At 71.8% G+C, this 54,345-nt stretch carries 45 protein-coding genes and 1 pseudogene; 18 read left to right on the top strand and 28 right to left on the bottom strand.

The window, feature by feature from the left end; all coding sequences use genetic code 11:
* Together ACWEPL_RS46850 and ACWEPL_RS46845 are read right to left on the bottom strand one after the other, a co-directional pair.
* Positions 1-79: pseudogene (locus ACWEPL_RS46850) on the bottom strand (aldo/keto reductase); the annotation flags it as partial.
* Positions 80-638: 559 nt separating this feature from the next.
* On the bottom strand, positions 639-1,853 hold the full coding sequence (locus tag ACWEPL_RS46845) for an MFS transporter (RefSeq protein WP_452440072.1): 1,215 nt from the start codon (positions 1,851-1,853) through the stop codon (positions 639-641).
* An 86-nt stretch (positions 1,854-1,939) separates the two neighbouring features.
* Between ACWEPL_RS46845 and ACWEPL_RS46840 the strand changes: the two genes are divergently transcribed.
* Both ACWEPL_RS46840 and ACWEPL_RS46835 read left to right on the top strand, forming a co-directional pair.
* Positions 1,940-2,392, top strand: coding sequence for a winged helix-turn-helix transcriptional regulator (locus ACWEPL_RS46840; protein WP_363966978.1), 453 nt, complete (start codon positions 1,940-1,942; stop codon positions 2,390-2,392).
* Between the two features lie 262 nt (positions 2,393-2,654).
* Positions 2,655-3,197 carry a DUF6461 domain-containing protein gene (locus ACWEPL_RS46835; protein ID WP_452440071.1) on the top strand — a complete coding sequence of 181 codons (543 nt, stop codon included), beginning with the start codon at positions 2,655-2,657 and terminating at the stop codon, positions 3,195-3,197.
* On the opposite strand, the gene ACWEPL_RS46830 is transcribed toward ACWEPL_RS46835, so the two are convergent.
* Positions 3,174-3,701 carry an N-acetyltransferase family protein gene (locus tag ACWEPL_RS46830; RefSeq protein ID WP_452440070.1) on the bottom strand — a complete coding sequence of 176 codons (528 nt, stop codon included), beginning with the start codon at positions 3,699-3,701 and terminating at the stop codon, positions 3,174-3,176. The two genes, ACWEPL_RS46835 and ACWEPL_RS46830, sit on opposite strands and share 24 nt — an antisense overlap.
* Positions 3,702-3,966: 265 nt before the next feature.
* Between ACWEPL_RS46830 and ACWEPL_RS46825 the strand changes: the two genes are divergently transcribed.
* The 3 genes from ACWEPL_RS46825 (at position 3,967) to ACWEPL_RS46815 (ending at position 7,630) form a co-directional block, all read left to right on the top strand.
* Positions 3,967-4,728: an NAD(P)H-binding protein gene (locus ACWEPL_RS46825; protein WP_452440069.1), complete on the top strand. Its 762-nt coding sequence runs from the start codon at positions 3,967-3,969 to the stop codon at positions 4,726-4,728.
* A 95-nt stretch (positions 4,729-4,823) separates the two neighbouring features.
* Entirely contained in the window at positions 4,824-6,551 is a 1,728-nt protein-coding gene (locus ACWEPL_RS46820; RefSeq protein ID WP_452440067.1) for a hypothetical protein, read from the top strand.
* Between the two features lie 176 nt (positions 6,552-6,727).
* The gene (locus ACWEPL_RS46815) at positions 6,728-7,630 is read left to right on the top strand and encodes a TauD/TfdA dioxygenase family protein (RefSeq protein ID WP_452440066.1); all 903 of its coding nucleotides are present in this window, start codon (positions 6,728-6,730) and stop codon (positions 7,628-7,630) included.
* Positions 7,631-7,755: 125 nt separating this feature from the next.
* Here the strand turns inward: ACWEPL_RS46815 and ACWEPL_RS46810 are convergent, their stop codons facing one another.
* The 15 genes from ACWEPL_RS46810 to ACWEPL_RS46740 form a co-directional block, all read right to left on the bottom strand.
* Entirely contained in the window at positions 7,756-8,280 is a 525-nt protein-coding gene (locus ACWEPL_RS46810) for a flavin reductase family protein (RefSeq protein WP_449907765.1), read from the bottom strand.
* A 182-nt stretch (positions 8,281-8,462) separates the two neighbouring features.
* Positions 8,463-8,987: an NADPH-dependent FMN reductase gene (locus ACWEPL_RS46805; protein WP_452440065.1), complete on the bottom strand. Its 525-nt coding sequence runs from the start codon at positions 8,985-8,987 to the stop codon at positions 8,463-8,465.
* A complete protein-coding gene (locus ACWEPL_RS46800; protein WP_363966994.1) occupies positions 8,984-10,330 on the bottom strand; it encodes an LLM class flavin-dependent oxidoreductase in 1,347 nt (448 codons plus the stop codon). The genes ACWEPL_RS46805 and ACWEPL_RS46800 overlap by 4 nt, the downstream gene beginning before the upstream one ends.
* Positions 10,327-11,277 carry an ABC transporter permease gene (locus tag ACWEPL_RS46795; protein WP_452440064.1) on the bottom strand — a complete coding sequence of 317 codons (951 nt, stop codon included), beginning with the start codon at positions 11,275-11,277 and terminating at the stop codon, positions 10,327-10,329. The genes ACWEPL_RS46800 and ACWEPL_RS46795 overlap by 4 nt, the downstream gene beginning before the upstream one ends.
* The gene (locus tag ACWEPL_RS46790) at positions 11,270-12,076 is read right to left on the bottom strand and encodes an ABC transporter ATP-binding protein (RefSeq protein ID WP_363966998.1); all 807 of its coding nucleotides are present in this window, start codon (positions 12,074-12,076) and stop codon (positions 11,270-11,272) included. Before ACWEPL_RS46790 ends, ACWEPL_RS46795 begins: the two co-directional genes overlap by 8 nt.
* Positions 12,073-13,083 carry an ABC transporter substrate-binding protein gene (locus ACWEPL_RS46785; RefSeq protein ID WP_350736880.1) on the bottom strand — a complete coding sequence of 337 codons (1,011 nt, stop codon included), beginning with the start codon at positions 13,081-13,083 and terminating at the stop codon, positions 12,073-12,075. Before ACWEPL_RS46785 ends, ACWEPL_RS46790 begins: the two co-directional genes overlap by 4 nt.
* 174 nt (positions 13,084-13,257) lie before the next feature.
* Positions 13,258-14,382: an LLM class flavin-dependent oxidoreductase gene (locus ACWEPL_RS46780; RefSeq protein ID WP_452440061.1), complete on the bottom strand. Its 1,125-nt coding sequence runs from the start codon at positions 14,380-14,382 to the stop codon at positions 13,258-13,260.
* Positions 14,379-15,413: an LLM class flavin-dependent oxidoreductase gene (locus tag ACWEPL_RS46775; RefSeq protein WP_452440060.1), complete on the bottom strand. Its 1,035-nt coding sequence runs from the start codon at positions 15,411-15,413 to the stop codon at positions 14,379-14,381. Before ACWEPL_RS46775 ends, ACWEPL_RS46780 begins: the two co-directional genes overlap by 4 nt.
* A complete protein-coding gene (locus tag ACWEPL_RS46770; protein ID WP_452440059.1) occupies positions 15,410-16,624 on the bottom strand; it encodes an LLM class flavin-dependent oxidoreductase in 1,215 nt (404 codons plus the stop codon). Before ACWEPL_RS46770 ends, ACWEPL_RS46775 begins: the two co-directional genes overlap by 4 nt.
* A complete protein-coding gene (locus ACWEPL_RS46765) occupies positions 16,621-17,943 on the bottom strand; it encodes an NtaA/DmoA family FMN-dependent monooxygenase (protein ID WP_452440057.1) in 1,323 nt (440 codons plus the stop codon). Before ACWEPL_RS46765 ends, ACWEPL_RS46770 begins: the two co-directional genes overlap by 4 nt.
* Positions 17,944-18,039: 96 nt before the next feature.
* A complete protein-coding gene (locus ACWEPL_RS46760; protein ID WP_350736869.1) occupies positions 18,040-19,368 on the bottom strand; it encodes a lanthionine synthetase LanC family protein in 1,329 nt (442 codons plus the stop codon).
* Positions 19,369-19,400: 32 nt separating this feature from the next.
* Complete coding sequence (locus tag ACWEPL_RS46755; protein ID WP_452440056.1) at positions 19,401-21,020, bottom strand: dipeptide ABC transporter ATP-binding protein; 1,620 nt, start codon at positions 21,018-21,020, stop codon at positions 19,401-19,403.
* Positions 21,017-21,823 carry an ABC transporter permease gene (locus ACWEPL_RS46750; RefSeq protein ID WP_452440055.1) on the bottom strand — a complete coding sequence of 269 codons (807 nt, stop codon included), beginning with the start codon at positions 21,821-21,823 and terminating at the stop codon, positions 21,017-21,019. Before ACWEPL_RS46750 ends, ACWEPL_RS46755 begins: the two co-directional genes overlap by 4 nt.
* Complete coding sequence (locus tag ACWEPL_RS46745) at positions 21,820-22,839, bottom strand: ABC transporter permease (RefSeq protein WP_452440054.1); 1,020 nt, start codon at positions 22,837-22,839, stop codon at positions 21,820-21,822. The genes ACWEPL_RS46750 and ACWEPL_RS46745 overlap by 4 nt, the downstream gene beginning before the upstream one ends.
* The gene (locus tag ACWEPL_RS46740) at positions 22,836-24,452 is read right to left on the bottom strand and encodes an ABC transporter substrate-binding protein (protein WP_452440053.1); all 1,617 of its coding nucleotides are present in this window, start codon (positions 24,450-24,452) and stop codon (positions 22,836-22,838) included. The genes ACWEPL_RS46745 and ACWEPL_RS46740 overlap by 4 nt, the downstream gene beginning before the upstream one ends.
* A 106-nt stretch (positions 24,453-24,558) precedes the next feature.
* On the opposite strand from ACWEPL_RS46740, the gene ACWEPL_RS46735 reads away from it, so the two are divergent.
* Positions 24,559-24,891, top strand: a complete 333-nt coding sequence (locus tag ACWEPL_RS46735) for a putative quinol monooxygenase (protein ID WP_357745995.1) — start codon at positions 24,559-24,561, stop codon at positions 24,889-24,891.
* A 170-nt stretch (positions 24,892-25,061) separates the two neighbouring features.
* On the opposite strand, the gene ACWEPL_RS46730 is transcribed toward ACWEPL_RS46735, so the two are convergent.
* Positions 25,062-27,923 carry a beta-galactosidase gene (locus tag ACWEPL_RS46730; RefSeq protein ID WP_452440052.1) on the bottom strand — a complete coding sequence of 954 codons (2,862 nt, stop codon included), beginning with the start codon at positions 27,921-27,923 and terminating at the stop codon, positions 25,062-25,064.
* A 222-nt stretch (positions 27,924-28,145) separates the two neighbouring features.
* On the opposite strand from ACWEPL_RS46730, the gene ACWEPL_RS46725 reads away from it, so the two are divergent.
* The 6 genes from ACWEPL_RS46725 to ACWEPL_RS46700 are packed head-to-tail and all read left to right on the top strand — an operon-like array spanning position 28,146 to position 35,655.
* Positions 28,146-29,396, top strand: coding sequence for an ROK family protein (locus tag ACWEPL_RS46725; protein WP_452440051.1), 1,251 nt, complete (start codon positions 28,146-28,148; stop codon positions 29,394-29,396).
* Positions 29,393-30,193, top strand: coding sequence for an ABC transporter permease (locus ACWEPL_RS46720; protein WP_350736847.1), 801 nt, complete (start codon positions 29,393-29,395; stop codon positions 30,191-30,193). The genes ACWEPL_RS46725 and ACWEPL_RS46720 overlap by 4 nt, the downstream gene beginning before the upstream one ends.
* Positions 30,190-30,960, top strand: coding sequence for an ABC transporter ATP-binding protein (locus ACWEPL_RS46715; RefSeq protein ID WP_363967019.1), 771 nt, complete (start codon positions 30,190-30,192; stop codon positions 30,958-30,960). The genes ACWEPL_RS46720 and ACWEPL_RS46715 overlap by 4 nt, the downstream gene beginning before the upstream one ends.
* Positions 30,961-30,998: 38 nt before the next feature.
* Positions 30,999-31,967: an aliphatic sulfonate ABC transporter substrate-binding protein gene (locus tag ACWEPL_RS46710; protein ID WP_452440049.1), complete on the top strand. Its 969-nt coding sequence runs from the start codon at positions 30,999-31,001 to the stop codon at positions 31,965-31,967.
* Positions 31,964-33,433, top strand: coding sequence for a sulfatase-like hydrolase/transferase (locus tag ACWEPL_RS46705; RefSeq protein ID WP_452440048.1), 1,470 nt, complete (start codon positions 31,964-31,966; stop codon positions 33,431-33,433). Before ACWEPL_RS46710 ends, ACWEPL_RS46705 begins: the two co-directional genes overlap by 4 nt.
* The gene (locus tag ACWEPL_RS46700) at positions 33,430-35,655 is read left to right on the top strand and encodes a family 43 glycosylhydrolase (protein ID WP_452440047.1); all 2,226 of its coding nucleotides are present in this window, start codon (positions 33,430-33,432) and stop codon (positions 35,653-35,655) included. Before ACWEPL_RS46705 ends, ACWEPL_RS46700 begins: the two co-directional genes overlap by 4 nt.
* Positions 35,656-35,690: 35 nt before the next feature.
* On the opposite strand, the gene ACWEPL_RS46695 is transcribed toward ACWEPL_RS46700, so the two are convergent.
* The 4 genes from ACWEPL_RS46695 to ACWEPL_RS46680 are packed head-to-tail and all read right to left on the bottom strand — an operon-like array spanning position 35,691 to position 39,594.
* Entirely contained in the window at positions 35,691-36,497 is an 807-nt protein-coding gene (locus ACWEPL_RS46695; RefSeq protein WP_449907800.1) for an ABC transporter permease, read from the bottom strand.
* Positions 36,494-37,351: an ABC transporter permease gene (locus tag ACWEPL_RS46690; RefSeq protein ID WP_363967029.1), complete on the bottom strand. Its 858-nt coding sequence runs from the start codon at positions 37,349-37,351 to the stop codon at positions 36,494-36,496. Before ACWEPL_RS46690 ends, ACWEPL_RS46695 begins: the two co-directional genes overlap by 4 nt.
* Positions 37,348-38,550, bottom strand: a complete 1,203-nt coding sequence (locus tag ACWEPL_RS46685; RefSeq protein WP_452440045.1) for an ABC transporter substrate-binding protein — start codon at positions 38,548-38,550, stop codon at positions 37,348-37,350. The genes ACWEPL_RS46690 and ACWEPL_RS46685 overlap by 4 nt, the downstream gene beginning before the upstream one ends.
* A 9-nt stretch (positions 38,551-38,559) precedes the next feature.
* Entirely contained in the window at positions 38,560-39,594 is a 1,035-nt protein-coding gene (locus tag ACWEPL_RS46680; RefSeq protein WP_449907806.1) for an ABC transporter ATP-binding protein, read from the bottom strand.
* Between the two features lie 162 nt (positions 39,595-39,756).
* Between ACWEPL_RS46680 and ACWEPL_RS46675 the strand changes: the two genes are divergently transcribed.
* The gene (locus ACWEPL_RS46675; RefSeq protein ID WP_452440044.1) at positions 39,757-41,742 is read left to right on the top strand and encodes a glycosyl hydrolase family 28-related protein; all 1,986 of its coding nucleotides are present in this window, start codon (positions 39,757-39,759) and stop codon (positions 41,740-41,742) included.
* 39 nt (positions 41,743-41,781) lie between these two features.
* Here the strand turns inward: ACWEPL_RS46675 and ACWEPL_RS46670 are convergent, their stop codons facing one another.
* From ACWEPL_RS46670 to ACWEPL_RS46660, 3 genes are all read right to left on the bottom strand, one after another.
* Positions 41,782-42,657: a fumarylacetoacetate hydrolase family protein gene (locus tag ACWEPL_RS46670; protein ID WP_452440042.1), complete on the bottom strand. Its 876-nt coding sequence runs from the start codon at positions 42,655-42,657 to the stop codon at positions 41,782-41,784.
* Positions 42,658-42,729: 72 nt separating this feature from the next.
* Positions 42,730-44,199 carry a multicopper oxidase family protein gene (locus tag ACWEPL_RS46665; protein WP_452440041.1) on the bottom strand — a complete coding sequence of 490 codons (1,470 nt, stop codon included), beginning with the start codon at positions 44,197-44,199 and terminating at the stop codon, positions 42,730-42,732.
* On the bottom strand, positions 44,196-44,639 hold the full coding sequence (locus tag ACWEPL_RS46660) for a hypothetical protein (RefSeq protein WP_452440040.1): 444 nt from the start codon (positions 44,637-44,639) through the stop codon (positions 44,196-44,198). Before ACWEPL_RS46660 ends, ACWEPL_RS46665 begins: the two co-directional genes overlap by 4 nt.
* 197 nt (positions 44,640-44,836) lie before the next feature.
* Here ACWEPL_RS46660 and ACWEPL_RS46655 point away from each other — a divergent pair, with 197 nt between their 5' ends.
* Together ACWEPL_RS46655 and ACWEPL_RS46650 are read left to right on the top strand one after the other, a co-directional pair.
* Entirely contained in the window at positions 44,837-45,958 is a 1,122-nt protein-coding gene (locus ACWEPL_RS46655; protein WP_452440039.1) for a sensor histidine kinase, read from the top strand.
* A 65-nt stretch (positions 45,959-46,023) separates the two neighbouring features.
* Positions 46,024-46,689: a response regulator gene (locus tag ACWEPL_RS46650; RefSeq protein WP_452440073.1), complete on the top strand. Its 666-nt coding sequence runs from the start codon at positions 46,024-46,026 to the stop codon at positions 46,687-46,689.
* Between the two features lie 203 nt (positions 46,690-46,892).
* Here ACWEPL_RS46650 and ACWEPL_RS46645 read toward each other — a convergent pair whose 3' ends face one another.
* Positions 46,893-48,083 carry an Ig-like domain-containing protein gene (locus tag ACWEPL_RS46645; RefSeq protein WP_452440038.1) on the bottom strand — a complete coding sequence of 397 codons (1,191 nt, stop codon included), beginning with the start codon at positions 48,081-48,083 and terminating at the stop codon, positions 46,893-46,895.
* Between the two features lie 99 nt (positions 48,084-48,182).
* Between ACWEPL_RS46645 and ACWEPL_RS46640 the strand changes: the two genes are divergently transcribed.
* Complete coding sequence (locus ACWEPL_RS46640; protein ID WP_363967045.1) at positions 48,183-49,004, top strand: hypothetical protein; 822 nt, start codon at positions 48,183-48,185, stop codon at positions 49,002-49,004.
* A 65-nt stretch (positions 49,005-49,069) separates the two neighbouring features.
* Positions 49,070-50,584: a cytochrome bc1 complex cytochrome b subunit gene (gene qcrB, locus ACWEPL_RS46635; protein WP_350736812.1), complete on the top strand. Its 1,515-nt coding sequence runs from the start codon at positions 49,070-49,072 to the stop codon at positions 50,582-50,584.
* A gap of 66 nt (positions 50,585-50,650) precedes the next feature.
* Here the strand turns inward: qcrB and ACWEPL_RS46630 are convergent, their stop codons facing one another.
* Positions 50,651-53,908, bottom strand: a complete 3,258-nt coding sequence (locus ACWEPL_RS46630; protein WP_452440035.1) for a glucodextranase DOMON-like domain-containing protein — start codon at positions 53,906-53,908, stop codon at positions 50,651-50,653.
* A gap of 221 nt (positions 53,909-54,129) precedes the next feature.
* Between ACWEPL_RS46630 and ACWEPL_RS46625 the strand changes: the two genes are divergently transcribed.
* The coding region (locus ACWEPL_RS46625; protein ID WP_452440034.1) for a hypothetical protein at positions 54,130-54,345 on the top strand (216 nt) is incomplete at its 3' end.

Raw genomic sequence — 54,345 nt, 5'->3', positions numbered from 1 at the left:
CGTGCAGCGCCTCCATGGTCTCCTCGATGGGCGTCTCGTCGTCCCACCGGTGGATCTGGTACAGGTCCACGTAGTCGGTGTCTCCGCCACGCCCGCGCAGCCGAAGGTGGAGGCGGTGGCGACGCAGCCGGTGAAGCAGCTGACCGAGCTGGCGGAGCCGAAGCAGCCGTCGGCCGGGGCCTCGGTGCCGGCCGCGACCTCGAGCTCCTCGATGCTGAACTGACCGGCGGGCTTCGGGGGCAGCGGCGGCGTGGCCACACCCTCCGGGTACGCGATGCCGTACTCGGCCAGCATCAGGCGAGGCTCGCGGCCGTAACGGCTCTTCACGTCGTCCTCCGACCACGCGGCGGCGATCAGCCTGGCGAACTTCTTGCGGTCCTCGTCACCGAGAATGTAGAGGCTTTCGGCCATCGGGCCCACTCTCCTTCCGCCTCGGCTCGCAGCCGAGATCCGATGGGAGTGGCAGCGGGCATCTGGACTGCTCGCTGCCCCTTGTTGCAGGTCAAGCCTCGCCCGCCGGGCCCCTTCGCCGGTAGAAACAACTAACACGAACCCCTGTGATAACTGTCATGTGACACTTCCCTCAGGTGACGCCGGCGGGCGCGGGAAGACCCGAGAGGCGAACGCGCCATCGAGTGTCAGCGGGACGTGTCCGATACGGACGCACGTGGTTGCTGCGCCGGCGGTAGAGCGGTGAAGCGCCGGGTCGAGGTGGCGACGAGGAGTCCGAGTGCGGCGTAGGCCGCGCCGAGCAGGCTGGCGGCCGGCCATCCGGCGGCGCTGTAGGCCCAGGTGGTGGTGATCGCACCGAGCGCGGAGCCGAGGGAGTAGAAGGCCATGTAGGCGCCGATGACGCTGCTGCTCTGGTCGGGGCGGGCGTTGGTGAGCAGGTGCTGGCTGCTGACGTGAACGGCTTGCACGGCGAAGTCCAGGACGATGACGCCGACGATCAGCGGCCACAGCGACGACCCCGCTTGGGCGATCAGCAGCCACGAGGCCGTGAGCAGGGCCAGCGACCAGCCGGTGACCGAGGACGCCAGCCCCCGGTCGGCCCATCGGCCGGCCCGGGCCGCGCCCAGTGCCCCGGTGAGACCGGCGAGTCCGAACAGTCCGATCTCGGTAGTGCCCAAGTGCCACGGCGCGGCGCCGAGCGGGAGCGCCAGCCCGCTCCACAGCGTGCCGAAGGAGGCGAACAGGAAGAACGCGACCAGTCCCCGGCTGAGGAAGAGCCGGTCGCCGACGACCAGACGACCCAGCGATGACAGCAGTTGCCCGTACCGGGCTCGGGGGCGGCGGATGTCGGCCTCGAGGGTGAATCGGGCGGCGAGCGCGAGCATCCCGCAGAGTCCGGCGATCACGAGGTAGACCATGCGCCAGTCGGCCAGCTCGCCCAGCGTGCCCGCGACCACCCGTACGCCGAGGATCCCGATGACCACGCCCGAGGTGACCGCTCCGATGTTGCGGCCGCGCTCGCCGGCCGGTGAGACGGCGGCGACGTAGGCCACCGTGATCTGGACGACCACGGCGAACAGTCCGGCCAGGGCCAGGCCCGCGATCGCGACGACACCACTGGGTGCGGCGGCGGCCACCCCCGCACCTACTGCTGTGAGCAGCAGGTGCACCGTGATGAGTCTGCGGCGGTCGAACAGGTCACCGAGCGGGACCAGCAGCACCAGCCCCGCGAGATAGCCGATCTGGCCGGCGGCGACCAGCCACCCCAACGCTCCTTCCCCCAGCCCGAGGTCCTGGCCCGCGGCCTCGATGACCGGCTGGATGCCGTAGATGGTCGACACCGCCACCGCGCACACCAGCGCGAGCACGGCCCGCTGCCTCCCGGTCAATCCTGACGACATATCACCCTCCAGTAAGTTGCAAAATGCAACTCATCTGAAGCTAGGGCATACTGGTTTCATATTGCAACTCATCTTGGAGGGGGCCGGTGGACGTCGCACTCGCCGCAGGAAGCGTTTGGACCGACCCGGCCTGCCCGGTCGCACGGACCGTCGACCTGATAGGCGACCGGTGGAGCCTGCTGATCATCCGCGACGCGATGGACGGGGCGACGACCTTCACCGAGTTCCTTCAACGGCTGGGGATCGCCCGCAACATCCTCACCGACCGGCTCCGCAAACTGGTCGAGCACGGCATCCTTGACAAGAGCGCCGCGGCCGACGGCAGACGGCACACGTACCGGCTCACCGAAGCCGGGCTGGACCTCTTCACGGCCGTCGTCGCCCTCCGCCAATGGGGCGAGCGCCACGCCTTCGCCCCGGACGAGTCGCACTCCGTTCTCGTCGACGACCAAGGGCGGGAGCTTCCCGAACTCCACCCGCTCAGCCGAGACGGCGCGCCGCTCTCTGCGGAGGCGTCGCACGTTCGGAAAATTGCCTGAGCCCAGCCGCGCCAGTCCCTGTCCCATCGGGCTCGCCGGGGTGGGTCACCCTGACGCGTCGGACGGACGTCGTTACTCGAGTGCACGGCGGAGCCCGCGAACGGCATTGATGAGCGCAGGCCCTCCAGCGGCTTCTTCGTAAGAATCAAGCAAGGCACCCCGCAACCCAGCACCCCTCCTCCGAGAGGCAGCCATGCAGTCACCGACCTACCTGCACGACCTTCTGGTCTCGACCATCTTCACCGAAGGGCTCGATGGCGAGATGGACCTGTGGGCGCTGGGATTCAGCGCCATGTGGGTCAAGGGCGCGGACCTCGACGCACTCGCCCTGGACTGGTGCCTGGACCTCGCCACCCGTACCCCGTGCCACCTGAGCGAGATCCTCGATCACAACATCGACGACGGATCCACCTGGGTTGCCGAGGCCAACGGCTGGATCGGCATCGTGCCGGCGCATGCCGACGGCGAGTGCCTGCGTTCCATCACCGAAGGTGGCCGGCAGGCTCTCGGCCTCCGCATGGACATCAACGGCAACGCATATTTCGATTACGCCCGTGACGGGCACATACTCGTCTCATTCGACCCGACCTGGCCGGAGAAGCGGTACGGCGACGACCCGCACGCGCTCGATCACCTGATGGACGGACTGCGCTTCCAGATCAGCGATGACGACGTCCTCGACGATCGTGTGGAGGAAATGGAGAGCATCAGCTCCGCCTTGGCGCTGATCGGACGTATCACGGAAACCGACATCGCCACCGACTCGTTCCTGGCGCAGCACTCATGCATGAGGCCCACCTCCTGACGTGCTCGCCGCCGGTTCCCGCACCATGAAGACGTCGACCGGGTCCTCGGTCTCCACAGTGAACCCGTGGCGTTCGTACAACCGTTGCGCGGCGCTTCCCCGCAGGACGTTCAGCCGGACGGTCAGGCCTTCGGCGTCGGACCGCTCCAGCAGTTCGCGCAGCACGGCCGAGCCGAGGCCGCGGCCCTGGAGTTCCTGGGCGAGGTAGAAGTGCTCGAACCACCACGCATCCTCGCCCGGGCGGAATGTCACGCAACCCGCGAAGTCGCCGTCCGTCAAGATGAGCGACGTGTAGTCCGGGGAGAAGGCGTCCCGGAACCGCTGCCGGACCCGGTGCTCGTCGAAGCGGCCCAGCCGCTGCAGGTCCGGGCGCATGACCGACGCGCGCAGGTCCGCGATCGCCTCGACGTCTGTCGGCTCCGCGCGGCGCAGCGTCCACGTCATCGGGTGGTCCGACCCGATCCCGTGCGTCGCGAACCCCGGCCGCCTCCCGTCTGTTGTCATGCGCGGGAGTATCCCAGAGGGCCGTTCGCGGGCTGGTAGCCGGGGGTGGCCGGTCGGGCCCGCAGGCCGGGCGACCGAGGGTGGGCGGGCCCGCCGGCGCCGGTGACCAGGGTGGGTGGTCTGGCAGGCCGAGGGCCGGGATGGTGGGCTCGTAGGCCGGTGACCGGGGTGGGGCGTAGGCCGGTGACCGGGGTGGGTGGGAAATGGGTGGCAGGCGGCGGGTCGTGGGCGGTTGACTTGGCCGATCTTCGTCGGAGGGAGTTCCATGATCGTGGTCACCGGGGCGTCCGGGGCGCTCGGTCGTCTGGTCATCGACCGGTTGTCCGGTCAGCCCGATGTGGTGGCCGTCGTGCGCGATCCCGTACGGGCCTCGCAGGGCGTCCGGGTACGGCGGGGCGACTACGACGAGCCGGACAGCCTGCGCGAGGCGTTCGAGGGGGCCACGCGGCTCCTGCTCATCTCGTCGCCGGAACTCGACCCGGCGCGCAGGATCAAGCAGCACCTGGACGCGGTCGCGGCGGCGGCCGACGCCGGGGTCGGCGCCATCGCCTACACGAGCCTGCTGGGAGCGGGCACCGTCGCCACCGGCGCCACCGAGGCCCATCACGCCACCGAACGGGCCATCCTCGACAGCGGCCTGCCGTACACGCTGCTGCGCCACCCCTACTACGGCGATGCCTTCGTGCCGCAGGTCTCCGGCGGCGAGCTCGCCGGCAGCACCGGCGGGCGCGGGCTGAACACCGCTTTCAGGTCCGACCTGGCCGAGGCCGCCGTTCAGGTGCTGACCGGGGACGGGCACCTGGGGCGGGCGTACGACTTCACCGGGCCGTTGTGGACCTACCGGGAGGCGGCCGAGGTGCTGGGGGTGCCGTACCGGGAGATGCCCGATGCCGGGCCGGGACCGATGAGCTGGCTCAATGCGCAGGTACGGGCGGGGGCACTGGAGTTCCAGAGCCCGGATCTGGCCCACGTGCTGGGCAGGCCCGCAGAGTCGATGCTCGATCGGCTGCGCGAGCAGCACGCCTGACTCCTCGGGCCTCAAGTTTCGCCCAAGTCCCGCACAACCCTCTCCCGCCAGACTCCCGGGATCAGTCCGATCTTGAGGAGATTGAGGAGATCGAGGTGCGTAAAGCATGGACGGCGCTGGCCGCCGCCCTGGCGCTGGCAGGCGGCCTGACCGCCGCGCCGGCGCAGGCTGCGGCCGCATCGGTGAAAGTGGGCAGGGTGACGGCCTCACCTGCCCGATATGCGGGCTCGTGTCCGGCCACCACGGCGTTCGCGGCCAAGGTCGCGGTGCGCGGCGCGAACAGGGTCACCTACCGCTGGCTGCGCGGCGACGGCACCAAGGGGCCGATCCGCACGGCCCAGGTCAAGGGCGGGGCGGTGGTCGTACGGGATCGGCAGATGTTCGCGGCGAGCGCGTCGGGGTGGCAGGCGCTGCAGGTGCTCAGCCCTCGGAAGGCGACCTCGGCCAAGGCCCGCTTCACGGTGTCGTGTGACCCCCTGCGGCTGGAGGACGTTTCCGAAGACAGAACGCGCATCGGGGTCACGCTGGCCACGCCCGCGCCGTACCGGGGAGCGTGCCGGGCGCCCGGCCGCACGGTGACGTTCGACGGGCGGATCACGGTGTCGAGGACGCCGGCGGCGGTGGCGTACCGGTGGGTGGACGGCGACGGCGGCGCCGAGCCGGTCGAGCGGCTGTGGCTCACCGCGCGGAGCACGGCGGTCAGCTCCCGCCGGACGTTCCTGACCGGCCATTCCGGCCACCGCCGGCTGGAGATCCTGGACGTCAAGGGCCGCGTGACGGACTCCGCCCAGGTCCCCTACCGCGTGACCTGCACCGACCCGCCCGAGCCCGGCCCGGTCGCCGCCGCCGCCAACCCGCGGGTGACGCCCGCGCGGTACGAAGGGCCGTGCGGACGGCCGGTGGAGTTCGTGTTCCGCGTCGACCTCGCGGTCACCAAGCCGGCCAAGGTCACCTACCAGTGGGTACGCGGCGACGGCACGACGATCCCCGGCGAGGTCATGCTCGGAGGAGACCTGACCACGGTGCTGGAGACCACCTGGAAGGTGACGGACCCGTCGAAGGTGAGCGGCGGCTCGGCGTACTTGCGCGTCCTCACCCCGAACGCGACCACCACCCAGCCTGCCGCCTTCACGATCACCTGCCGGGACGGCGACGCGGTCACGATCACCGGAACCCAGGTCATCGAAAGCCGGAACCCGCAGCCCTGTCCGGGAACGTCCAAACAGTTCACGATCCTCTCGCAGGTCACCCCGACGCCCTCCGCGTCGCTGCCGCTCACGATCAGCTACCGGTGGCGCTGGGCCGACGGCAGCTACACCGCGCCGTTCACCCACACCTTCACCCAGGCCGCCGCACTGCGTCCGCAACGGGTCTGGGACGAGTGGATCAGCAAGACCGGCAAGATCTGGCTGGAGGTGACCGCGAACGGCAGGGTCACGCGCGGCGAGGCGATCGGCTACGCGGTCGACTGCGGTGGCAAGCCGCCCGCGGATTCATACCCGCACGTGGTCTCGGTCACCGAAGCCTCCATTACCCCGGCGACCTACCGGGGCGAGTGCCCGGTCACCTTGAAGGCCCGGGCCAAGGTGACGGTGTCGGCGCCGATGGAGCAGATGGTGTACGCGCAGTGGTACTTCGACGAGACCCTGGCCGCCTGGCTCGACGGCGCGGCCTTCCCGCCGGGTGATCCGCTGACCAAGGTCATCGAGCGCGAGTTCATGGTGGACGAGTCCACGGGCAGGACCGTCACCGGATACATGGAGACCAGGCTGCCCAACGTCGTCGCCTCAGGCCCGATGACGTACTCGGTCACCTGCACCTAGAAAAACCCTAATTCCCTACCAATTCAATTGACTTCAGAGGTGGGGCGATCTACGTTTGATGGCGTGACGACGACGGCTCTGACCATCCGGGGTCACGTGGACTTCTGCCGCGTGGCCAGCGCGCTCTGTCCTTCCTTCCGAACGCAGGCAACCCCTCTAACGGAAGGAAAAATCCCATGTCATCCCTGTCCATCATCCCCGTCGCCGGCCGGATAGGCGCGGAGATCTCCGGCGTACGGCTCGGCGGCGATCTGCCTGCCGACGTCGTCGCGGAGATCCGCCTGGCGCTGCTCGGCCACAAGGTGGTCTTCTTCCGCGGACAAGACCATCTCGACGAGCAGAGCCAGGTGGCCTTCGCCCGGCTGCTCGGCGAACCGACCGCCGCCCACCCGACCGTCCCCTCGCTCGACGGGAACGACCACGTCCTCGACCTCGACTACCGCGACGGCCAGAAGGTGGATCGCTGGCACACGGATGTGACGTTCGTGGACCGGCCGCCGCTGGCGTCGGTGCTGCGGGCCGTCACCGTTCCGGCGGCCGGCGGCGACACGCTGTGGACCAACACCGTGGCCGCGTACGACCACCTGCCCGCCGAGCTGCGGGACCTGCTCGACCGGCTGCAGGCCGTGCACACCAACCAGCACGACTACGTCCGCATCGCCACCTCCGACAATCCCGAACGGGCGCGGGAACGCGCCGAGGTGTTCGCCTCCACGGTGTTCGAGACCGAGCACCCGGTGGTGCGGGTGCACCCGGAGACCGGCGAACGCTCGATCCTGCTCGGGGACTTCGCCAAGCGGCTGGTGGGGCTGTCGGCGCACACGTCCGCCTCGCTCATCCGGCTGATCCAGGAGCACGTCACCGAGGTCGAGAACACCGTGCGCTGGCGCTGGGCACCCGGCGACGTCGCCATCTGGGACAACCGGGCGACGCAGCACCGGGTGGTGCACGACTTCGGCGACCGTCCGAGGCGGCTGCACCGGGTCACGATCGCCGGTGACGTGCCGGTGGGCGTGGACGGCCGGCCCAGTGTCGTGCTGAAGGGCGACGCGGCCGCCTACTCCCCGATCGCCGCCTGACCTCTGCTCCTTGTGCATGGCCCTGGCCCCGATGATGTGGCCAGGGCCATACGCATGTCCGGGCCCTGTGGGTGCAAATGGAACGGCCGCCCGGCGATGTGCCGGGCGGCCGTTCAGTCGTTTCTCTAGGGGTGGGCGATGAAGCGGCCGAAGCGGCCCTGGTGGTAGATGAGGGGACGGCCCGGGCTGTGCACCCTGGCCTCGGCGACCAGGCCGACCACCAGGGTGTGGTCGCCGACGTCCACGGTCTCGTGCGGGAGGCAGATGAGGTGGGCGGAGACGTCCTGGAGCAGGGGCGCGCCCAGGGGTCCCGGACGCCAGCGGGTGGGCTCGGCGAACCGGTCGATGTCCTTGCGCGCGAACCTGGCGGCCAGCTCGGCCTGGTCGCTGGCCAGGACGTTGACCGCGAAGTGGTCCGCGTCGCGCAGCCAGGGCCAGGTGGTGGAGGACTGGTCGACGTAGAACGAGACCAGGGGTGGGTCGAGGCTGACGGAGGAGAAGGATGTCGCCGTCAGCCCGACGGGGATGCCGTCGTTCTGGGCGGTGATGATGACGACCCCTGCGGCGTGTACGGCGAGCGCCCGGCGGAACCCGTCGGGGTCGACCGCACTCCTCTCCGGCTCCTCCGGGGCCGGGCGCGTCGCAGGCACCGTCGGCGCCTCGGACGCGTGCCCATTGCGGGAGCCAGGCACAGGGCGGGAGTCGGACACAGGGCGGGAGTCGGACACAGGGCGGGAGTCGGGCACAGGGCGGGGGTCTGAGGTGCGGCGGGCGTCCCGGGCCTGGCGGGCCTCTCTGGCTCGGCGGGCCTCCCGGGCGGCCACCGTCTCCGTCACGAAAGCGCCCCTTCCTTGAGCACAGCGGTCACCTGCGGCGCCACACGATCGGCCCACCCCGCCACCACCTCTCCCAGCTCCGGAATCTGCGACTCCAGCACCGCCAGTCCCGGTGTCGGCACGAAGGCGCCCAGTTCCACCAGCAGCGGGCGCAGGTGCACCTCCACCGCCAGCGAATGCTTGGGATCCCCCATGACCAGGAGCGGCAGCGCCGACGTGCCCGCCAGCGCGTCCGGTGGCAGGCGGTCGAGGAACGACTTCAGCAGCCCCGTGTACGTGCCCTTGTAGGTGGGGCTCGCCACCACGACGGCGCTCGCGCCGGTCACCAGCTCCAGGGCCGCGCGCACCTCGGGGTGTGCGACGGGCGAGAGCAGGTGGGGCGCGAGGTCCGACAGGTCCACGACCTCGTACGCCTCCGAGGCGGCTCCCAGGCGGTCGCCGACGGCCTGGGCCGCGGTGGTGGCCACCGAGAGGGTGCGGGAGCCGGGCCGGGGGTTGCCCACGAGGGTCACGATGCTCATCGCGCCACCGCCACTTCGCGCCGAGCAGCCCGACCGGCGGCGGCGTAGCGGGACGGGGGTCTGGGCAGGCCGTAGTTCTCGCGGAGCGTGCGCCCCTCGTACTCGTACCGGAACAGGCCCCTGATCTGCAGCTCCGGCACCACGTGGTCGACGAAGTCGCTCAGGCCGCCGGGCAGGATCGGCGGCATGACGTTGAACCCGTCGGCCGCGCCGGCCAGGAACCATTCCTGGAGCTGGTCGGCGATCTGCTCCGGCGTTCCCGCGACCACGCGGTGGCCCCGGCCGCCCGCCAGGCGGTTGAGGAGCTGCCTGACCGTGAGGTTCTCGCGCCTGGCCAGGTCCACGACGAGCTTGCGGCGGCTCTGCGCGCCCTCCGTCTCCACGGGCACGTCGGGCAGGGGGCCGTCCAGCGCGTCCTCGGTGAGGTCGATGCCGGTCATGTGGGAGAGCTGCGCCAGCCCGTACGCGGGGATGATCAGGTCCTCCAGTTCCTTCTCCAGCCGCAGCGCCTCGCGCTCGGTCGAGCCGATGATCGGCGAGATGCCCGGCAGGATGAGCACGTCCTCGTGCCGCCGCCCGTAGGCGGCCAGCCGCCGCTTCAGGTCGGCGTAGAACTCCTGCCCTTCCCGCAGGGTCTGCTGGGCGGTGAAGACGGCCTCGGCGTAGCGGGCGGCGAAGTCCTTGCCGTCCTCCGAGGACCCGGCCTGGACCAGGAGCGGGTGGCCCTGGGGTGAGCGGGAGGTGTTCAGGGGGCCGCTGACCGAGAAGTGCTCCCCCGCGTGCTCGATCGGGTGGATCTTGCCGGTGTCGGCGTAGTCGCCGGCGACGCGGTCACCCAGGATCGCGTCGTCCTCCCAGCTGTCCCACAGCTTCCGCGTGACCTCCAGGAACTCGCCGGCCCTGGCGTAGCGGTCGGCGTGCGAGGGACGGACGATGCCGAAGTTGCGGGCCTCGGCCTCGCCGGCGGAGGTGACGATGTTCCAGCCGGCCCGGCCGCCGCTGATGTGGTCGAGCGAGGCGAACTTGCGGGCCACGTGGAAGGGCTCGTTGTACGTCGTCGACACGGTGGCGATGAGGCCGATGTGATCGGTGACGGCGGCCAGGGCCGACAGCAGGGTCAGGGGTTCGAGGCCGCCGAGCGCGTTGTGCCGGACGTTGCCGTGCAGGGCCACGCCGTCGGCGAGGAAGACGGAGTCGAGCTTGCCGCGTTCGGCGATCCTGGCGAGCTCCTGGTAGTGGCGGACGTCGGTGAGGCGGGCGGGTTCGGTTCGGGGGTGTCTCCAGGCCGCCTCGTGGTGGCCGACGCCCATGAGGAAGGCGTTCAGGTGGAGCTTTCTCGTCAAGTGGTCCTCCAGGTGGAGAAGCGGCGCTCGACGCCGACCAGGAGCAGGTTGAACAGCAGGCCGAGTACGGAGATCGTGATGATTCCCGCGTACATGTCGGGGATGCGGAAGCTGGACTGGGTGTCGAGGATGAGATACCCGAGTCCGGCCTTGGCGCCCACCATCTCGGCGAAGAGCAGGACGAGGATCGAGTACGCGCCCGCCAGCCGCACCCCGGTGAAGATGGTGGGCACGGCGGCGGGCAGGATCACCTTCTGGAACAGGCGGACCGGGCCGAGGCCCATCGACCTGGCCGACTTGATGAGCAGCGGCTCGACGGTCTTCACGCCGCTGATCGTGTTGAGCAGGATCGGCCACGCGCACGCGTACAGCACGAAGGTGACCTTCGTCGTCTCCCCGATGCCCAGGATCAGCGTGAACACCGGGAGCAGCGCCACCGCAGAGGTGTTGCGGAACAGCTCCAGCAGCGGGGTGAGGAAGTCGGCGACCGGTTTGTACCAGCCGATCAGCAGGCCGAGCGGGATCGCCAGCACGATGGCCAGGCCGAAGCCGGACAGCGAGCGGGCGAGGGACGCCTCGAGGTGCTCGGGGAGCTGGCCGCCGACGAGGAGGTCGTACCAGGCGACGAGGTTCTCCGAGAGCGGCGGGACGAAGACGGGGTCGACGACGCCGAGCCTGGGCAGCACCTCCCAGGCGGCGAGGAGAAGCAGGATGGCGGTGGAGTTCGTGACCGCCCGCCTGAGCCACCGCCCGCCGAGAAGCCGCCGGCGCGACGGCTCCGTCAAGGCCAAAGCCGAGGTCGGAGCCGGAGTCGAGGCCGGGGTCGGGGCCGAGGCCGGGGTCGGAGCCGAGGTCGGGGTCGGAGCCGGGGTCGGGGTCGGAGCCGGGGTCGGGGCGGCCTCGTCGTACTGGTGGACGTCGCCGGGGAGCAGTTTCTGGTCAGCCACGACTGGTCGCCACCTTCCGCTCCTGCACCTGCGCCGCCGCGACCTCTTCCCGCAGCAGCCCCCACACCCGGTGCCGGTATTCCCCGAACGCCGGATCCGCCCGCAGATCTCCCTCGCGCGAGGCGAAGCGCACGTCGATGACCTCCTTGATCCGCCCCGGCCGGGAGGTCATGACGGCGACCCGCTGCCCGAGGTAGACGGCCTCGTCGATGCCGTGCGTGATGAACACGACGGTCTTGCCGGTCTGCTCCCACACGTGCACGAGTTCCTCCTGGAGGGACTCGCGGGTCTGCGCGTCCAGGGCGGCGAACGGCTCGTCCATCAGCAGCACGTCGGGGTCGAACGCGAGGCTGCGCGCGATGGCCACCCGCTGGCGCATGCCGCCGGACAGCTCGTGCGGATAGCGCTCCTCGAACCCGGCCAGCCCCACGAGGGCGAGGTGCTCGCGGGCCTGCCGCGCCCGTTCCTTCCTGGGCACGCCCTTGGCCTCCAGCCCGAACTCGACGTTGGACTGCGCCGTGCGCCAGGGGAACAGCGCGTACTGCTGGAAGACGATGCCCCGGTCGAGCCCGGGCCCGGTCACCTGCGCGCCGTCGATGAGGATCTCCCCGGACGTCGGCGCGGTCAGCCCGGCGATGAGGTCGAGCAGGGTGGACTTGCCGCAGCCGCTGGGGCCGACGAGCGTGAGGAACTCGCCCTCGCGCACGTCGAGGTCGATGCCGGACAGCGCGGTGAACGGCTGGTCGGCGTCCCTGACCTGGAACGTCTTGGCCACGTTCCGGATGCTGATCTTGGTCATGACCCGCTCCCGCCGGCATAGGGGTTGAACTGGTTGGTGTAGAGGTCGGAGACCTTGACCTGGCCGGGCTTGATCTCGCCCTCGCGCTCCAGCCAGCCGGTCCAGGTCTTGAACTCCTGGTCGGCGATGACACCGCCCTTGGCGGCGATGCCGGTGCTCTTCCAGAACCGCACGGCGTCGGCGCTCTCGTTGCGGCCGCGCTTGGCGATGATCTGCTGGAACTTGGCGACGACCTCCTCGCGCGAGTGGGTTTGCGCCCACTCGATGGCCTTCGCGAAGCCGGTCACGAACGTCTTGACGGTGTGGGGGTTGGCGGCGATGAAGTCCTCGCGGAGCACGACGGACCCGGCGGTGAACGGGCCGAACAGGTCCACGTCCTTGAACAGGGGGCGCAGGCCGCCGCGCTCCAGCGCCTTGTCCCTGAGCACGCCGCCGAGGGTGCCGACGTCGAGCTGCCCCTGGCGCAGGGCCTGCTCGGTGTTGACCGGCGGGATCACCACGAGCTGGACCTGCTTGACCTCCTCGGGCGTCAACCCTTCGCGCTTGAGGTACTCCTTGATGACGGCCTCGTGGTGGGCGCCGAGGGTGTTGACGCCGATCTTCTTGCCGATCAGGTCCCGGGCGGACCTGATCGGGCTGTCCTCTTTGACGTAGTAGCCGTTGTAGGTGGCCTGGTCGGAGCCGTAGTAGCCGATCACGGCCTTGATCGGCGCCTTGGCGGCCTTGAGCTTGACGATGGCGCCGTTGAAGGCGCCGCCGAAGTCGGTCTGCCCGGTCGCGGCCGACTGGATGTCCTGGGGGCCGGAGGTGGTGTTGCCGACCCACTTGAGCTTGACGTCGCCGAGATAGCCGAGCTCCTCGGCCAGCTCGGGGAAGGTGACGTTGCCGGCGCTGCCCTGGTAGCGCAGCACCTTCACCTCTTGTTGGGGGTTCGCCTGGGCCGTGCCGCAGGCCGCCAGGACGGCGGACATCAAGGCGGCCAGGAGGGCATGTCTGGTCTTGATCACGTTGTTTCCTCTGAAGGGGAGAGAGGGGGGTTCAGCGGTACGTGATCAGCGACACTGCGCGCTGGCGACGTGGCCGAAGTCCACGTGCGGGCGCCGGGTCAGGTAAAGGCCCATGCCTACGAAACTACGTTCCCCGGTCCCTAAAGTCAACTTTTCCTACTGGACATACATGAATTACCCCCAGGCGTCCGCGAGCAGCTCATACGAGCGGACGCGGTCGGCGTGGCCGTGCGTGATGGTGGTGATCAGCAGCTCGTCGGCCCCGGTGACCCGCTGGAGCACCCGCAGCCCGTCCGCCACCGCCTCCGGGTCGCCGACGAACTGGGTGTCGAGGCGGTCGGCCACCAGCTTCCTGTCCTCCTCGCTCCACACGTGGGCGTCGGCCTCCTCCGGAGTGGGGTACGGCATCGCGCCCTGCCCGGTGCGGATGCTGCGCACCCACAGGCCGTAGGGCTTGGCCAGCTCCCGCGCCGTGGCCGCGTCCCGCGCCACGACGACGTCGGCGGACACGATCACGTACGGCTCCTCCAGGACATCGGACGGCTTGAACGCCTCCCGGTACGCCTCCACCGCCTCCAGGACACTGGCCGGGCTGACGTGGTAGTTGGCCGCGAACGGCAGGCCCCGCTCCCCCGCCACCTGCGCGCTCTGGCCGCCGCTGCTGCCCAGGATCCACACCTCGACGTCCGCACCCTCGCCCGGGATCGCATGGGCGCTCCGCCCGTCGGCGGAGGTGTAGGTGCCGGCCAGGAACGCCTGGACGTCGTCGAGCTGGTCGGCGAAGTCCGGCGTCTCGGCGCCGGGCTGCTGGAGGAGGGAGGCCTGGACGGCGAGGTGCGGCGCCGCCCTGATCAGCGCGGAGAAGTCGAACGGGGGCGGGATGAGCAGCCCGTCCACCACCCTCGCCTCGGAAGGAGGAGGCTCCGGGGGACGTTCCGAGGGGCGGGCGAGCTCGGCGCGGCGCTGGCCGGAGCGGCCGAGACCCAGGTCGATGCGCCCCGGATGGGCCGCGTCCAGGAGGCCGAACTGCTCCACCACCGCCAGCGGCGTCTGGTGGCCGAGCTGCACCGCCCCCGAGCCGACCCGGATCCGGCTGGTCGCCGCGGCGACCAGCCCGATGAGCACGGCGGGCGCCGAGCTGGCCACGCCGGCCGCGAAGTGGTGCTCGGCCAGCCAGTACCGGCGGTAGCCGAAGGACTCGGCCCGCCGCGCCAGGTCGACGGTGTTGCGGATGGCGTCCCGGGCGGTCCCGCCGGAGGGGATCGGCGCCAGGTCGAGGATGGACAGGGGGACCGTCATGAGGAACCTCCCGGGAACGGCCTGCTGGGTATCTCCTTGCGCAGCACGGGAGCGATGTCCGACTGGAACAGCTCCAGCGCCGAGCGGTGCTGCGCGTCCGTCAGCCCGTCGGCGTCCGCGTGCAGGTGCATCACCTCGTGCCCGAACCGGTCGTGGTAGCGGTGCACCTTGTCGATGATCTGCTGCGGGCTCCCGACCAGGATGGAGCTGCGCTCGATGGCGTCCTCCAGCGAGTGGAAGACGAGCGGGGCACCGTACCGCTTGAAGGTCTCCTGGCGGGCCTCGAAGATCGGCCGGTACGTCTCGATGGCCTCCTGCGAGGTCTTCGCGGCGTAGTAACCCGCGGTGCCCGCTCCGACCAGGGCTTCGGCCGGGTCGTGCCCGTAGTGCGCCCACCGCTCCCGGTAGTGGTCGATCAGCTCGGCGTAGGGCTCGATGGGGTTGGTGACGTTCGCGGAGAAGAGCGGGTCGCCGAAGCGCGCGGCCAGGTCCACCGACTCCTTGCTGGTGGCGCTGCCGTGCCAGACGCGCACCGGCCGCTGGAGCGGGCGCGGCCAGGTCTCGGCCTCGGTCAGCGACGGCCTGAACCGCCCCTCCCAGGTGACCTTGTCCTCCCGCCACAGCCTGCGGAACAGCTCGTACGACTCGCGGTTGCGCTCCCACTGGTCCTCGGCGGTGACGTGGAAGAGCTGGGCCTGGGCGGCGCCGTTCCCCTTGCCGATGATCAGTTCGAGCCGCCCGCCGGACAGGTGGTCGAGGGTGGCGTAGTCCTCGTACGCCCGGACCGGGTCCAGCAGGCTGAGCGTGGTGACCGCGGTGAACAGCCGGATGTGGGAGGTCCGGGCGGCGATGTGGCTGAGCACCACGGGCGGGGAGGAGGAGATGAACGGCCGCTCGTGCCGCTCCCCCACCCCGAACCCGTCGAACCCGAGCTCCTCGGCCAGGACCGCGTTGGAGACGACCTCGCGGAATCGCTCGTTGGTGGACGTGCGGCCGTCATGAACGATCAAGGTGATGGCCAGAAATTTCACGCAATATCTGCTTTCTGGGAGGCGTAACGGTTGATCGCGCGCGGCAGGCCGAGGTGCCCGCGCAGCGTGGCGGCCTCGTACCGGCTCCTGAAGGCGCCGCGCCGCCGCAGCTCGGGGACCAGCTCACGGGTGATCGCCGCCAGGTCGTGCGGCACGGCGCCGGGCCGCAGCCGGTACCCCTCGATCCCGGCCTCCTGCCAGTCCAGCAGCAGGTCGGCCAGCTCGGCGGCGGTGCCGGCGAAGGTGTACGCGTCCGAGTCGGGCGGCGCGGCGAGCCCGTCGAGCCGGGCCCTGCGCTCGGCCGCGTCGTCGCCGACGTGGACGAGCAGGTCGGCCAGGATCTTGAGCGGGTGCCCGTCCCTGGGACGGCTCCTGACCTGCTCGACGATGTCCCGCGCGTGGTCACGGCTGTGCGGGGTGACGAAGACGACGTCGGCGGCGCGGGCCGGCAGCTCGTACGGCACCGGCGACCCACCGTGGTCGAGCACGGTCACGACCGGCTGCCCCTGCGGCGGCCTGGGCGTGATCGACGGCCCCTTGACGGAGAACCGGGATCCGGCGAAGTCGATGTAGTGGAGCTTGTCCCGGTCGACGAACCGGCCGGTGGCCACGTCGCGGATCTCGGCGTCGTCCTCCCAGCTGTCCCACAGCCGCCTGGCCACCTCCACGGCGTCGGCCGCCTCCTCGAAGAGGTCCGCGATGAGCTCCCGGGCCCGCTCGTCGGGCTCCCACCGGCCCGCCGTGTCCCGTTTGGGGATGAGCGCCGGGATCTCCCTGCGGCCGAAGTGGGCCGCCTCCCAGGCGCGGGCCGAGACCTGGACCCGCCACCCGGCGCGCCCCAGGCTGACGTGGTCCAGGCTCGCGATGCCGACCGCCACGTGGAACGGCTCCGTGTGCGTCGTCGTGGCCGTGGGCACCAGCCCGATGCGCGTGGTCAGCGGCGCGAGCGCCGCCGCGAGCAGCACCGCGTCGAACCGGCCGCGCACCTGGTCGGTGCGGTCGTCGGGCCCGTCGAGGCCCGAGGACTGCAGGCCCAGAGCGTCCTCGATGGTGACGAAGTCGAGCAGCCCGCGCTCGGCCTCGGCGACCAGCCCGGCCCAGTGGCGGGCGGTGAACAGCTCCCGCGCGTCGACGGCGGGGTCCCGCCAGGCGGCGGGATGCCAGCCGGCGCCGTCGAGCGCGACGGCCAGGTGCAGGGGCGGCCGCGTCATGCCGCGCCTCCCAGCCCGAGGTGGTCGCGGAGCGTGGCGCCCTCGTAGTCGGTACGGAACACGCCGCGTTCCTGCAGCAGCGGCACCACCTCGGCCACGAAGTCGTCCAGCCCGCCCGGCGTGAGGTGCGGGACCAGGATGAATCCGTCGGCGGCGTCCGTGCGCACGAACTCCTCGATCTGCGCGGCCACGGTCGCGGGCGAGCCCACGAACGACTGCCGCCCGGTCATGTGGATCACCAGTTCGCGGATGCTCAGCTCCTTCTCCTCGGCCACGGCCCGCCATCGCGCCGCCACGGCGACCCGGTCGGCCACCTGCACCCGGCCCTGGGAGACGCCCTGCTCGACGGCGGGCTCCACCTCGGGCAGCGGCCCTTCGGGGTCGTAGGCGGACATGTCCCGGCCCCAGATCTGCTCCAGGAAGGCGATCGCGGTCTGCGGCCCCACCTGCTGGCGGCGGATCTCGGCGGCGCGCTCGGCCGCCTCGGCGTCGGTGTCGCCGAGCGCGAACGTCGCCGCCGGCATGATCTTGAGCTGGTGCGGCTGCCGCCCGTACGTGGCCAGCCGGCGTTTGACGTCGGCGTAGAAGGCCCGGCCCTCCTCCAGGGTGCCGTGGCGGCTGAAGATGACGTCGGCGTTGGCCGCGGCGAACTCCCTGCCCTCGTCGGAGTCCCCCGCCTGGATGACCACGGGGTGGCCCTGCGGGCCGCGCGGGACGTTGAAGCGCCCCTCGACGGTGAAGTGGCGGCCCCGGTGGCTGACCGCCGAGACGGACCCGGGCCGCAGGAACCGCCCGCTCTCCTGGTCGGCGAGCACGGCGTCGGGCCGCCAGGAGTCCCACAGCTCGCGCGACAGCCGGACGAACTCCTCGGCCCGCGTGTAGCGCTCGGAACGATCCAGGTAGCCGCCGCGGCGGAAGTTCTCGCCGGTGAAGGCGTCGGAGGTGGTGACCACGTTCCAGGCGGCCCGGCCCGCGCTGAGGTGGTCGAGCGTGGCCAGCCGCCTGGCCAGCTCGTACGGCTCGTTGAAGGTCGCGTTGACGGTGGCGGCCAGCCCGAGGCGTTCGGTGACGGTGGCGAGCGCGGCCAGCACGGTGAGCGACTCGGGGCGGCCGACCACGTCCAGGTCGTGGATACGGCCCTTCAGCTCGCGCAGCCGCAGGCCCTCGGCCAGGAAGAAGAAGTCGAACTTGCCCCGCTCCGCGGTGCGGGCCAGGTCGGCGAACGACTCGAAGTCGATCTGGCTGCGGGAGCGGGGGTCGGTCCAGACGGTGGTGTTGTTGACGCCGGGGAAGTGCGCGGCCAGGTGGACCTGCTTCATGCGACCTGCTCGCGGCGGCAGGGGACGTCACATTCGGTCATGATGTGCTCCTTGGCTCAATACCCAGTTAAACAGTAGGAAAACTGGGTATCGCTGTCAACGGAGCGCGGAAGCAGGCAGCGGGATGGCGGGGAACGGATTGTCGGGCAGCAGGATGACGCGGCGCGGATGGTCGGCCTGACCTGCGGCGTCGAGGTGGAGGAGGGCGGCGCCGATGCCGGCCGCGCCCACCATGTAGCCGGTGTCGGCCGTCACCTCGCCCGGCCGCAGCCGCCGGTAGGCCTGGTACCAGCGGTAGCCGCGCCCGTCGTGGTCGGTGGCCCGGCCGATCAGGTCGGTGGCGAGCCCGCGGGCGTACTCCAGGTGGGACTCCTCCCCCGTCGCCGCCCACAGCCCCACGAAGAACTCGATGAGCCCGGCCGTCCCGCAGCACTGGCAGGCCACGTTCCAGTAGCCCTCGGTACGGCGGCGCGGCACGCCGCTCTTGACGATGCCGCTGGCCAGCCGCTCCACCCACTCCAGGTCGCCGGGGTCGCCCCCCACCCGGTACAGCTCGTAGAACATCCTGGCCACGCCCGCGGAGCCGGAGCAGAAGCCCAGGTAGTGCAGCTCCCTGGCGTGCGGCACGTGGTGCGGCACGACCGCGCAGCCGCCGGCCACGACGCTGACCTCGCGGACGAAGGCCGCGCCGCTGCGCGCGGCGAACAGGAAACGCTCGTCGCCGGTCACCCCGTACAGGCGGGCCAGCAGGAACGCGGTCCCGGCCGTGCCGGCGAGGAAGCCGGGCGTGACGGCGTCCACGGGCAGGTCGGCGCAGTCGCCGAACCGGTGCCCGGGGACGGGCAGCCGGGCGATCCGCAGGCCCGCCTCGACGGCCGCCTCCTCGTACGCGGGCACGCCGAGGTGGGCGGCGGCCCGCAGCAACCCGAGGATGACGCCGCCCTCGCCGCGCTGCGCGGGATCCCGCGACCACCCGACACCGCCCTCGGACTCCCGGCCCCTGCGGACGATCACGTCCGCGATGGCGGCGGCCTCGGCCTCGAACGCGCCGTCGCCGAGCACCCAGCCCGCCTCCATGAGCGCGACCATCGTGCCGGTCAGCCCGTGATAGAGGGAGACGTCGTCCTGCTCGCGCCAGGTGGCGGCGAGCCTGCGGGCCCCCTGCCTGGCATCCTCCAGGTACGCCTCGTGGCCGGTGGCCGCGGCCAGTTCGAGGAAGAACAGCACGACGCCCGCCGCCCCCGAGTAGAGGGACGAGGGCTCGGAGGTGACCGCCGACCCGCCGTGCGGATCGGGATTGGCCAGCCAGCGCCTTCCGTGCTCGTCGTCCGCCGCGGCGGATCTGATCCATCGCCCCGCCAGGATGGCGGCGGTCAGCGGGGAATCGGCTCGGGCGCTCGACGCGCGGATCCTGTCCAGACTCACCCGTCCAGTATCCCACACATTTGGTAGGAAATTCAGGAAAGCCGGGGAACCGCCGCGACCAGTTCCCGCGTGTACGGGTGCCGGGGGCGGGTGAACACCTCCGTCACGTCGCCCTCCTCGACCACCCGGCCGTCCTTCATGACCAGGACCCGGTCGCTGACGTGGTGCACCACGCCGAGGTCGTGGCTGATGAACAGCATGGCAGTACCGTACTCGGCCTGGATCTCGGCGAGCAGGTCCAGCACCTGGGCCTGGATCGAGACGTCCAGCGCGGAGACCGGCTCGTCGCAGACCAGCACGTCGGGGCGGGGTCCGAGGGCCCTGGCGATGGCGACGCGCTGCCGCTGGCCGCCCGACAGCTCGCGCGGGTGGCGGCCGGCGACGCCGGGCGGCAGGCCGACGCGTTCGAGCAGGTCGAGCACCCGCGCCCGGCGCCCGGCCGCGGGCAGGTCGAGCGGCTCGGCGACCAGGCGGCCGACGGTGTGGCGGGGGTCGAAGGAGTCGAGCGGGTTCTGGGAGATGAGCTGGATCCGGCGGCGGAGCGGGCGACGCTTGCGTTCTGGCACCTGGCTCCACGGACGGCCGTGCAGGGTGACCCGGCCCGCGTCGGGTTCGAGCAGGCCGAGGGCCAGGCGGGCCAGGGTGGTCTTGCCCGAGCCCGACTCGCCGACGACGCCGAGCGTCTCGCCCTCGTACAGGGTGAACGAGACGTCGTCGACCACCCGGCGCGGCCCGTACGACCTGGACAGGCCGGTGCCGGCGAGCACCGGCGCCGACAGATCCGGCGTGCGGCGCGGCAGCGGCGAGCCCGGCGGCGCGGTGGACAGGGTGGTGGACAGGCGGGTGCCCCGGGAGGCGGCCGACGGGACGGCGGCCAGCAGCGAGCGGGTGTAGTCGTGCGACGGCGCCGACAGCACGCTCCCGGCAGGGCCCTCCTCGACGACGCGGCCGTCCTTCATGACGAGGATGCGGTCGGCGATCGAGGCGACGACGGCCAGGTCGTGGCTGATCAGCAGCAGCGCGCAGCCGGCGGCCCGGCGCGCGGCCAGCAGTCGCAGGATCTGGGCCTGCACGGTGACGTCGAGCGCGGTGGTCGGCTCGTCGGCGATGATCAGCTCGGGTCCGGCCGCGATGGCCGAGGCGATCAGCACCCGCTGCCGCAGCCCGCCGGAGAGCTGGTGCGGGTGCTGCCCGACACGCAGCGGCGGATCGGGCACGCCGACCGCGTCGAGCAGTTCGAGCGTCCTGTCGCGGCGCCGTGCTCGCGGGACGACGTCGTGGACGGCCAGCACCTCACCGATCTCGGCCCCCACGGTCCGCAGCGGGTCGAGGGAGACCAGCGCGTCCTGCAGCACCAGCCCGGCGAACCCGCCGCGCAACCCGCGCCACTGCGCCGGTCCGAAGCCGAGCGCGTCCCGGCCGCCGACGCTGAACGCGGCCGCCCGCACGGTGGCGCCCGGCCCGGCCAGGCCGAGCAGCGTGCGGGCCGTGACGCTCTTGCCGGACCCGGACTCGCCGACGACGGCCACGCACTCGCCCGGGGCGAGCGACAAGGAGACGCCGCGCACGACCTCGGTCCCGCCGAAGCTCACGCGCAGGTCCTCCACGGCGACCAGGGTGGCGACCGTCGGAGGGGAGGCAAAGGTCGTCATGGGGTTCTCCCCTCGAAGCGGCGTTGGAGCCGGCGGCCGACGACGGTGAGGCTGACCACGGTCAGCGTGATCGCGACGCCCGGGAACAGCGCCTCCCACCAGGCCACCCGCAGGTAGTTGCGGGCCTCTGAGAGCATCGCGCCCCATTCGGCGGCCGGGGGCTGCGGGCCCATGCCGAGGAAGCTGAGCCCGGAGGCGGCGATGACGGCCTGGCCGAGCCCGATGGTGGCCAGGACGGGGATCGGCCCGAGCACGTTCGGCAGCACGTGCCCGGCGGTGATCGCGGCCCTGGACCGGCCGAACGTGACGGCCTGCTCGACGTATCCGGCGTGGCGCACGACGAAGGTCTGGGCGCGGATGACGCGGGCGTAGTTGGGGATCTGGGCGACCGCGATGGCGAAGATGACGTTGCCCGTGCCGGGGCCGGTGACGGCGATGACGAGCAAGGCGAGCAGCAGCTCCGGCAGGGTGGACAGGACGTCGAACGACCTGGCCAGCGCCTCGTCCAGCCACTTCGGCGACAGCCCGGCGGCCAGGCCGAGCAGCACCCCGGCGGCCACCGCCAGAGCGGTCGCGGTGACGCCGATGCTGAGCGAGTGGCGGGCGCCGTGCACGACCCTGGACAGCACGTCGCGGCCGAGGTGGTCGCTGCCGAACCAGTGCGCGCCGCCCGGCGGCGCGAGCGCGCTCACCGGGTCGGCCGCCAGCGGGTCCACGCCGGTCAGCAGCCCGGGTGCGGCCACCGCCACCGCCAGCAGGACGAGGAACGCCGCGGGCGCGAGCAGCGAGCGCGACGAGGTCACGGCCAGCCTCCGATCCGGGGGTCGATGGCGCGGTAGGCCAGGTCGAGGAGGGTGCTGATGGTCACGTACACGATGGCCGACAGCAGGACGACGGCCATCACCACCGGCATGTCCCGGCCCGTGACGGCCTGCATCGCCACCTGCCCGAGCCCCGGCCGGCCGAAGAGCACCTCGGTGATGACGGCCCCGCCGAGCAGCGTGCCGGTGAACCATCCGGCCAGCGTCACGGCGGGGATCAGCGCGTGCCGGAGCGCGTGCCTGGCCACCAGCCGCGGCTCGCTCAACCCGCGGGCCCTGGCCGTGACGGCGAACGGCTGCTCCAGCGCCCGCTCCAGGCCGCCGCGCAGCACCTGGCCGAGCACGCCCGCGATCGGCAAACCCAGCGCGAGCGCGGGCAGCACGAGCGCCTGCGGCCCGGACGCGCCCGACACGGGGAACCAGCCGAGCGTGAACGAGAACACCGCCAGCAGCACCAGCCCGATCAGGAACGGCGGCACCGACACCGAGACCAGCTCGGCCGCCGAGGCCGCGCCGCGCAGCCACCGGCCCCGCCCCGCGGTCACGACGGCGATCACCCCGGCGAGCGACACCCCGACCCCGGCCGCCGCCAGCGTGAGCTGCAGGGTCGGGCCCAGCTGGGTGGACAGGATCTCGCCGACGCCGAGCTGGAGCTGGTACGAGCGGCCGAGGTCGCCGTGGAGCAACCGCCACAGGTAGGACACGTACTGGACGACCTCCGGCCGGTCGAGCCCCCATTCGGCGACGATCCGCGCCCGGATCTCGGGGGTGTCGGGGCCGTCGCCGACCAGGATGTCGATGGTGTCGCCCGGCGCGAGCAGCAGCGCGACGTACGAGGCGCTGGCCGCCGCCCACAGCACCGCGAGCCCGGCGAGCACCCGCTTGACGACACCCCTGACCCGGGCTTTGACGGCGTCCCTGCCGCGGGCTTTGACGGCGTCCCTGCCGCGGGTTTTGGCGGTGTCCCTGTCGCGGGCCGTCACCGGCTGTCCGGTCATGTGCCGATCCGGACGTCGTAAGCGCTGCGCGGCGTGCCGGAGCCGGCCTCGAAGCCCAGGCCCTGGACGCTCTTCTGCGCCGCGATCTGGTCGGCGGGCACGTAGACCGGGAACACGATCGCCTTGTCCTTCACCACGGCCTGCTGCACCTTGGTGTACAGCGCCTTCCGCTCGTCCAGGGACGCGGAGGCCGCGGCCGTGGCCAGCCACTTCTCCACGTCGGGGTCGGAGAAGCCGGTGCGGTTGATCGGCCCCTTGCGCGGCAGGATCAGGTTGAGCGCAGCGCCCGCGTCGGCGTCGCCGCGGGAGTTCTCGAAGATCTCGTACTCCCCCTCGGTGTAGGCCTTCTGCGCCGTTCCCTGGTCCACGATCTTGACCTGGAAGTCGATCCCGGCGCTCTGCTTGACCTGCGCCTGGATGGCCTGGGCGAGGATGTCGCGGCGGTCGCGGACGAACGGCGCGGAGGCGACGGAGCGCACGGCGAGCCGCCTGCCGTCCTTGACGCGGTAGCCCTGGGCGTCGCGCTGCTTCCAGCCGGCCGCGTCGAGCAGGGCGTTGGCCTTGGCGGGGTCGCCGCCGAAGGCGCCCTCCAGCGAGGCGTCGTAGAACGGCCCGCCCTTGGTGACGACGCTCCACGCCCTGGTGGCGGTGCCCTGGTAGACGGCCTTGAGCACCGCGTCCACGTCCACGGCCTCGCGGAACGCCTCCCGTACGCGCTGGTCGTCGAAGGGGGCGTGGGCGGTGTTGAAGTAGTAGGAGAAGGAGGTGCCCGAGTTGAGCGAGGTCTGGTACGTCAGACCCGGATCCTGCTTGATCATGGCGGCATCGGTGGCCGGTACGCCCTCGATGACCTGCACCTGCCCCGAGGTGAGCGCGCCGACGCGCACCGCCGCCTCGGGCAGGAACCGGTACGTGATCCGCGACAGGTAGGCCGGTCCCTGGTGCGCGGACCCGGCGGGCGGCCACTTGTAGTCCGGATTGCGCCGGTAGCGGATCTCCTGGCCCCGCACGTACGACTCCAGGATGAACGGCCCGGTGCCGACCAGGTCGGGCCCGCCGGACTTGAGGTCCTTGGCCGCCTTCAGCGACTTCGGCGAGACCTGCCCCGCGAGGGGCGAGGCGAGGAAGTCGATGAAGAGCGCGTCCGGCTCCTTCAGCGTGATCTCGACGGTGGTCGGCGACTTCACCTCGGCCCTGGCGAAGGACTTGAGCTGGATGGAGGCGATGCCGGGGTTGTAGCCGGGCACCAGGAACTGCTCCAGGTTCGCCTTGACCGCCGCCGCGTCGAACTTCGTGCCGTCGTGGAAGGTCACGTCGTCGCGTAGTTCCAGCGTGTACGTCAGACCGTCGTCCGACACCTTCCACGACTTGGCCAGCCATGGCTGGAACGTGCCGTCCTTCTGGCGCGAGAGCAGCGCGTCGAACTGGTTGAACACGAGCAGCCGGACCTTGTTCTGACCCCATTGCTGGGGGTTCAAGGTGAGCGGCTGGGTCTCGATGGCCCAGGTCAGGGAGGCGTCCTGGGTTTGCTGGGCGGGCTGCTGAGAGCCGCAGGCGGTCAGGGAGACGACGAGGACGAAGGGGACGATGCCCTTGAGTCTCTTCACACGCATTCCTTGGGGCCGAGGCATTACCTAGCCAAACGGTAGGTAATGCATGAATGCCTGTCAACGTCATCTCGATACGCTTGATCCCCACGGACTCGAAGGAGCCAGCCCGATGATCTTCATTACCGCCAAGTTCCGCATCCTGCCCGAGCACGCCGACCGCTGGCCGGAGATCGTCGCCGACTTCACCGAGGCGACCAGGGCCGAGCCGGGCTGCCTGTGGTTCGACTGGTCGCGGAGTGTCGAGGACCCGGTGGAGTACGTCCTGGTGGAGGCGTTCCGCGACGGCGACGCCGGGGCGGCGCACGTCCAGTCGGCCCACTTCAAGCAGGCCCAGCAGACGCTGCCGCCCCACCTCGCCGAGACGCCCCGCATCGTGAACGCCACCGTCCCGCAGGACGACTGGTCCCTGCTCGGCGAACTGGCCGTCCCGGACCGCGACTAGCGCCCCAGACCTGGGGGCGGCGGCCGCCCCTCCGAAGCCCCAGGGTCCGGGCGCGGCGGCCGACCTTCCGAAGTCCAGGGGCCCACGTGTGACGGCCGGCCCTCCGAAGCCCGAGGGCCCAAGCGCGGCGCCCCTCCCCCCTCGAAGGGACCTTCGCCGGAGTACGGCGGTCAGCGGCCCTGGCGGACGTTGCCGTAGGTGAACAGGCTGATCGGCCCGGGACCCGTCATGGGCTGCTCGGCGGTGACGGCCAGGGCGATCGTGTTGGTCCCGTGCTCGTCCAGGATCCCGGCGGGGAGCACGAAGTCGCGCTGCGGGCCGATGTCGCCGCCGTACTGGCCGACGTTCCAGCCGTTCAGGAAGATCTGCACGCGGTACGCGGGCGACGGGTCGCCGCCGAAGCGGAGCCCGACCGGCGCGTCCTGACCCTTGGGGAGGTCGAGGCGGAACGCGGTCCGGAGCCAGGTGACGCCGGGGGTCAGCTCAGCGCTGGCGGTTTTCCAGGATTTATCGGGATAAGTCGGGAGATGCCAGCCGGTGCGCTCCCCGTACAGGCCGCCGTTGTTGAGCGGCCCGCGCAGCGGGTCCGTGCCCGGTGAGCCCTGGATGCGCCACGAGATCGGGGTGCCGCCGACAGAGCCGCCGACAGGGCCGCCGACGGTGCCGCCGACGGTGGCGGCCACCAGGCCGCGCGGCTGCTTGAAGCGCAGGTCGTCGGCGATCCAGTCGTCGTTGTGGCCCATGTTGGCGACAAGGACGGAGATCACGTTGTCCACGCCCGGCCTGAGCACGCCCGCCGGGAGGTCGAAGTGGCCGGGGCCCGGGTCGGGGTTGGGCGGGGTCGACGCGTCGCCGGAGTCCGCCTCCACGCCTCCGGCGGCCGAGCCGAGATAGCGGCCGTTCAGCCAGACCAGGTAGTTGCCGCGCAGGCCGGTGACGGCGTTCAGGTCGATCCTGGTCTCGGATCCGGCGGCGGTGAAGTGGCCCCGGTACCAGACGTTGCCGTAGTGGTAGCCGTAGTCGTCGGCGTACAGGACGGGCAGGGTCTTCGGCTGGTGCGGGCTGACGGTCGTGGTGTGGTCGGCGGCGGTCCAGCGGGAGTCGTCGAAGCCGGGCGCGGCCTCCGGGGCCTCGGCGCGGGAGCGCCAGGCGGCCAGCGCGGGCAGGCGGACCGGTTCGGGGGCGCGGGTGGAGCCCAGGAGCGAGCCGCTCGGGGTGCGGGTGACGGGTACGTCCTCCGCGCCGATCCGCAGCCGCCTCGTCGCCGGGCCCGCGAACACCTCGACCTGCCCGCCCGCGGTGTCCGCCGCCAGCCTCAGGGTGTCGCCGCTCGCCGAGGCCGAGCGGACCAGCGCGGTGCCGCGGACGAGCACCGGCCCCGCCCCCGTCCCGGCCCGCCAGAACCCGGCCGCCGCTTCGTCCGTGCCGAGCAGCAGCAGCAGCGACCGCCGCCCGCCGCCCGTGACGAGCACCCGGGCCAGGCCGTCGTGCGTGTAGTCGAGGCGCAGGTCGCCCCCGGTGTACTCGGCCCGTACGTCCCCTTCGAGCACCTTGACCGCCGGCCGCGAGCCGTAGCGCAGGATCGTGGCGCCGGGCGAGCCCGCGGTGCCGTACAGGACGGCGACGTCACGGCCGCCGATGGAGGCGTGCGTCATGATCTCGGACGTGGACAGGACCAGGCTCTGGCCGCCCAGGTCGTACCCGGCGACCAGGACGTGCGCGTCGCGCCCCTTGACCCGCACGGGCACCCGGTGGCGGCCGTCGGGGGCGGCCCAGTCGAGGGTGGCGTCGTCCGTGCCGGTGGCGGCCCGGTCGGCATGTTTGACCAGGACGAACTGGGTGCCGGTGTCGGGGTTCGCGCGGGCCGTGGTGGTGAGGGCGGGGTTGTCCGGCGCGGCCGGCGAGGTGACCGAATCGGTCTTGGCCAGCGGCGCGACAGCCTCCAGGAAGTAGCCCTGGCGCTTGAACTCGTCGTACTTGGGCGTGAGCTGCCGGGCCTCGGTGATGGCGGCGCCGTAGTCGTAGGAGGTGTAGACGTCGTTGGGCTGGGCCAGCCAGCCCCAGTTCGTGCCGCCGTAACCCATATAGTACGAGAACATCGTTGCCCCGGTCGTGACCAGGTTGTTCTTGTAGAAGTACTTCATGTAGGCCGGGCCGGTCAGCTCGCGGCACCTGTCGTACCCGGCGTTGCCCAGGTCGATCGCGCCCGCCTGGTACTCGGCGGCGAACACCGGGATGTCGTCGCGCAGCCGCTCGGTCAGCCCCTCCCCCCAGGGCCCCCAGACCTCGGGAGTGGCGCACTCGAAGGACTGCGGGTAGTCGTCCACCCCCGGGATCTGCACCGCCCCCGGGCCGGTCGCCCACGTCGAGCTCCAGCTCCCGGCGTCGCAGCAGTCGTTGGTGGTGATCGGCACGTCGATGCCGTCCGCCCGCGCCTGGTCCTGGATGTCCTGCATGTACGCGGCATCGGTGTTGACCTGGTACTCGTTCTCCGCGTTGTAGAGGATGACCGGGCCGCCGCCGGTGACCTGGTGCCTGGCGATGATCGGGTTGATCCGGTGCAGCCACTCGCGGTAGGCGGCCTGGTAGCCGGGCGCGCTGCTGCGGGCCCGTCCCGGCACGGTCTTCACCCAGGCGGGCAGGCCGCCGCCGGTGCTCTCGGCGTTGATGTACGGCCCGGGGCGGGCGATCACGTACAGGCCGGCCTGCCGGGCGGTCCGCAGGAGGCGGTCCACGTCGCGCACGCCGGTGAAGTCGTACACGCCGGGCTTCGGCGAGTGGTACGCCCACGAGAAGTAGATCGAGACCGCGTTGAACCCGGCCGCCCTGAGCTTCTCCAGCACGTCCCGCCACAGCTCGGGGCTCGGCAGCCGGAAGTAGTGGAACTCGGCCGACTGCAGGACGAGCCGCTCGCCGTCCACCTTCAGCGAGTACCTGTCGTACGTGACCTCGTGCGCGGCCGCGCCGACGCCCGCAGGCACTCCCAGCAGGACGCAGAGCAGGACCGGGAACACCGCGAGCAAGCGCCTCATGGTCGCCTTCCAGGGTCGGCTGCGGACTGTCTTTAATTTGGCGACCATCCAAACAAAAGTCAACGGATCGGGCTTGCGGGGCGATCACCGCGCACGGCCTGTTACCGGAAAGTTACGAGCGCCGCGAAACCCTTCGCACGGCGTTCTCCCAGCTCATCGCCATATTTGGGGTTTTTTCCGGGTTATTGACGAAAAACACGCAAGGTCGGCACACTTCGCGTTATGTCACACCCCCGTGGTCCCTTGGCGCAGCTGAGGCGCGGGCACGAAGAGCTCGTGCTCGGGCTGCTGCGCAAGCACGGCCCGCTCAGCCGGGGCGAGCTCGGCAAGCTCTGCCAGCTCTCCCGCACCACCCTGTACGACATCCTCGCCGGGCTGGTCGCCGGCGGCGCGGTCGTCACCGCCAGCCCGCAGGACGCCCCGCGCGGCCGCGGCCGGCCGGCCGAGACGCTGACCCTCAACCCTGAGGCCGGCCAGGCCATCGGCATCGACTTCGCTCGCCGCGCGGTGCACGTCGCCGCCGTCAACCTGGCCCACGAGATCGTCGGCTCGGCCAGCGAGCCGCACGACGCCGACCTGCCCTGGTTGCAGCGGGTGGACCTGGCCGAACGGCTCGTCGGCTCCCTCAACGACGGCGGCCTGCGGCTGGGCGCGCTCAGCGCGATCGGCGCCGGCGTGGTCGGCCCGGTCGGCTGGCGGGAGCCCGAGGACGACCTGGAAGCGCCGGAGCCCGAGGACGACCTGGAGTCGGACGAGCCCGCCCACCCCGTGCAGTCGCTGCTGCGCGAGCGGTTCGGCGCGCCGGTGCTGCTGGACAACAACACCAGGCTGGCCGCCCTGGGCGAGGCGATCTGGGGCGCCGCCGCCGGCGACCGGGACGTGCTCTACCTGCGCCTGTCCCACGGTGTCGGCGGCGGCCTGGTGGTCGGCGGCGCGCTGCACCGGGGCGCGTACGGGCTGTCCGGCGAGTTCGGCCACATCACGGTCGACCCGGACGGCGCGCCCTGCGACTGCGGCGGCGCCGGCTGCCTGGAGACCGTGGCCTCGATAAGAGCCGTGCTGGACGCCTACCGCGCCGCGGGCGGGCGGGCCGACGACGTGCCCGAGCTGGTGAAGGCGATCAGGGCGGGCGACGGCACGGCCCTGACCCTCCTGAAGGACGTGGGCGGCGCGATCGGCGGCGTGCTCGCGGCCGTGTGCAACGCGATCGGCCCCTCCGCGATCGTGGTCGGCGGCGAGCTGGCGGAGACCGGCCCCGCGCTGATCGAGCCGGTCGAGCGGGCGCTGCGCGCCCAGGTCATGCCGGTCTCCAGGCACCGCGTCAGCCTGCGCCGGGCCACGCTCGGCGAGGCCGCGGGCGCCCTCGGCGGCATCGCCCTGGTGCTGCACGAGTCCCCGCTGCTGTCCCGCTACCCCGCGGGCCCCGATCTCGCGCCCGACCTCCTCGAGGAAACCAAGCAGAGGCAACCATGACTCAGCTCACCACGCTGGCCAAATCCCCGGCGGTGCGGCGCGCCCCCAGGCGTCCCCAGCGGGCCGTCGCGCTCAACCTGATCGCGGTCGCCGCCGGGCTGGCCGTCTGGACGCTGCTGGGCGTTCTGGGCGTGCAGGCCCTGCCGACCCCGCTCGAGGTCGCGGCCAAGGCAGGCGAGCTGATCGCCGACGGCACGCTCCTGGGCGACGCGCTGGCCAGCCTGCGCAGGGTGCTGCTGGGCTTCCTGCTCGGCACCCTGCTGGCCGTCCCGATCGGCTTCCTCATGGGCTGGTACGCCACCGCGCGCGGCCTGCTCGAGCCCTACATCCAGTTCTTCCGGACCATCCCGCCCCTGGCCATCATCCCGCTGGCCATCGTGCTCCTCGGCATCGGCGAGGTGCCGAAGGTCTTCGTGATCTTCCTGGCGGCCTTCCTGTCCAGCGTCGTGGCGACCTTCCAAGGCGTGGTGGACGTGGACAGGACCCTGATCAACGCCGCCCGCGTGCTCGGCGCGTCCGACCGGACGATCTTCCTCAAGGTCGTGGTGCCGGCCTCCACGCCGTTCATCCTGGTCGGCATGCGGGTCGGGCTCGGTTCGGCCTGGGGCACGCTGGTCGCCGCGGAGCTGATCGCCGCCCAGGAGGGCCTGGGCTTCCGCATGCAGCAGGCCCAGCTCTACTACGACCTGTCCACGATCTTCGTGGGCCTGATCGCCATCGGCGTGCTCGGCCTGCTGATGGACCGGCTGCTGCTGCTGGCCGAGCGCCACCTCACCGACTGGCAGGAACGCCGATGAACAGCAAGATCTCGTTCCGGGACGTCATCAAGACGTACCCGATGAAGGACACCACGTTCACCGCGCTCGACCGCGTGTCCCTGGACATCGCCGACCGCGAGTTCGTCACGGTCGTGGGCCCGTCGGGGTGCGGCAAGAGCACGCTGATGAGCATGGCGGCCGGGCTGGTCGAGCCCACGTCGGGCGAGGTGCTGGTGGACGGCGTGCCGGTCACCGGGCCGGGGCCCGAGCGGGGGGTGATCTTCCAGCAGTACGCGCTGTTCCCGTGGCTGACCGTGCGCAAGAACGTCGAGTTCGGGCTGAAGCTGGCCGAGCTGCCCGCCGACGAGCGCAGGCGGCGGGCCGAGCGGGCGATCGAGCTGGTCGGGCTGTCCGACTTCGCCGACGCGCTGCCCAAGACGCTGTCCGGCGGCATGAAGCAGCGCTGCGCGATCGCCCGCGCGTACGCGGTGAACCCGCAGGTCCTGCTCATGGACGAGCCGTTCGGCGCGCTCGACGCGCTCACCCGGGTGCAGCTGCAGGACCAGCTCCTCGACACCTGGAGCCAGGAGCAGCGCACGGTCATGTTCATCACCCACGACGTGGACGAGGCCGTCTACCTGGCCAGGCGCGTGATCGTCATGGCGGCCAGGCCCGGCCGCGTCCAGCAGGTCATCGACGTGGACCTGCCCTACCCGAGGACAGAGGAGATGCGGCTGTCGCCCGAGTTCGGGCGGATCCGCAACGAGGTCTGGCACTCCGTCTACCACCAGGCACCCGCGGCCTGACCCTCCCCATTCCGGCCTCCCGAAAGGAGCCACCCGCCATGCGTTCTCTTCGCCGCGCCCTGACGGCCGCCACGGCGGCGACCGTGCTCGCACTCTCCATGACCGCCTGCTCCGGCGACGGCAGCACGGTCCGCTTCGGCTACATCAGCGACTACAACGGCGCCAGCCTGCTCGCGATCGCGAACAAGCAGGGCCTGTGGCAGAAGCAGGGCCTCACCCCCGAGATCAAGGTCTTCACCAACGGGCCGCTGCAGATCCAGGCGCTCGGCGCGGGCGACCTCGACTTCGGCTACATCGGCCCGGGCGCCATGTGGCTGCCCGCCACCGGCAAGGCCAAGGTCGTCGCGATCAACACGCTCGCGTACGCCGACCGCGTCATCGGCCGCCCCGGCATCTCGACCATGCAGGACCTCAAGGGCAAGAAGGTCGGCGTGCCCGAGGGCACGTCCGGCGACATGGTGCTCAACCTGGCGCTGAAGAAGGCCGGGATGACCGCCCAGGACATCCAGAAGGTGCCGATGGACCCGGCCACCGTCGTGTCGGCGTTCTCGGCGGGGCAGATCGACGGCGCCGGCATCTGGTACCCGCTGATCGACACGATCAAGCAGAAGGTGCCGGGCATGGTGGAGGTGGCCAGCACCAGGGAGTTCCCGGACAACTCGTTCCCGACCGCGTTCGTCGGCGGCCCCAAGGTGGACCAGGAGCTCACCGGCAAGGTCATCAAGGTGCTGCAGGAGGCCAACGACTGGCGGGCCGCCCACCCCGACGAGGCGATCACCGAGGCCGCCGCGCTGCTCAAGCTCGACCCGGCCAAGGTCAAGGCCGACGCGGCGAACGTCCAGACGATGACGACGGCCGACCTGGTCGCCAAGACCAAGGACGGCACGGTCGCCAAGTGGCTGAACAGCCTGGGCGACTTCTTCGTCGGCACCGGCCAGCTCAAGTCGCGGCCCGACCCGGCCACGTACTACACCGGCGACCTCTACGAGAAGGCGTTCAGCAAGTGAACCTGCTGTTCCTGATGACCGACCAGCACCGCGTCGACACCCTGGGCTGCTACGGCAACCCGCACGTGGCCACGCCCAACCTGGACAGGCTGGCCGCGACCGGCACCCGGTTCGACCGGTTCTACACGCCGACGGCCATCTGCACGCCGGCGCGGGCCAGCCTGCTCACCGGGCAGGCGCCGTTCCGGCACCGGCTGCTGGCGAACTACGAGCGCAACGTCGGCTACCTGGAGGACCTGCGGGAGGACGCCTTCACCTTCCCCGGCGCGCTGAAGGAGCGCGGCTACCAGCTGGGGCTGATCGGCAAGTGGCACGGGGGCACCACGCGCAACGCCGCCTCCTACGGCTTCGACGGGCCCGACCTGCCCGGCTGGCACAACCCGGTCGATCATCCCGACTACCTGGCGTACCTGGAGGAGCGGGGGCTGCCGCCGTACCGGATCTCGGACCTGATCCGGGGCACCACGCCCAACGGCAACCAGGGCAACCTGCTGGCGGCGCGGCTGCACCAGCCGGAGGAGGCCACGTTCGAGCACTACCTGGCGACCCGGACCATCGAGCACCTGGACAGGTACGCGGCCGACGGCCGGCCGTTCTTCCTGGCCGCGCACTTCTTCGGGCCGCACCTGCCCTACCTGCTGCCGGACGAGTACTTCGACATGTACGACCCGGCGCTGGTCGAGCTGCCGCCGTCGATCGCGGAGACGTTCGAGGGCAAGCCGCCGGTGCAGCGCAACTACAGCGAGCACTGGACGTTCGACACGATCCCGATCGAGGTCACGCGGAAGCTGATCGCGGTCTACTGGGGCTACGTGACGCTGATCGACCGGCAGCTCGGGCGGATCCTCGACCGCCTCGACGAGCTGGGTCTGTCGGATCAGACCTCGGTCTTCTTCACCGCCGACCACGGCGAGTTCACCGGCGCGCACCGGCTGCACGACAAGGGCCCGGCCATGTACGAGGACATCTACCGCATCCCCGGCATCGTCCGGATCCCCGGCGCGGAACCGCAGGTCAGGACCGAGTTCGTGACGCTCACCGACTGCACCGCGACGATCCTGGAGCTGGCGGGCTGCGACACCGGGCCCGCGGTGGACAGCCGCAGCCTGGTGCCGCTGGTCCGCGGCGAGCGTCCGGAGTGGCCGGGCGAGCTGCTCGCCGAGTTCCACGGCCACCACTTCCCCTACCCGCAGCGGATGCTCCGCGACGACCGCTACAAGCTGGTCGTCAACCCGGAGTCGGTCAACGAGCTGTACGACCTGCACGCCGACCCGTACGAGCTCAGCAACCGCTACACCCACCCCGAGCTGGCCCCGGTCCGCCGCCGCCTGATGCGCAGGATGTACGACCTGCTGCGCGAGCGCGGCGACAACTTCTACCACTGGATGACCCCGATGTACGACATCGGCCACTCCGACTACGACCCCACGCTGAGCGCTTTCGAGAAAGAGGACACCACGGCATGAAGATCCTCTTAGGCGTCGCCGCCCTGCTGTCCGGGCTGTTCAGCAACCCGGTCTCGGCCGGCGTGGTCGACTCCCTCCCCGACCCGACGGTGATCCACGCCAGGGACGGGCTCTGGTACGCCTACGGCACCCAGAACCCCGTGTTCAGCAGCAAGGGCGAGGCCGGCGAGCGGATGCTGCCGATCCTGCGCTCCAAGGACCTGGTGAGCTGGGAGTACGCCGACGAGGTCTTCACCCCGCAGACCAAGCCCGCCTGGCACGCCGGCGCCCGGCTCTGGGCCCCCGACATCCGCTACGTCGGCGGGCAGTACCACCTCTACTACTCGCTGGCCTCCGGCGACGTCGGCCTGGCCACCGCGCCGGGCCCGACCGGCCCGTGGACGGACCGGGGCGACGTGATCCCGGCCGCCGCCCAGGACGCGTGCCCGACGAACACCATCGACCAGGCCCAGTTCACGGACGTGGACGGCGGCCACTACCTGTACTGGGGCAGCTACGACACCATCTGCGTCGCGCGGATGAACGCCGACGCCACCCGCGTCGAGGGCCCGGTGACGCAGGTCGCCAGGGGCCGCCGGATGGAGGGCGGGTACGTGGTCCGCCGCGGCGGCTTCTACTACCTGTTCTACTCCGACGCCGGCTGCTGCGACGGCTCCTACAGCGGCTACCAGGTCAAGGCCGGCCGCGCGACCAGCCCGCTCGGCCCGTTCACGGACGACGAGGGCGTGGACCTGATGGAGCTGACCTCCAAGGGCGCCATCGTCGTCGGCGCGAACGGCAACCGCTGGGCCGGGCCGGGCCACAGCGGCTTCGTCACGGACCTGTCCGGCCAGGACTGGCTGGTCTACCACGCCATCTCGACGGCCGACCCGGACTTCCCGCCGATCACCAACGGGCCGTCGGGGCTGACCAAGCGCCCGCTGCTGATCGACCGGCTGGACTGGATCGACGGCTGGCCCGTGGTCCGCGCGGGGGCCGGGCCGTCGGAGGGCGCCCAGCCCGCGCCGGTCACCTCGTACGACGCCGGGGGCACCTTCGGCGACGGCTCGCTGAACGGCTGGCAGGCCGGGCCCGGCTGGCAGGCGAGGACCGGCCAGGACGCCCACGGGTACGCGGGCCACACCGGCGCCCTGTCTTACCTGGTCTCGGCGAAGAAGACGCCGTCCGCCGACGTGCGGGCGCAGGCGGACCTGCGGGTGTCCTCCGGCGCGGCCGGGCTCACGCTCGCCCACGTCAACCGGAACAACCACGTGGCGGCCTGGCTCGACCGGGACCGCAACGCCCTGGTCACCGACGTGGTGATCGGCGGCACGAGTCGCGGCGCGCAGGTGACGGCGCTGCCCGCCGGATTCGACCTCGGCACCTGGCACACCGTGGTCGCGGAGTTGCGCGGCACCCGGCTGACCGTCCAGGTGAGCGGTGACAAGCTCGGCGATCCGGTCGCGGAGCAGACGCGCTCCCTGCCGCGGGCCGCCGCCCGCCCCGGCTCGGTCGGCGTGGTGGCGCGCGGCGCGGCAGACGCCGACAACGTCGGGGCCGCCAGGCTGTACACGCCCGTCACCCAACGGCTGCCCGAGCCGTCGCCCGGGGAACTGCTGCCGGAGTTCGGCGACGAGTTCGACGGCACGGCGATCGACGCGAAGTGGCAGTGGGTACGCGGCCCGGCGCCCGGGGTCGCCGTCTCCGGCGGCGCGCTGTCCTGGCCCACCCAGAACGCCGAGCTGCACCGGGGCACCAACACGGCGTCGGTGCTGCTGCGGGAGGCTCCGCAGGGCGACTACACGGTGGAGGCGAAGCTGGACTTCGCGCCGACGCAGGGCAACCAGCAGGCCGGGCTCGTGCTGTACGAGAACGACGACCGGTACTTCAAGATGGCCCACTCGGTGCTGCCGCTGGCCCGCGGCAACGGGGCGATGCTGCAGGTCAGCGAGTTCTCCAAGGAGGGCGAGCGGCCGACGACCACGCCGCCGACCGCCGTGTTCAACGGGCCCATGTTCGGAGGGCCGACGGCCGGGACGATGTGGTTGCGGATGTCGTACCACTTCGACGCGGCGAACGGCGAGAACGAGGTGCGCGCGGCGACCAGCCGGGACGGCCGGCGCTGGGTGCGCAACGGCGTGTGGACCCTTCCGGCGAAGGGGCCGCTCAGGATCGGGCTGATCTCGATGAACCGGTCGGGCGCCCTCGCCGAGTTCGACTACGTCCGCACGTACCGCGACTGACACACGCCATCCCGTGGGCGCCCGCTGAAGGTGGGTCAGTGGGCGCCCACGTCGGTGGACAGTCGCTGGGCGAGGTAGACCGGCGCCACCGAGGCGACGATCAGCGCGGCGGCCACCACGTTCACCACCGGCGCCTGGTTCGGCCTGAAGAGGTTCTCGAAGATCCAGATCGGCAGCGTCCGGACCCCCGCCCCCGCCGTGAAGGTGGTGACGATGATCTCGTCGAACGACAGCGCGAACGCCAGCAGCCCGCCCGCCAGCAGCGCCGAGCGCATCATCGGGAACGTCACCAACCGGAAGGTGGTGAACGGGTCCGCCCCCAGATCCGCCGACGCCTCCTCCAGCGAGCCGCCCATCCGCCGCAGCCGCGCCAGCACGTTGTTGTAGACCGTCACCACGCAGAACGTGGCGTGGCCCACCACCACCGTGAACAGCCCCAGGCCGATCCCGAATGGCTCCAGCACGGTGCGGAAGGCGTTGTTCAGCGCGATCCCGGTCACGATGCCCGGCAGGGCGATGGGCAGGATGATCACGAGGGAGACCGTGTCGCGGCCGAAGAAGCGGTAGCGCTGCACGGCGAAGGCCGCCATCGTGCCCAGCACCAGCGCGACGGCCGTCGCCCCCAGCCCCGCCTGCACGGACGTCCACAGCGCGTCGCGCACTCCCGACGAGTTCCAGGCCGCGCCCCACCAGCGGGTCGTCAGCCCCGGGGGCGGCCAGCCGAAGGTGCGGTCGGCGTTGACGGAGTTGAGCAGCACGACGAGCAACGGCACGTAGATCACGCCGAGCCCCGCGAAGAGCGCGAGGCGGAACAGCAGCCGGGCCGTGCGCGAAAGGTTCACAGGTTCTCCAAGGCCCCGGTACGGCGCACCGCCGCCAGGTACGCCAGCATGATCACGACGGGCACGGTCGCCACCGCGGCCGCGAACGGCAGGTTGTTGGCCGCCCCGATGTTGTCGTAGACGACGTTCCCGATGAGCTGGCTGCGACCGCCGACGATCTTGACGGCGATGTAGTCGCCGAGCGACAGCGAGAAGGTGAAGATCGACCCCGCGACCACGGCGGGGAACGCCAGCGGCCACACCACCGTGCGGAACACCCGCCACGACCGCGCCCCGAGATCCCCGGCCGCCTCCAGCAGCGAGTCCGGCAGCCGCTCGAGCCCCGCGTAGATCGGCAGGATCATGTACGGCAGCCACAGGTACGCCAGCGTCAGGATCGTCGCCGTCACCCCGAACCCCCACCCCAGCAGCCCGCCCGACGACAGCATGACCCGCCACGCGTATGCCTTGACCAGGTACGACGCCCACAGCGGCGTCAGCACCGCGATCACCAGCCAGCGTCGCGCCCGCGGCGAGGCCAGCTTGGCCATGGCGAACGCCATCGGGAAGGCCACCACCAGGTCGATCGCGGTCACCGCGAGCGCCACGCCGACCGAGCGCAGCGCAACCGTCCTGTAGACCTCGACGGTGACGAGGTCCCGGAAGTTCGCCCAGGTGAACGTCCTGACCAGGTTCCCGGTGAAGGTGTCGGTGGTGTAGAACGCGGTGACGAACAGCGCCGCCAGCGCACCCAGGTACGCCAGCCCGAGCCACGCCAGCGGCGCCGACAGCAGCAGCGACAGCCGGACCCCGGCCCGGCGGTGCAGGAAGCCCGCGAGCCACCGCCGCGCCGGGCCCCGGGCGGCCGCTCTCACCCCTTGATCTCCGTCCAGGCCCGCGTCCATTCGGCGTAGTCCTTGCACTTCACGTCGGTACGCCCGTCGAGGCACTGCGCGATCGGCGTCGTCCAGTAGTGGACCTTGGAGAAGTACGCCTCGTCGGTGGCGTGGAACGTGTCGCAGTGCTTGGGGTCGGCGGTCTCCCGGCACGCCTTCGCGTTCGACGGCGCCTCCCCGAAGTACTCCGCCACCTGGGCGTTCGCCTTCGGCGAGATGATGTGGTCGAGCCACTTGTACGCGCAGTTGGGGTGCGCTGCCTTGGCGGCCACCATCCACGTGTCCGACCAGCCGGTCGCGCCCTCCTTCGGCAGCGTGGCCTGGACCGGCGCCTTCTCTCCATGCGCCACGTTGACGATCACCTGCCAGGTGGTGCCGACCACCGAGTCGCCGCTCTTGAACGCCTGGATCTCCTTGGTGTAGTCGGACCAGTACTCGCCGATGATCTGCTTCTGCTGCTTGAGCAGGTCGACCGCGGCCTGGAACTGCCGGTCGTCCAGCGCGTACGGGTTCTTGACGCCGAGCTCCGGCCTGGTCGCCATCAGGTAGACGGCCGCGTCCGCGATGGAGATGGGCGAGTCGTAGGCCGTCACCTTGCCCTTGTACGGCGAGGCCGGGTCGAACACCACGCTCCACGAGTCGGGCGCGGGCTTCACGGTGTCGGTGCGCCACATCAGCAGGTTGGCGCCGCGGCCGTGCGGGACGCCGTAGGGGACGCCGCCGACCGAGTTCCACGGCTTCCCCTTCAGGCCGTCGAACACGTCCGCGTAGTTCGGGATCAGGGCGGTGTTGACGGGCGCGACCGTGCCGGCCGCGATCAGCCGCAGCGAGGCGTCGCCGGAGGCCGAGACCGCGTCGTACTGGCCGGTCTTCATGAGGTTGACCATCTCGTCCGAGGTGCCCGCGACCTTGGTGTTCACCTGGCATCCGGTGGCCTGCTCGAACGGGGTGACCCAGTCGACCTTGGGGTCGTTGCCGCCGTCCTCGACGTACCCGGCCCAGGCCACGAGGTTGACCTGGCCCTCGCCCGCGCCGAGGCTCCCCAGCGCGTCGATCTTGGGCGGCACGAAGCCGCTCTGGCCCGGCGCCGGCGCGCCGCCGGTCGTGGCGGGGCCGCCACCGCAGGCGGTGACGAGCGCGAGTGCCGCCGCGGTGATAGCTAATCCGCTCGGTCGCATGTCCTCTCCTTACCTGGACGTGATCGCGAACTCGTGCCGCCGCTGCCACACGAGCCGGACGCGGGCACCTCGCAGGCCCGTCACGTCCATGGACGAGACCTGGAGGTTCTGCTGGAGCGCGATCAGCCTGCCGCCGGCATCGAGGTCCACGACGAACCTGGTGGCGGCGCCGGCGTACACGATCTCCGCGATCGTGCCCGCGGCCGACTGCTCCCCCGGACCGGCGTCCGGGGCGCCGTCGAGGGCGACGCGCAGCTTCTCGGGGCGGATGCTGTAGGTGCCCGCGCGGCCGAGCACCTTCTCGGCCGCGGCGCCGGAGATGAGGTTGGAGGTGCCCACGAACCCGGCCACGAACTCGGTGGCGGGCCGCTCGTAGACCTCGGCCGGCGTGCCGACCTGCTCGATCCTGCCCCGGTCGAACACGGCCACCCGGTCGCTCATCGTCAACGCCTCCTCCTGGTCGTGCGTGACGAACAGGAAGGTGATGCCGACCTCGCGCTGCAGCTCCTTCAGCTCGACCTGCATCTCCTCGCGCAGCTTGAGGTCGAGCGCGCCGAGCGGCTCGTCCAGCAGCAGCACGCGCGGGCGGTTGACCAGCGCGCGGGCGAGCGCGACGCGCTGCCGCTGGCCGCCGGAGAGCTGGGCCGGGCGCCGGTCCTCGAAGCCCTCCAGGCGCACGGAGCGCAGCGCGTCCCGTGCCCGCTCGCGCCGCTCGGCCCGCGGCACCCTCTTCACGCGCAGCCCGTACTCGACGTTGGCCAGCACGTTCATGTGGGGGAAGAGCGCGTAGTCCTGGAAGACGGTGTTGACGTCCCGCTCGAACGGGGCCAGGCGGGTCACGTCCCTGCCGTCCAGCTCGACGCGGCCCGCCGTCGGCGCCTCGAATCCGGCGATCATCCGCAGCACGGTGGTCTTGCCCGAGCCGGACGGCCCGAGCATGGCGAAGAACTCCCCGTCGCGTACGTCCAGGTCGATGCCGTCGACGGCCGTGACGGGTCCGAACTCCTTGCGCAGCCCGCGTAGCCCGACAGCCGTCTCGCTCATATTCATGAACATAAATGCGCATCCCGGACAAAGCCATGGTCCGCAACAGAACGCAAGTTCACGCAAGAAATCATCAGATTCGCGAAACTACTTCACAACATCTTGTGTATCGGTGTGCGGACGCCTACTGTCGCCTCACCCCCCGAGAGAAACGAGCACCGGATGCCACGCACGGTCCTGGCTGTCTTATGCGCGGCCGCGACGGCCCTCGCCGTCTCCCCGGCCCACGCCTCTTCCGGCCCCGCCCCCGTCGTGACGCGGGCGGCCCTCGATCCGGCGCTAGTCGCGGGGCGGGGCGCCGCCGTGGACTTCCTGGAGCAGGAGGCGGAGAACGCCGTCACGAACGGCACGGTCATCGGCCCCGACCGCGGCGCGTACACGCTGCCCGCGGAGGCGTCGGGCCGGAAGGCGGTGCGGCTGGCACCGGGGCAGCACGTGGAGTTCACGCTGCCGCGCGCGGCCGACGCGATCACCGTCCGCTACAGCATCCCCGACGCGCCCGGCGGGGGCGGCATCACCGCGCCGCTCGACGTCACGGTCAACGGCAAGGGCCGCCGGACCATGACGCTGACGTCCCAGTACGCGTGGCTGTACAACCAGTACCCGTTCTCCAACGACCCCGGCGCCGGCCTGCTGCACCCCGACTGGTGGATCACCGAGTGCTCGTGCGTGCCGAGCGCCACGACGCCGCCGCCCGTGATCGCGAAGCCGTTCCGCCCGAACCACTTCTACGACGAGCAGCGCCTGCTGCTCGGCCGCACGTACCGCGCGGGCGACCGGGTACGCCTCACGGCCCCCGCGGGGAGCGCCGCCGCGTGGACGGTCATCGACCTGCTGGACTCCCAGCTCGTGGGACCGCCGCGGGTCAGGCTCGCGGCGGCCGATGTGCTGGCGTTCGGGGCCGACCCGTCCGGACGGCGCGAGTCGTCGGACGCGTTCGACCGGGCCATCGCCTTCGCCAAGCGCAAGCGGCTGGAGGTGTACGTCCCGCCGGGCACGTACCAGGTGAACCGGCACATCATCGTGGACGACGTGACCATCACGGGCGCGGGGAACTGGTACACGATCATCAGGGGCCATGAGGTCCCGCTCGGGAGCCCGGCGCCGGACGGCTCGGTGCACACGGGCGTCGGCTTCTACGGCAAGCCCGGCGGCAGCACGAACGTGCACCTGTCGGGGTTCGCCATCGAGGGGGACGTGCGGGAGCGCGTCGACACCGACCAGGTGAACGCGATCGGCGGCGCGATGAGCGATTCCACCATCGACGGCCTGCACATCCGGCACACCAAGGTCGGCATGTGGTTCGACGGGCCGATGACGAACGTGCGGATCACGAACAACGTGATCGTCGACCAGATCGCCGACGCCGTGAACTTCCACACCGGCGTCACCGGCTCCGTCGTGTCGAACAACTTCATCCGCAACAGCGGCGACGACGCGCTGGCCATGTGGTCGGAGAAGAGCGCCGACAGCGGCAACACGTTCGACCACAACACCGTCCAGACGCCCGTGCTCGCCAACGGCATCGCCGTCTACGGCGGCAGGGACAACACGATCTCGAACAACCTCGTGGCCGACCCGGTCAGGGAGGGCAGCGCCATCCAGATCGGCTCCCGCTTCGGCGCCGAGCCGTTCACCGGGCGGCTGCTGATCACCGGTAACACCACGGTCAGGTCCGGGACGTACGAGCTGAACTGGAACATCGGGCTCGGGGCCATCTGGTTCTACGCGCTGGAGAGGGACATCTCCGCGGACGTCCAGGTGGTCGGCAACCACTTCCTGGACAACACGTACAACGCGATCATGCTGGTGAGCGAGTGGTCGGTGAAGGACCTGTACTCGATCACGAACGTGCACTTCAAGGACATCCGGGTCGACGGGACCGGGACGTCGGTGGTGAGCGCGCGGGTGAAGGGGTCGGCGACGTTCGAGAACGTGGACGCGCGGAACGTCGGCGCGGTAGGGGTGAACAACTGCGGCTCGTTCGGCTTCCCGCCCACGGGCTCGGAGTTCGCCCTGACCGATCTCGGCGGGAACGACGGTGGCGGCGCGGCGGGGCCCTGGCTGGCGCCGTGGCTCCTGCCGAACACCATCACCTGCGACGACCGTCCGCCGGTCGTGGCGCCCCCGCCTCCGTCTCCCTGGTGACCGGGCCGGCGCGCTCGCCGCGCCGGCCCCGCCGGGGGCTCACACCTGCCGGTGCATGGCCTCCAGGCCCCTGACCACGGTGGTCGTCAGGATGCCGATCTCGGCGATGCCGATCGACACCGTGTCGCCGTCCTGCAGCGTGAACGGCAGGTCGGGCACCAGGCTGGTGCCGGTGGCCAGCACGGCGCCGTCGGGGAAGGAGTCGGCGCGGAACAGGTAGCCCGCCAGCTCGTCGAGGCGCCGGTGCAGGCCCGACGTGGACGCCTTGCCGTCCCACACCGTCTCGCCGCCCCTGGCGATCGTGAGCGTGATGTCCAGCGCGTACGGGTCGGAGACCTCCCACACGGGACGGATCGCCGGGCCGACCGCGCACGCGCCCAGGTAGATCTTGGCCTGCGGCAGGTAGAGCGGGTTGACGCCCTCGATGGTGCGCGAGCTCACGTCGTCGACGACCGTGTAGCCCACGATCTCCCCGGCCGTGTTCAGCACCAGGCCGAGCTCCGGCTCCGGCACGTCGATCTCGGAGTCCGACCGCACCGCGATACGCCCGCCGTCACCCGAGACCTTCCAGGCCACCGACTTGAAGAACAGCTCCGGGCGCTCGGCGTCGTAGACCAGCTCGTACACGTCGGCGGCGCGCTCGCTCTCCAGCACCCGCGCCTCGCGCGAGCGCCGGTACGTCACGCCGGCCGCCCAGACCTCCATCAGCCCGTCCACCGGCGCGAGCCGCCGCACGGACGCGGACGGGTGCCCCTGCCCGTCGGCCCTCGCCAGCCGCTCGCGCAGCCCCTCGACCGGGAGTCGCAGCAGCTCGGCCACGGTCGTGACGCCGGCCAGCTCCACCACCTGCTCGCCGTCGTCGACGCCGACCGCGGGAGCGTCGGTCAAAGGGCTGACGAACCGTACGATGTGCATGCCTGCTCCTCATTCTCATCAGACGAGTCTGATGAGAGTCTTCCCTACCCGGCCGGGCAGGCTTCTGGTGGGTCAGATCACCTCGAAATCGGCCATCATCGCCATGTCCTCGTGCTCCAGGTTGTGGCAGTGGAGCATGTACCGGCCGCGGTGGCCGTCGAAGCGGGCGAGCACGTCCACCACCTCGTACGGGCGCACGTCCACGGTGTCCTTCCACCCCGCGTCCGAGGCGGCGGGGGCCCGGCCGTTCCTGGCCAGCACCAGGAAGTGGGCCAGGTGGACGTGCACGGGGTGGTGGAAGTCGCTGGACAGGCGCCAGACCTCGGCGGTGCCCAGCCGGGGGCGGGCCAGCGGGACGCCGGGCCGGTAGGGCCGGCCGTTGATCGTCCAGACCCCCTCCGCCGACCTGCGGAAGTCGAACCCGCGGGTGGTCACGGGCGCCACGCGACCGGGCGGGCGGGACAGCACGGCCGGTACGGCGGTGTCGTCGGCGGCCCGGCGGGCGACGACGAACCGCATGACGTTCCGGGCGGGGCCGTCGGCGAGGGTGTTGACGAGGGTCACCGCGGTGCCGACGGGGCAGGCGGAGAAGTCGACCACCACGTCGTACCGCTCGCCCGGCGAGATCGGCAGCTCGTCGTGCGCGACGGGCGCGGCCAGCAGGCCGGAGTCGCTCCCGATCTGCGTGAACCGGCCGCCCGGCGCGAGCCGGAGCCGGTAGCGGCGGGCGTTCGAGGCGTTCAGCAGCCGCAGCCGGTAGCGGGTGGCCGTCACCTCGGCCACCGGCCAGGGCGCCCCGTTGACGAGGATCACGTCCCCCTCGACGCCTTCCATGTAGTCGCCGTCGACCGCGGCCATGTGGCCGCCCATGTGACCGCCCATGTGACCGGTGTGACCGCTCTCGGGCGGGCTCGGGTACCGGAAGGAGCCGTCCTCGTCGAACGCCCGGTCGCAGATCATCAGCGGCAACTCCCGGTCCCCTCTCGGCAGCGGCAGCGCGTCCTCCTCCTCGTCGCGCACCAGCGCCATCCCGGCCAGCCCCCGCCACACCTGCGGCCCCGTGAAGTCCATCCGGTGGTCGTGGTACCAGAGCGTGGCGGCCCGCTGCTCCAGCGGGTAGTCGTAGTCCTTCGTCCCGCCTCCGGGCGCCACGAGGTCGGTCGGGTAGCCGTCGGAGCCGGGCGGGGTGACGCCGCCGTGCAGGTGGGTGGAGGTGGGCACGCTCAGCTCGTTGCGCACGGCGACCGTGACGCGGCTGCCGCGCCGCAGGTCGAACGTGGGCCCTGGAAAGGTCCCGCCGTAGCCCAGGACCTCGGTGGTGGTGCCGGGGATGATCTCGATCCTGGCGGCCCGCTGCGTCACCTCGTAGCGGCCGGGGCGCACCGGGCGGGCGACCTCGGGGATCGGGAGCGGCACGGTGAACGGCCGGGGCAGGGTCAGCCGGCTGCGCAGCAGCTCTCCCGAGATCTCGGCGCACCCGGCGGCGGCCAGCGCGGCCCCGCCCAGCACCCCGAGGAACCCCCGCCTGGTCAGGGCGCTCATGCGGCGCTCGGGCGGTCCGCGCCGACGCCGCGTGAGACCTTCGCGCCGGCGCCGCGGCGGAACGCCCGCCAGGTCCAGACGGTGAAGACGGCGGACAGCCCGAAGATCGCCATGCCGATCGGGAAGTGCAGCCCCAGCACCCGCCACTGCCCCAGCGCCACCTGCGCCGTCTCCAGCGCCACGAGGCCCAGACTGGCCGGCGCCGGCCAACCCGGCCCCCGCCCCGGCCGCCACAGCAGGACGGCGGCCACCAGCTGCAGGTAGAGCAGGCCGTGCGTGAACCCGGCGTTGTTCTGGTGCCAGGCCAGCAGGTCGACGTCGCCGGTGACGAAGAGCCCGGCCAGCGCGGCCTGCCCGAGCACTCCGGCCAGGTGCCCGGTGGCGAGCACCCGCAGCGACCAGACGATCCAGCCGGGCGGAGGGGAGGGTGATGCGGTCATGCACGGAATGCTCCAGGCAGGCCCCCTGGAGCCGCGTCCCACGCAGGAGGGCTTCCCGGCATACGCCCCGTGGAGTACGCCGCCCGTCCCGGGCCGCGAACGTACGACCGTGGGATGACACCGGGCCTGCACCAGGGCCGCGAACATACAACCGTGGGGCGACGACCGGCCCGGACCCGGTCGCCTACCTTGTGAGCATGGACAGCCGGAGAACGGACGCCCTCGTCGCGGCGGCCGCCCTGGCGGCGATCACGGGAGGGACGTACGCGAACCTCTCGTGGACCGGCCCGCTGGAGCGCCCCCTCGACCCGATGGGCCTGACGCTGATCGTGGTCGCGTCGCTGACGCTGGCCTTCCGGCGCGCCGCGCCGCTGGCGGCGGGCGTGGTCGCGGCGGCCGCCGGGGTCGTCTACTACGCGCTGCACTACCCGGGCGTGTTCACCTCGGCGCCCGCGCTGGCCTCGATCTACACGCTGGCCTCGCTCGGCCGCCGCAAGGCGGCGATCTGGCTGTCGCTGGCGCTGGCCGCGGGGATGTACGGGCTCATGGCGATCGGCGAGGACGATCCGCCCCCGGGCAGCTGGATGGGGCTGCTGAGCGGGTGGCTGGTGGCCATGGTGGTGATCGGCCGGCTGACCGGGCAGGGCCGCGCGTACCTGCGGGCGGTGGAGCAGCGCGCGGAGGAGGCCGAGCGCACCCGCGAGGAGGCGGCGCTGCGCCGGGCCGGCGAGGAGCGGCTGTGGATCGCGCAGGAGCTGCACGACTCGCTCACCCACAGCATCTCCGTGGTCAACGTGCAGGTGGCGGTGGCCATGCAGTTGCTGGAGCGCGACCCGGCGCGGGCCAGGGAGTCGCTGGTCGCGATCAAGGAGTCGGGGCACGAGGCGATGCGCGAGCTGCGGGCCACGCTGGGCGTGCTGCGCCAGAGCGAGCCGGAGGAGGCGGGGCTGTCCAGGCTGCCGCGCCTGGTCTCCAGGGCCGAGGGGGCGGGGCTGCGGGTGGCGCACACCGTGGCCGGGACGCCGTACGCGCTGCCGCCCGAGGTGGACCGGGCCGCGTACCGCATCGCGCAGGAGGCGCTGACCAACGTGCTGCGCCACGCGGGCGCCGCGACGGTCACGGTCGCGGTCGAATACGATCTGTCCAGGATCGTGCTGCGGGTGGAGAACGACGGCGAGGCGGGCACCGCCGGGCCGGGGATGGGGTTGATCGGGATGCGCGAGCGCGCGGTCGCCATCGGCGGCTCGCTCACCGCGGGGCCCCACGAGAACGGCGGCTTCGCGGTCCGCGCCGAGCTGCCCGTCCGGGTCCCGGCATGACGGCGTCCGACGGGGGCGGCGGTGACGGTCCCGACGTGACAGCGGCCGGCGGCGCGGGTCCTGCGGTGATCAGGGTTCTGCTGGCGGACGACCAGCCGCTGATCCGTGCGGGGTTCCGGGCGCTGCTGGAGCTCACCGACGACATCACCGTGGTCGGCGAGGCGGCCAACGGCGTGGAGGCCGTGGAGCTGGCCAGACGCCTGCTCCCGGACGTGGCCCTGCTCGACGTGCGCATGCCGCTGCTCGACGGCATCCAGGCCACCCGCAGGATAGGCGCCACCCCCGACCTCGACGGCGTCCGCGTGGTGATCCTCACGAACTACGCGCTCGACGAGTACGTCTTCGCCGCGCTCCGGGCCGGGGCCAGCGGCTTCCTGCTCAAGGACATCGAGCCCGGCGACCTGCTCCAGTCGGTGCGGGTGGCCGCCCGCGGCGACGCGCTCCTGTCGCCCTCGGTGACCCGCCGCCTCATCGAGGAGTACGTCAGCACCCCTCCCCGCCCCACTCCCGCGCCCGGCCTCGAACGCCTGACCGACCGCGAACGCGAGATCGTGGCCCTGGTGGCCCGGGGCATGTCCAACGAGGAGATCGCCGAGCACCTGGTGATCAGCGGCGCCACCGCCAAGACCCACGTGAGCAGGTCGATGACCAAGCTCGGCGTGCGCGACAGGGCGCAGCTGGTCGTCGTCGCGTACGAGTCCGGCCTGGTGGTCCCGGGAACGAGCGCCTAGATCGTCAGCAGGAACTCGTAGGCGTTCAAGAGCCAGACCAGCAGCCACAGGGCCACGGCGGGAAGCCGGGCCATCACCCGTCCGATTCCGTCATTCAGCACGCAGGTTCACAACGCCCTTCTCTCGACGGCGATGACAATTCCGGTGTGCCTCCCAGACCATGCCCGGCCCGGATGGTGACGTAACAGGGTGATCCAGGACGACTAGCTGTTGACCGGCTTGCCCAGGGCGCTGCCCGCCAGCCAGTCGTCCCACGACTTCGCCCACGGCGTCGGGCCGTTGCCGAAGCGCAGTTTCCGCGACGTCCCCTTGACCTCGATGATGTCGCCTCGCTGCGTGAACTCGTAGAACCAGCGGGCGTTGGCCGGGCTGGCGTTCACGCAGCCGTGGCTGACGTTGCTGTTGCCCTGCGCGCCGGTCGACCAGGGGGCGGCGTGGAAGAACGTGCCGCTGTAGGTCATCCGGACGTTCCACTTGGTGGTGATGCGATATTCGCCCGGCTTGCCAATGGTGGCCGAGTCCATGACGGTCGACGCGGCCTTCTCCTGGGCGATCATGACGCCGGAATAGCTGTCGTCCCCGGGCTTGCCCAGGCTGACCGGGATGGTCTTGACGACCTCGCCGTTCTCCCGCACGACCGCCTGGTGGGTGGCGTTGCTGACCTCGGTGATGTGCTCGTCGCCGACGGTGAACGCCAGGCTGCGGTCCTTCGTGCCCCACAGGTCCCGGCCCGCCCGCAGCCCGGCCAGGTGCGCGACCACCGTGACCTTCTCGCCGACCGGCCAGTACTCGCGCGGCCTGAACTGGACCTCGCGGTCGCTCACCCAGCTCCACGCGCCCTCGACCGGCTTCGACATCCGCACCACCAGCGACTTCTCGACCGCGACCCGGTCCTTCTCAGCGGTCACGGGCTGCGAGAGCAGGAGCTGGACGGGCATGCCGACGCCGACCTTCTCGCCGTCCAGCGGGGACATGCCGCTCTCCAGCACCCGCTTCGGCTTGAGCGTGGTGAACGTGGCCTGCGCACTGACGGGCTTGCCGTCCGTGCCGGTCGCCTGCGCGCTCACCGTGTACGCGGTCGAGGGCCGCAGCGGCCACATCGGGTGCCACGTCCCGTCCGCACCGAGGGCCCCGCGCACCTCACGCCCCTTGGCGTCGGCGACGGTCAGCTTGGTGACCTTGCCGTCGGTGGCCTTGACGCTGACCCCGGCGTCCGGGGCCACCTTCTGCGTGCCGTTCGCGGGGGTGATCGACAGCTTGGCCACCGGTCCTTGCTCCTGCGACGTGCCGGGCGCGCCGGGGCCGCCGCCCGAGCCTCCACCCGAGGTGCAGCCAGCGGCCAGGAGCAGGGCCGTGGCAAAGGTGCCGACGAGTACGGTCCGGGCATTCCGCATCGCTAATGCCTCCCACAACCTGACAAATAGGGACATTTCACACTAGACGGTATTTATATAGCCCGGTCCAGTTCTGCCCCGAACGGCTGCGGACATGCGGTGCGCCCGGACTTCCAGCCGCAGCCCAAGATCGGGTACGGCGACGCCCGGCCCCGGGTGAGCGTGACCCCGAACTCCGGCCAGGTGACGGTGAAAGCCGTGATCGACGACCCGGCCACCCGGCCCAGGGGCTTCGTCGCGAAGGGAGAGCCGCCGCGTGTGAGATTGCCGTGCCATCCGCCCAGGACAATCATGGGGCGGATGGACTACTACCTGATCTCCGGCCCCGACGGGATCCTCGTGGAGGAGTTCGCCCTCCACCAGGATTACACCGCCGCCGGCATCGACAGCGCCGCGTGGAGCCCGGAGGCCGGCAGGTGGTCCGCCTCCCCCGACCTGAGCCGCGAGCTGCGCTCCGACGCCCGGCTCCGCGCGCTGGTGACCCCGATGGGCCGGCGCGCGGCGGCGCAGGCGTACGCGCGGCTCGGCGGGGGCGAGCTGCCCGGGGAGGAGCGGCTGCGCGGGCTCTTCCGGCAGCGCCAGCCCCTGCCCACGACCGCCCCGCTCGACCTGGGCTCGTCGCCGGACGCGCACCGCTACCGCATCCTGTTCGCGGGCGACTTCGACGCGGACGGGCTGGCGAACGCCCGCGCGGCCCTGCGCCTGGAGCCCGCCGACGACCCGCGCGTGGCGGGCCGGGCGTCGGGCGACGGCTTCGCGTGGGAGCTGCGCAGGATCGGCGCGGGCATCGCGTGGTGCGTGGACGTGACCGTACGCCTCGGGAGCGGCCCGGCGGGCGTGCTCGGGGCGCTGCTGGACCACCACCGGCAGGCGATCCGCGAGCAGGGCCTGATTCCGGTCACCGTAGAACGTTTCGCCTGACTGTCACATTTTCCAGCCCTATTCCGTCTTGTCTGTGACGTACCCATCCAGTCATAGGCGGGGTGATGATGAAGGCCAGCTCACTGGCCCAGGCGCTCGACGATCGGATCGGCGGGGCCGGGTTCCTGAAAAAGGCGATGCGGAAGGTCTTTCCCGATCACTGGACGTTCCTGCTGGGCGAGATCGCGCTGTACGCGTTCGTGATCGTCCTGCTCACAGGCGTCTTCCTCACGTTCTTCTTCAAGCCGACCATGGAGGAAGTCGTCTACGACGGCGCCTACGTGCCGCTGCGCGGGGTCCAGATGAGCCAGGCGTACGCCTCCACGCTGGACATCAGCTTCGAGGTGCGCGGCGGCCTGCTGATGCGGCAGATGCACCACTGGGCCACGCTCGTCTTCCTCGGCGCCATCGTCATCCACCTGCTGCGCAACTTCTTCACCGGCGCCTTCCGCAAGCCGCGCGACCTGAACTGGCTGATCGGCGTGGCCCTGTTCGGGCTGGTGATGCTCAACGGGCTGTTCGGATATTCGCTCCCCGACGACCTGCTGTCCGGCGCGGGGCTGCGCATCCTGCACGGGGTCACGATCTCGGTGCCGCTGGTGGGCACGTACCTGGCGATGTTCCTGTTCGGCGGCGAGTTCCCCGGCGCGGACATCATCTCCCGGCTGTTCAGCCTGCACGTGCTGCTGATCCCCGGGCTGCTGCTCGTGCTCCTGCCGCTGCACGCGGTGGTGCTCACGTGGCGCCAGACGCACACCCAGTTCAGGGCCAAGGGGCTGAACGACGGGGTGGTGCGGGGCGCGCCGTTCTTCCCGGCGTTCCTGGCCAAGACGACGGTGTTCTTCCTGTGGGTGCTCGCGGTGGTGGCGGCGCTGGCCACGGTGTTCCAGATCAACCCCATCTGGCTGTACGGCCCGTACGCGCCCAGCACGGTCAGCGCCGGCTCGCAGCCCGACTGGTACATGGGCTTCCTCGAGGGCGCGCTGCGGGTCATGCCGCCGTGGGAGTTCACGGTCTTCGGGCACACGGTGACCATGAGCGTGCTGATCCCGGCCCTGGGGGCGCCCGGCCTGCTGTTCACCGCGCTGGCGGTCTACCCGTTCGTGGAGCGGTGGATCACCCGGGACCACGCGATCCACCACCTGCTGGACCGGCCGCGCGAGGCGCCGGCCCGGGTGGGCCTCGGGGTCGCGGGGATCGTCTACTACGGCGTGCTCTGGCTGGCCGGCGGCAACGACGTGCTCTCCTCGACCTTCCACATCTCGCTGTACGCGACGACGTGGATCTTCCGGGTCCTGGTGGTCGCGGGGCCGGTGCTGGGGTTCGTGATCGCCCGCCGGATCTGCCTCGGGCTGCTGGCGCGCGACCGGCACACGGTGGCGCACGGGGTGGAGACCGGCGTGATCGTGCGCGGCGCGGACGGCGCGTTCACCGAGATCGAACGGCCGGTCACGGACGAGGAGTCCGCGGTGCTCGTGCCGCCCGCGCGGCCCGCGCTCCCGGTGGCGGCCGACGGCGACGTGCCTCCCCCGGCCCGCCGCCGCGTCCACGACGCCGTCCAGCGCTCCTGGTCCCGCTGACGAGGCTCGCTCGCCCTCGGGACAGCCGCAGGCGCCATTCGTGAGGGCGGTGGCGCCGCGGATTCGTCACGGGACGGCGACGGCGGGGATCGTGGCCGGGCCGAGGAGCGGGTTGAGCACGTCCGCCTGGGACCGCCCCGGCGGGACGAGCACGTCGAGGGCCTTGGGCACCGTGCCGGGGTCCACCGAGCACAGCGGCCCGGCACCACCCTCGGCGCAGACCCCGAACTGGTACGGCTGCGGCGTCGCCGCGAACCCCCTGGCCTGGTCGGCGCTGAAGCCGTCCTGCCCGGTGAGCACCACGGCGAAGCGCCACCCGGGGCCGGGCGTCCCGAAGACAGCCTTGGGCAGGGCGACCGTGACGGTCCGCGTCGTCCCGGACGAGCGCACGGCCGCGCCCGCCTGGGCCGCGCCCGCGGCCGTCACCCAGACCGGGGCGGCGAACCCCTGCACCTCCACCCGCTGCGACCAGGCGTCCCCCAGGCGGTAGTTGCGCTGCGGGAACGCCGCGTCACCCGACCGCGTGGCCACGGCCGGGTCCTGCGCGTAGACGTCCAGCAGCTGGGCGCCCAGCTGGTTGCCGAAGGTCGGGGTGAGGTCGCGCAGCTCGGCCCGCAGGTAGACGGTCGTCGCGTCCGTGATCACCTGGAACCTGCGCAGGTCGAACGCCCCGGCGTGGAAGTCCCCGGCGGTCGGGTACGCGTACGTGCCGGGCCCGTTGTCGTCGCCTTCCGGGTCGGCCACGTCGAGCACGGTCGTGGCGCCCACGATGTCCCCGACGACCGTGCGCCGGGCGTAAGCGGTGCGGCCATCGGGAGCGGTGGCCGTCACGGTGAGCACGACCTCGCCGAACGACACCGGCGCCTGGGCGGTGAAGGCGCCGTCCGGCCCGGCGCGTACGGAGACGACCCGGGTGGGCGCGCCGGTGTCGACGGGCGTGGCCGCGACCTCCACCCGCGCCCCCGGTGACGTGGTGCCCTCCACGGTCGCCGACGTGCCCGCGACCGCCGTGCCGTCCGCCGGGGCGCTGACGGTCAGCGGGGCCGCCTGGGGCAGGCCGCGGGCGGCATACCGGAGCCGTACGACGTCCGGCTGCTCGACGGGGCGGGTGGAGCCGAGCGACAGGACGAGCCGGACGACCTGGGCCTGGGCCCAGGTCAGCGGGGACGCCGAGCCCGCCGGGCCGCCGTCGCGGAACCCGATCGAGGCGGTGGCCGGGTCGGTGCCGTACGGCGAGGCGGCCAGGTCCGGGTTCTCCCACGCCTGCTCGGGGATCAGTCCGGTGCCCGACGACATGCCGCGCATGGCCGCCAGCAGCGTGGCCGCCGTGCCGGAGTCATGGGTCTGGAGCGCCTGCTCGGCCCGCTCGCCCGCCAGCACCGGCCACAGGTGACCGGAGCCCGTGTTGCCGGTGGGCCAGGGGCGGCCCGACGGCGCGCACGAGGTGGGGTCGGGCTCGTGGCAGTCGCCGTAGCCGTCCTCGGTGCCCGCGGTGTCGGAGCCGTAGCGGTACCAGCCGGGCCCCTTCGCCGTCGTACGCCTGAGCACGCGGTCCACCACCGGCAGGCTGGCCAGCACGTCGGGGTCGTCGGCGGGCAGGATGCCGAGCCGGGTGAGCTCGAGGAAGCCCGCGTCCACCACCCTCCGCTGGTCCTCGGTGGGGCCGCCGTTGCCCAGGTTGTAGGACGCGGCCGCGTTCGGGTCGCCGCCGCGTGACAGGCGCAGGAAGTAGCGCGGTGCGTACGGGCCGGTGGTCGTGACCGTCCATGACTTGACCGAGCGGGCGAAGTGGTCGGCCGTGCCCCGGTAGATCCGGGCCCTGGCCTGGTCGCCGGCCCGGGCTGCCAGCTCGCCCGCCGCGACGAGCCCGGCGATCTCGGCCGCGATCGTGGACGGCGAGTGGCCCGACTGCTCCTCCCACCGCTCCACGCCGAACGCGGGCCCGTGCGCCACCAGGAAGTCGGCCGCCGCCCGCACGCGCTCCCACACCCCGGTGAGCCCCGACTGGTAGGCCATCAGGATCGGGTACGCGGTCTCGTCGAGCTGGTCGCCGCCGGAGTCGGGCGCCAGTCTGCCGTTCAGCAGCGAGTTGCGCGGCATCCGGCCGTCGGGCAGTTGCTGACGTTCCAGGAGGAAGCGGGCGGTGTCGCGGGCCGTGGCCACGTCGCCGGCGGCGAGGAAGCCGGTGAACGCCTCGTACAGGTCGCGGGCGAACACCTCACGGTAGGAGCCGAAGTAGACCGCCTTGCCGCCGACGAGCTCGCCCGCGCCCACCGCCTGCCCCCAGGGGCTGGCCAGTGACGCCACGACCGCGCCGGGGAACGTCTTGTCCTCGCTGGCCTTGAGCACGTTCGCGGACAGCCGGTAGAGGTCGGCGTGCTCGCCCGGCGGCCTGCGCAGGCGCGCGTCGTAAGCGGCCCAGCCGGACTCGTACCGGGCGCGGGTGCTCTCGAACGGCCGGGCGGCGGCCTCGCCCGCGGTCCGCAGCGCCGCGGCCCTGGTCCGCCCGAACCCGAGCGCGAACGTCACCTCGCCCCTCCCGTCGATCGGCAGCCTGGCGGTGGCGACCACGTTGCCGGCGGGGGCCTCGGCGTAGGGGGTGAGCTCGCGGGCGGCGTCGAGCTGGGCGGCGCCGTCGCCGGGCGTGCCCGCGTAGCCGACGCTCGCCTGCGGCAGCCGCCGCTCGGCCCGCAGCGCCAGGTGGGTGGGCACGGCGTAGTCGCGGGCGGGGGCGGAGGTCTCGGTGTTCTCGTCGGAGATCACGGGGGCGCCGGTGGGGCCGTCGACCACGCCGGTGTCGGGGCCGCCGTTGGGCTGCCCGCCGCCGCCGTTGCCGTTCACGCTCGCGTCCAGCCGCACGTACAGCCGCAGGCCTGCGGGCTGGAGCCGGGTGCGCACCACCACGGCGTCGCGGTCGGGGTCGGTGACGTAGGTGGTGGTCAGGCGGTAGCGGCCGCTCCTGCTCGCCGAGGTGACGGTGCAGGTCATGCCGGAGCGGTCGGTGCTCACCTGGTACGTGGTGTCGCGGGCCTGCAGTTCGGTGAACGTCCTGCCGTCGGTCACGACGAACTGCATGGTCTCGACGTTCGTGTTGTCGATCGTGGGCTCGTACACGTCGGACAGGACGCCGCCCGCGACGGTGTACCAGACCTTGGACGTCCTGCCGGTGGCCGTGCCCACGCAGTCCTTGCGGGCCAGGCCGAAGTGCGACGGCGTGCCGGGCGCGCCCGGCACGGGAGCGGCGGCCAGGACGGGATCGAGCGGTACGGCGACCAGCGCGGCGGAGACGAGCAGGGCAAGGACGGACCGTCGGATCGCAGGCATGCGGGACTCCCCTCCAGACCCCCGATGGGTAGAGACAAGACCAGCCCCACCCCCCTGTCAAGCCCATAGGGTCGGTCGCTGCCGGGTTTCGTCATCTGTCATCTGGAAAGCGGTCTCCGGCGAACCAGGAGTGGGCGGCGGTTGTCGTACTCAGTGGAACGATCCCCGCCGGGGTCGTCACTATGGGGAGACGCGCCGGGGGCGGTGCGCGAGGGGGATCGATGGACATCGGTGCGAGGTCACGCCCGCCCTTCCTGGGCGGGGCCAGGCGGGGGACGGCCAGGACGGTCGCCACTGCGGTGCTGGTGGCGATGACCTGCGGCGCGAGCACACTGGCGGCGCCTTCCCAGGCCGCCCACGCGGCTCCACCACCGGCCGCGGCGGCGAGCGCCGCGGGATCCGGGGGGGGGGGCGCGGCGGCGGCCGGAGCGCGGGGC

It is taken from the genome of Nonomuraea sp. NPDC004186 (assembly GCF_053603495.1).
This window is presented reverse-complemented; position numbering and strand designations above follow the sequence as displayed.

Coding starts and splice junctions, on each gene's coding strand:
- ACWEPL_RS46845 (WP_452440072.1), bottom strand. CDS start 1,853: ATGTCGTCAGGATTGACCGGGAGGCAGCGGGCCGTGCTCGCGCTGGTG.
- ACWEPL_RS46835 (WP_452440071.1), top strand. CDS start 2,655: ATGGACCTGTGGGCGCTGGGATTCAGCGCCATGTGGGTCAAGGGCGCG.
- ACWEPL_RS46830 (WP_452440070.1), bottom strand. CDS start 3,701: ATGACAACAGACGGGAGGCGGCCGGGGTTCGCGACGCACGGGATCGGG.
- ACWEPL_RS46825 (WP_452440069.1), top strand. CDS start 3,967: ATGATCGTGGTCACCGGGGCGTCCGGGGCGCTCGGTCGTCTGGTCATC.
- ACWEPL_RS46815 (WP_452440066.1), top strand. CDS start 6,728: ATGTCATCCCTGTCCATCATCCCCGTCGCCGGCCGGATAGGCGCGGAG.
- ACWEPL_RS46805 (WP_452440065.1), bottom strand. CDS start 8,987: ATGAGCATCGTGACCCTCGTGGGCAACCCCCGGCCCGGCTCCCGCACC.
- ACWEPL_RS46790 (WP_363966998.1), bottom strand. CDS start 12,076: ATGACCAAGATCAGCATCCGGAACGTGGCCAAGACGTTCCAGGTCAGG.
- ACWEPL_RS46780 (WP_452440061.1), bottom strand. CDS start 14,382: ATGACGGTCCCCCTGTCCATCCTCGACCTGGCGCCGATCCCCTCCGGC.
- ACWEPL_RS46770 (WP_452440059.1), bottom strand. CDS start 16,624: ATGACGCGGCCGCCCCTGCACCTGGCCGTCGCGCTCGACGGCGCCGGC.
- ACWEPL_RS46765 (WP_452440057.1), bottom strand. CDS start 17,943: ATGAAGCAGGTCCACCTGGCCGCGCACTTCCCCGGCGTCAACAACACC.
- ACWEPL_RS46755 (WP_452440056.1), bottom strand. CDS start 21,020: ATGACGACCTTTGCCTCCCCTCCGACGGTCGCCACCCTGGTCGCCGTG.
- ACWEPL_RS46745 (WP_452440054.1), bottom strand. CDS start 22,839: ATGACCGGACAGCCGGTGACGGCCCGCGACAGGGACACCGCCAAAACC.
- ACWEPL_RS46740 (WP_452440053.1), bottom strand. CDS start 24,452: ATGCGTGTGAAGAGACTCAAGGGCATCGTCCCCTTCGTCCTCGTCGTC.
- ACWEPL_RS46735 (WP_357745995.1), top strand. CDS start 24,559: ATGATCTTCATTACCGCCAAGTTCCGCATCCTGCCCGAGCACGCCGAC.
- ACWEPL_RS46730 (WP_452440052.1), bottom strand. CDS start 27,923: ATGAGGCGCTTGCTCGCGGTGTTCCCGGTCCTGCTCTGCGTCCTGCTG.
- ACWEPL_RS46725 (WP_452440051.1), top strand. CDS start 28,146: ATGTCACACCCCCGTGGTCCCTTGGCGCAGCTGAGGCGCGGGCACGAA.
- ACWEPL_RS46720 (WP_350736847.1), top strand. CDS start 29,393: ATGACTCAGCTCACCACGCTGGCCAAATCCCCGGCGGTGCGGCGCGCC.
- ACWEPL_RS46715 (WP_363967019.1), top strand. CDS start 30,190: ATGAACAGCAAGATCTCGTTCCGGGACGTCATCAAGACGTACCCGATG.
- ACWEPL_RS46710 (WP_452440049.1), top strand. CDS start 30,999: ATGCGTTCTCTTCGCCGCGCCCTGACGGCCGCCACGGCGGCGACCGTG.
- ACWEPL_RS46700 (WP_452440047.1), top strand. CDS start 33,430: ATGAAGATCCTCTTAGGCGTCGCCGCCCTGCTGTCCGGGCTGTTCAGC.
- ACWEPL_RS46685 (WP_452440045.1), bottom strand. CDS start 38,550: ATGCGACCGAGCGGATTAGCTATCACCGCGGCGGCACTCGCGCTCGTC.
- ACWEPL_RS46680 (WP_449907806.1), bottom strand. CDS start 39,594: ATGAGCGAGACGGCTGTCGGGCTACGCGGGCTGCGCAAGGAGTTCGGA.
- ACWEPL_RS46675 (WP_452440044.1), top strand. CDS start 39,757: ATGCCACGCACGGTCCTGGCTGTCTTATGCGCGGCCGCGACGGCCCTC.
- ACWEPL_RS46670 (WP_452440042.1), bottom strand. CDS start 42,657: ATGCACATCGTACGGTTCGTCAGCCCTTTGACCGACGCTCCCGCGGTC.
- ACWEPL_RS46665 (WP_452440041.1), bottom strand. CDS start 44,199: ATGAGCGCCCTGACCAGGCGGGGGTTCCTCGGGGTGCTGGGCGGGGCC.
- ACWEPL_RS46660 (WP_452440040.1), bottom strand. CDS start 44,639: ATGACCGCATCACCCTCCCCTCCGCCCGGCTGGATCGTCTGGTCGCTG.
- ACWEPL_RS46655 (WP_452440039.1), top strand. CDS start 44,837: ATGGACAGCCGGAGAACGGACGCCCTCGTCGCGGCGGCCGCCCTGGCG.
- ACWEPL_RS46645 (WP_452440038.1), bottom strand. CDS start 48,083: ATGCGGAATGCCCGGACCGTACTCGTCGGCACCTTTGCCACGGCCCTG.
- qcrB (WP_350736812.1), top strand. CDS start 49,070: ATGATGAAGGCCAGCTCACTGGCCCAGGCGCTCGACGATCGGATCGGC.
- ACWEPL_RS46630 (WP_452440035.1), bottom strand. CDS start 53,908: ATGCCTGCGATCCGACGGTCCGTCCTTGCCCTGCTCGTCTCCGCCGCG.